At 50.8% G+C, this 57671-nt stretch carries 51 protein-coding genes, 1 tRNA gene and 2 other RNA genes (2 of these 54 cut by a window edge); 31 read left to right on the top strand and 23 right to left on the bottom strand.

The window, feature by feature from the left end; translation table 11 throughout:
- A protein-coding gene (locus OH663_RS07310) for a xylose ABC transporter ATP-binding protein (protein ID WP_048223063.1) crosses the window boundary here: on the bottom strand, positions 1 to 139 show its 5' portion. Its footprint begins 1403 nt before the window's first position; 139 of the gene's 1542 nt are visible here — the first part of the coding sequence; it begins with the start codon at positions 137 to 139; its stop codon lies beyond the left edge, outside the window.
- A 109-nt stretch (positions 140 to 248) separates the two neighbouring features.
- Positions 249 to 1241: a D-xylose ABC transporter substrate-binding protein gene (gene xylF, locus OH663_RS07305; RefSeq protein ID WP_045448714.1), complete on the bottom strand. Its 993-nt coding sequence runs from the start codon at positions 1239 to 1241 to the stop codon at positions 249 to 251.
- 364 nt (positions 1242 to 1605) lie between these two features.
- On the opposite strand from xylF, the gene xylA reads away from it, so the two are divergent.
- From xylA to yiaB, 3 genes are all read left to right on the top strand, one after another.
- On the top strand, positions 1606 to 2928 hold the full coding sequence (gene xylA / locus OH663_RS07300) for a xylose isomerase (protein ID WP_200011288.1): 1323 nt from the start codon (positions 1606 to 1608) through the stop codon (positions 2926 to 2928).
- 72 nt (positions 2929 to 3000) lie between these two features.
- On the top strand, positions 3001 to 4455 hold the full coding sequence (gene xylB, locus OH663_RS07295) for a xylulokinase (protein ID WP_200011291.1): 1455 nt from the start codon (positions 3001 to 3003) through the stop codon (positions 4453 to 4455).
- Between the two features lie 168 nt (positions 4456 to 4623).
- The gene (gene yiaB / locus OH663_RS07290; protein WP_045448707.1) at positions 4624 to 4989 is read left to right on the top strand and encodes an inner membrane protein YiaB; all 366 of its coding nucleotides are present in this window, start codon (positions 4624 to 4626) and stop codon (positions 4987 to 4989) included.
- Here yiaB and OH663_RS07285 read toward each other — a convergent pair.
- The gene (locus tag OH663_RS07285; protein WP_045449826.1) at positions 4986 to 5981 is read right to left on the bottom strand and encodes an acyltransferase; all 996 of its coding nucleotides are present in this window, start codon (positions 5979 to 5981) and stop codon (positions 4986 to 4988) included. The two genes, yiaB and OH663_RS07285, sit on opposite strands and share 4 nt — an antisense overlap.
- 177 nt (positions 5982 to 6158) lie before the next feature.
- Between OH663_RS07285 and OH663_RS07280 the strand changes: the two genes are divergently transcribed.
- The 3 genes from OH663_RS07280 (at position 6159) to glyS (ending at position 9556) form a co-directional block, all read left to right on the top strand.
- Positions 6159 to 6470: a YsaB family lipoprotein gene (locus tag OH663_RS07280; protein WP_045448705.1), complete on the top strand. Its 312-nt coding sequence runs from the start codon at positions 6159 to 6161 to the stop codon at positions 6468 to 6470.
- 95 nt (positions 6471 to 6565) lie between these two features.
- The gene (gene glyQ / locus OH663_RS07275) at positions 6566 to 7477 is read left to right on the top strand and encodes a glycine--tRNA ligase subunit alpha (protein WP_001168551.1); all 912 of its coding nucleotides are present in this window, start codon (positions 6566 to 6568) and stop codon (positions 7475 to 7477) included.
- A gap of 9 nt (positions 7478 to 7486) precedes the next feature.
- Positions 7487 to 9556, top strand: coding sequence for a glycine--tRNA ligase subunit beta (gene glyS, locus OH663_RS07270; RefSeq protein ID WP_045448701.1), 2070 nt, complete (start codon positions 7487 to 7489; stop codon positions 9554 to 9556).
- Positions 9557 to 9623: 67 nt separating this feature from the next.
- Here glyS and cueP read toward each other — a convergent pair whose 3' ends face one another.
- The 3 genes from cueP to OH663_RS07255 all read right to left on the bottom strand — a co-directional run bounded on the left by cueP (position 9624) and on the right by OH663_RS07255 (position 11134).
- Positions 9624 to 10163 (bottom strand): copper-binding periplasmic metallochaperone CueP, encoded by a 540-nt coding sequence (gene cueP / locus OH663_RS07265; RefSeq protein ID WP_045448698.1) that lies wholly within the window; start codon positions 10161 to 10163, stop codon positions 9624 to 9626.
- Between the two features lie 186 nt (positions 10164 to 10349).
- Complete coding sequence (cspE, locus tag OH663_RS07260; protein WP_000014594.1) at positions 10350 to 10562, bottom strand: transcription antiterminator/RNA stability regulator CspE; 213 nt, start codon at positions 10560 to 10562, stop codon at positions 10350 to 10352.
- Between the two features lie 281 nt (positions 10563 to 10843).
- Positions 10844 to 11134 carry an HTH-type transcriptional regulator gene (locus OH663_RS07255; RefSeq protein WP_045448692.1) on the bottom strand — a complete coding sequence of 97 codons (291 nt, stop codon included), beginning with the start codon at positions 11132 to 11134 and terminating at the stop codon, positions 10844 to 10846.
- A 378-nt stretch (positions 11135 to 11512) separates the two neighbouring features.
- On the opposite strand from OH663_RS07255, the gene OH663_RS07250 reads away from it, so the two are divergent.
- Positions 11513 to 12223, top strand: coding sequence for a DUF3053 domain-containing protein (locus tag OH663_RS07250; RefSeq protein ID WP_045448690.1), 711 nt, complete (start codon positions 11513 to 11515; stop codon positions 12221 to 12223).
- Between the two features lie 88 nt (positions 12224 to 12311).
- Here OH663_RS07250 and ghrB read toward each other — a convergent pair whose 3' ends face one another.
- The 6 genes from ghrB to OH663_RS07220 form a co-directional block, all read right to left on the bottom strand.
- Positions 12312 to 13286 carry a glyoxylate/hydroxypyruvate reductase GhrB gene (gene ghrB, locus OH663_RS07245; protein ID WP_045448688.1) on the bottom strand — a complete coding sequence of 325 codons (975 nt, stop codon included), beginning with the start codon at positions 13284 to 13286 and terminating at the stop codon, positions 12312 to 12314.
- A 22-nt stretch (positions 13287 to 13308) separates the two neighbouring features.
- Complete coding sequence (locus OH663_RS07240; protein ID WP_200011298.1) at positions 13309 to 14595, bottom strand: MFS transporter; 1287 nt, start codon at positions 14593 to 14595, stop codon at positions 13309 to 13311.
- 64 nt (positions 14596 to 14659) lie between these two features.
- The gene (locus OH663_RS07235) at positions 14660 to 15598 is read right to left on the bottom strand and encodes a sugar kinase (protein WP_200011301.1); all 939 of its coding nucleotides are present in this window, start codon (positions 15596 to 15598) and stop codon (positions 14660 to 14662) included.
- 3 nt (positions 15599 to 15601) lie between these two features.
- The gene (locus OH663_RS07230) at positions 15602 to 16351 is read right to left on the bottom strand and encodes a sugar phosphate isomerase/epimerase family protein (protein WP_200011304.1); all 750 of its coding nucleotides are present in this window, start codon (positions 16349 to 16351) and stop codon (positions 15602 to 15604) included.
- A gap of 100 nt (positions 16352 to 16451) precedes the next feature.
- On the bottom strand, positions 16452 to 17468 hold the full coding sequence (locus OH663_RS07225; protein ID WP_048223036.1) for a LacI family DNA-binding transcriptional regulator: 1017 nt from the start codon (positions 17466 to 17468) through the stop codon (positions 16452 to 16454).
- A 112-nt stretch (positions 17469 to 17580) separates the two neighbouring features.
- Positions 17581 to 18243 carry an OmpA family lipoprotein gene (locus OH663_RS07220; protein ID WP_045448680.1) on the bottom strand — a complete coding sequence of 221 codons (663 nt, stop codon included), beginning with the start codon at positions 18241 to 18243 and terminating at the stop codon, positions 17581 to 17583.
- Positions 18244 to 18404: 161 nt separating this feature from the next.
- On the opposite strand from OH663_RS07220, the gene OH663_RS07215 reads away from it, so the two are divergent.
- Positions 18405 to 20738: a molybdopterin guanine dinucleotide-containing S/N-oxide reductase gene (locus tag OH663_RS07215; protein WP_200011307.1), complete on the top strand. Its 2334-nt coding sequence runs from the start codon at positions 18405 to 18407 to the stop codon at positions 20736 to 20738.
- On the opposite strand, the gene OH663_RS07210 is transcribed toward OH663_RS07215, so the two are convergent.
- Together OH663_RS07210 and tag are read right to left on the bottom strand one after the other, a co-directional pair.
- Positions 20707 to 21147, bottom strand: coding sequence for an N-acetyltransferase (locus tag OH663_RS07210; protein ID WP_045448678.1), 441 nt, complete (start codon positions 21145 to 21147; stop codon positions 20707 to 20709). The two genes, OH663_RS07215 and OH663_RS07210, sit on opposite strands and share 32 nt — an antisense overlap.
- The gene (gene tag / locus OH663_RS07205; protein ID WP_200011309.1) at positions 21144 to 21707 is read right to left on the bottom strand and encodes a DNA-3-methyladenine glycosylase I; all 564 of its coding nucleotides are present in this window, start codon (positions 21705 to 21707) and stop codon (positions 21144 to 21146) included. The genes OH663_RS07210 and tag overlap by 4 nt, the downstream gene beginning before the upstream one ends.
- Positions 21708 to 21866: 159 nt before the next feature.
- Between tag and OH663_RS07200 the strand changes: the two genes are divergently transcribed.
- The 13 genes from OH663_RS07200 (at position 21867) to OH663_RS07140 (ending at position 34073) form a co-directional block, all read left to right on the top strand.
- Positions 21867 to 22571 (top strand): autotransporter outer membrane beta-barrel domain-containing protein, encoded by a 705-nt coding sequence (locus OH663_RS07200; protein WP_200011311.1) that lies wholly within the window; start codon positions 21867 to 21869, stop codon positions 22569 to 22571.
- Between the two features lie 250 nt (positions 22572 to 22821).
- Positions 22822 to 24024, top strand: coding sequence for an L-lactate MFS transporter (locus OH663_RS07195; RefSeq protein ID WP_045448674.1), 1203 nt, complete (start codon positions 22822 to 22824; stop codon positions 24022 to 24024).
- A gap of 212 nt (positions 24025 to 24236) precedes the next feature.
- Complete coding sequence (gene eptB / locus OH663_RS07190) at positions 24237 to 25928, top strand: kdo(2)-lipid A phosphoethanolamine 7''-transferase (RefSeq protein ID WP_045448672.1); 1692 nt, start codon at positions 24237 to 24239, stop codon at positions 25926 to 25928.
- Positions 25929 to 26019: 91 nt separating this feature from the next.
- Positions 26020 to 26096: transfer RNA gene (locus OH663_RS07185), tRNA-Pro, on the top strand.
- Positions 26097 to 26128: 32 nt separating this feature from the next.
- A non-coding RNA gene (locus OH663_RS07180) (RtT sRNA) lies at positions 26129 to 26261 on the top strand.
- Between the two features lie 32 nt (positions 26262 to 26293).
- Positions 26294 to 26426, top strand: a non-coding RNA gene (locus tag OH663_RS07175) — RtT sRNA.
- 420 nt (positions 26427 to 26846) lie between these two features.
- Complete coding sequence (locus OH663_RS07170) at positions 26847 to 27083, top strand: hypothetical protein (protein WP_162604169.1); 237 nt, start codon at positions 26847 to 26849, stop codon at positions 27081 to 27083.
- On the top strand, positions 26998 to 28605 hold the full coding sequence (gene dppA / locus OH663_RS07165; protein WP_045448670.1) for a dipeptide ABC transporter periplasmic-binding protein DppA: 1608 nt from the start codon (positions 26998 to 27000) through the stop codon (positions 28603 to 28605). The genes OH663_RS07170 and dppA overlap by 86 nt, the downstream gene beginning before the upstream one ends.
- Before the next feature lie 162 nt (positions 28606 to 28767).
- Entirely contained in the window at positions 28768 to 29787 is a 1020-nt protein-coding gene (gene dppB / locus OH663_RS07160; RefSeq protein ID WP_045448668.1) for a dipeptide ABC transporter permease DppB, read from the top strand.
- A 9-nt stretch (positions 29788 to 29796) separates the two neighbouring features.
- Positions 29797 to 30699 carry a dipeptide ABC transporter permease DppC gene (dppC, locus tag OH663_RS07155; protein WP_045448666.1) on the top strand — a complete coding sequence of 301 codons (903 nt, stop codon included), beginning with the start codon at positions 29797 to 29799 and terminating at the stop codon, positions 30697 to 30699.
- Between the two features lie 10 nt (positions 30700 to 30709).
- Positions 30710 to 31693: a dipeptide ABC transporter ATP-binding protein gene (dppD, locus tag OH663_RS07150; protein WP_045448664.1), complete on the top strand. Its 984-nt coding sequence runs from the start codon at positions 30710 to 30712 to the stop codon at positions 31691 to 31693.
- On the top strand, positions 31690 to 32694 hold the full coding sequence (dppF, locus tag OH663_RS07145) for a dipeptide ABC transporter ATP-binding subunit DppF (RefSeq protein ID WP_200011317.1): 1005 nt from the start codon (positions 31690 to 31692) through the stop codon (positions 32692 to 32694). Before dppD ends, dppF begins: the two co-directional genes overlap by 4 nt.
- Positions 32695 to 32870: 176 nt before the next feature.
- Positions 32871 to 34073, top strand: a complete 1203-nt coding sequence (locus OH663_RS07140; RefSeq protein ID WP_045448660.1) for a sigma-54 interaction domain-containing protein — start codon at positions 32871 to 32873, stop codon at positions 34071 to 34073.
- Between the two features lie 33 nt (positions 34074 to 34106).
- On the opposite strand, the gene OH663_RS07135 is transcribed toward OH663_RS07140, so the two are convergent.
- The gene (locus tag OH663_RS07135; RefSeq protein WP_045448658.1) at positions 34107 to 35405 is read right to left on the bottom strand and encodes an SLC5/6 family protein; all 1299 of its coding nucleotides are present in this window, start codon (positions 35403 to 35405) and stop codon (positions 34107 to 34109) included.
- Positions 35406 to 35522: 117 nt separating this feature from the next.
- Positions 35523 to 36719, bottom strand: a complete 1197-nt coding sequence (gene megL, locus OH663_RS07130) for a methionine gamma-lyase (protein WP_045448656.1) — start codon at positions 36717 to 36719, stop codon at positions 35523 to 35525.
- 429 nt (positions 36720 to 37148) lie between these two features.
- Between megL and OH663_RS07120 the strand changes: the two genes are divergently transcribed.
- The 4 genes from OH663_RS07120 to OH663_RS07105 all read left to right on the top strand — a co-directional run bounded on the left by OH663_RS07120 (position 37149) and on the right by OH663_RS07105 (position 42648).
- A complete protein-coding gene (locus OH663_RS07120) occupies positions 37149 to 37256 on the top strand; it encodes a type I toxin-antitoxin system toxin Ldr family protein (protein ID WP_200011319.1) in 108 nt (35 codons plus the stop codon).
- A 226-nt stretch (positions 37257 to 37482) separates the two neighbouring features.
- On the top strand, positions 37483 to 39489 hold the full coding sequence (gene hmsP, locus OH663_RS07115; RefSeq protein ID WP_200011327.1) for a biofilm formation regulator HmsP: 2007 nt from the start codon (positions 37483 to 37485) through the stop codon (positions 39487 to 39489).
- A 157-nt stretch (positions 39490 to 39646) separates the two neighbouring features.
- Entirely contained in the window at positions 39647 to 40933 is a 1287-nt protein-coding gene (dctA, locus tag OH663_RS07110; protein WP_045448651.1) for a C4-dicarboxylate transporter DctC, read from the top strand.
- Positions 40934 to 41154: 221 nt separating this feature from the next.
- Entirely contained in the window at positions 41155 to 42648 is a 1494-nt protein-coding gene (locus OH663_RS07105; protein WP_045448650.1) for a M16 family metallopeptidase, read from the top strand.
- Positions 42649 to 42702: 54 nt separating this feature from the next.
- Here the strand turns inward: OH663_RS07105 and kdgK are convergent, their stop codons facing one another.
- Positions 42703 to 43632, bottom strand: a complete 930-nt coding sequence (kdgK, locus tag OH663_RS07100; RefSeq protein ID WP_045448645.1) for a 2-dehydro-3-deoxygluconokinase — start codon at positions 43630 to 43632, stop codon at positions 42703 to 42705.
- A gap of 230 nt (positions 43633 to 43862) precedes the next feature.
- Between kdgK and pdeH the strand changes: the two genes are divergently transcribed.
- Both pdeH and OH663_RS07090 read left to right on the top strand, forming a co-directional pair.
- Positions 43863 to 44630 (top strand): cyclic-guanylate-specific phosphodiesterase, encoded by a 768-nt coding sequence (gene pdeH / locus OH663_RS07095; RefSeq protein WP_045448643.1) that lies wholly within the window; start codon positions 43863 to 43865, stop codon positions 44628 to 44630.
- Positions 44631 to 44707: 77 nt separating this feature from the next.
- On the top strand, positions 44708 to 46768 hold the full coding sequence (locus OH663_RS07090; RefSeq protein WP_200011329.1) for an AsmA family protein: 2061 nt from the start codon (positions 44708 to 44710) through the stop codon (positions 46766 to 46768).
- A 45-nt stretch (positions 46769 to 46813) separates the two neighbouring features.
- On the opposite strand, the gene OH663_RS07085 is transcribed toward OH663_RS07090, so the two are convergent.
- The 3 genes from OH663_RS07085 to OH663_RS07075 form a co-directional block, all read right to left on the bottom strand.
- Positions 46814 to 48136 (bottom strand): MFS transporter, encoded by a 1323-nt coding sequence (locus OH663_RS07085; protein ID WP_045448639.1) that lies wholly within the window; start codon positions 48134 to 48136, stop codon positions 46814 to 46816.
- Positions 48137 to 48457: 321 nt separating this feature from the next.
- Positions 48458 to 49459, bottom strand: a complete 1002-nt coding sequence (gene yhjD / locus OH663_RS07080) for an inner membrane protein YhjD (protein WP_045448637.1) — start codon at positions 49457 to 49459, stop codon at positions 48458 to 48460.
- 79 nt (positions 49460 to 49538) lie between these two features.
- Entirely contained in the window at positions 49539 to 50438 is a 900-nt protein-coding gene (locus OH663_RS07075; RefSeq protein WP_200011331.1) for a LysR family transcriptional regulator, read from the bottom strand.
- A gap of 119 nt (positions 50439 to 50557) precedes the next feature.
- Between OH663_RS07075 and OH663_RS07070 the strand changes: the two genes are divergently transcribed.
- Entirely contained in the window at positions 50558 to 51316 is a 759-nt protein-coding gene (locus OH663_RS07070; RefSeq protein ID WP_045448633.1) for an SDR family NAD(P)-dependent oxidoreductase, read from the top strand.
- A 369-nt stretch (positions 51317 to 51685) separates the two neighbouring features.
- Positions 51686 to 52288, top strand: a complete 603-nt coding sequence (locus OH663_RS07065; RefSeq protein ID WP_045448631.1) for a helix-turn-helix transcriptional regulator — start codon at positions 51686 to 51688, stop codon at positions 52286 to 52288.
- On the opposite strand, the gene OH663_RS07060 is transcribed toward OH663_RS07065, so the two are convergent.
- Both OH663_RS07060 and OH663_RS07055 read right to left on the bottom strand, forming a co-directional pair.
- Positions 52285 to 52656 (bottom strand): glycoside hydrolase family protein, encoded by a 372-nt coding sequence (locus tag OH663_RS07060; RefSeq protein ID WP_045448629.1) that lies wholly within the window; start codon positions 52654 to 52656, stop codon positions 52285 to 52287. The two genes, OH663_RS07065 and OH663_RS07060, sit on opposite strands and share 4 nt — an antisense overlap.
- Before the next feature lie 90 nt (positions 52657 to 52746).
- Positions 52747 to 53286: a GNAT family N-acetyltransferase gene (locus tag OH663_RS07055; protein ID WP_045448627.1), complete on the bottom strand. Its 540-nt coding sequence runs from the start codon at positions 53284 to 53286 to the stop codon at positions 52747 to 52749.
- Between the two features lie 176 nt (positions 53287 to 53462).
- On the opposite strand from OH663_RS07055, the gene OH663_RS07050 reads away from it, so the two are divergent.
- The gene (locus OH663_RS07050) at positions 53463 to 55052 is read left to right on the top strand and encodes an STY4199 family HEPN domain-containing protein (protein ID WP_048223010.1); all 1590 of its coding nucleotides are present in this window, start codon (positions 53463 to 53465) and stop codon (positions 55050 to 55052) included.
- Positions 55053 to 55090: 38 nt separating this feature from the next.
- On the opposite strand, the gene OH663_RS07045 is transcribed toward OH663_RS07050, so the two are convergent.
- Entirely contained in the window at positions 55091 to 56740 is a 1650-nt protein-coding gene (locus tag OH663_RS07045; RefSeq protein ID WP_045448623.1) for an alpha,alpha-trehalase, read from the bottom strand.
- Positions 56741 to 57165: 425 nt separating this feature from the next.
- Here OH663_RS07045 and OH663_RS07040 point away from each other — a divergent pair, with 425 nt between their 5' ends.
- A protein-coding gene (locus OH663_RS07040; protein WP_045448622.1) for a cytochrome-c peroxidase crosses the window boundary here: on the top strand, positions 57166 to 57671 show its 5' portion. The gene runs 889 nt beyond the window's last position; 506 of the gene's 1395 nt are visible here — the first part of the coding sequence; it begins with the start codon at positions 57166 to 57168; its stop codon lies off the right edge, out of view.

The raw sequence follows: 57671 nt of genomic DNA, 5'->3' as shown, positions 1-57671 counted from the left end.
TTAATGTCGATTTACCTGAACCATTTTCACCGCATAGTGAAACGATTTCGCCAGCATTGACCCTGAGGCTAACGTTATCAACAGCCTTCACTACGCCGAATGTCTTGGTAATGTTTTTCATTTCAAGAAGATATGGCATAACTGCTCCACATAAGCCAATAAGAGAACCCTGCGTGGACGTTCACGTATACCCGTGGCTATTTTGAAACCACGTTTGTTGCCCTCCGATTTTGCAGAGGGCATAACGCTTATAGATCGCTTTTCTTGTGGAATCCGTCTTTGATGACTGTCTCGTTAATATTGTCTTTGTTCACGTCAATTGGCGTTAGTAGCCGGGAAGGAACATCTTTCAGGCCATTATTCAGCGTGGAATCAGCTTTTGGCTGTTGGTCATTTCCGAGTTCGACTGCGATCTCTGCGGCAGTATTAGCGAGCAGAGTAATGGGTTTATAAACTGTCATCGTTTGTGTTCCAGCAACGATGCGTTTGATACCTGCAAGGTCTGCATCCTGTCCGGAAATAGCGACTTTTCCTGATAACCCTTGTGCGCTCAGCGCCTGGATCGCACCGCCAGCCGTTGCGTCATTTGAGGCAACCACTGCATCAATTTTGTTATTGTTGGCGGTTAACGCATTTTCCATAATCTTTAAGGCATTTTCAGGTAACCAACCGTCAACCCACTGATCGCCCACAACCTTAATTTTTCCGCTGTCGATATACGGTTTTAATACTTTCATTTGTCCGGCACGGAACAGTTTCGCATTATTATCGACTGGTGAACCGCCCATCAGAAAATAATTTCCTTGTGGTACGATATTGACTAATGATTGAGCCTGTAATTCTCCGACCTTTTCATTATCAAAAGAGATATAAAAGTCGATATCGGCATCATTGATCATGCGATCGTAAGCCAGTACTTTTATCCCTTCTTGTTTTGCTTCTTTGATAACGTTACTTAATACCTGGCCGTTGTAAGGGATTATCACAAGGACATCAACGCCTCGGTTGATCATGTTTTCAATCTGCGACATTTGGGTTTCTTCATTACCATTCGCCGATTGCACAAATACTTTCGCCCCGAGAGATTCAGCTTTGCTGACGAAAATATCGCGGTCTTTCTGCCAGCGTTCCAGACGGAGATCATCAATTGCCATACCGATTTTAACTTCTTTGGCATGACCTGCGACGCTGGTGAGTAAAAGAGAGGTACAGACAGTGAGTAAAATATTTTTCATCTTCATAATCGTGATGCCTTTTGTAGGGGATAGACAACAGTAAAAGTAACAATCACAGCGTAAGACGTAGCAGATTTTTAACAGGTAATGCACAGAAGGCAATTATAGATTTTTATCTTCCAGTTACGTTTTTTGGTTTATTTTCTAATTTATGACCGGGATCTTATTTTAAATGATTGACCAGCATGATTACATTTATCTTTGATAAGTAACGTTTTTTTAATTGAAGGTTTTTATTTTGAGAAGTGGCGCACACTTGTGAATTATCTCAATAGCAGTGTGAAATAACATAATTGAGCAATATGTGGGGAGTGCCCAATATTACGACATTATCAATCACCCGCCGCATTACCTGATTATGGAGCTCATTATGCAAGCCTATTTTGACCAGCTTGATCGTGTTCGTTATGAAGGCACTAAATCAACCAATCCATTAGCATTCCGTCACTACAACCCAGATGAAATTGTGTTGGGTAAGCGCATGGAAGATCATTTGCGATTTGCGGCCTGCTACTGGCATACCTTTTGCTGGAATGGTGCAGATATGTTTGGCGTTGGCGCGTTTAATCGCCCGTGGCAACAGTCTGGTGAAGCGCTGGAATTAGCGAAGCGGAAAGCGGATGTGGCATTTGAGTTTTTCCACAAACTGAACGTGCCTTACTACTGTTTCCACGATGTTGACGTCTCACCTGAAGGTGCCTCGCTGAAAGAGTATAAAAACAACTTTGCCCAGATGGTTGATGTTCTGGCGGAAAAACAGGAACAGAGCGGTGTAAAACTGCTGTGGGGTACGGCAAACTGCTTTACTAACCCGCGTTACGGCGCAGGCGCGGCCACTAATCCGGACCCGGAAGTTTTCAGTTGGGCGGCCACGCAGGTCGTGACTGCCATGGATGCCACGCATAAATTAGGCGGCGAGAACTATGTCCTGTGGGGCGGTCGTGAAGGTTATGAAACGCTGCTGAATACCGATCTGCGTCAGGAACGCGAGCAGATCGGACGCTTTATGCAACTGGTGGTGGAGCACAAACACAAAACTGGTTTTCAGGGGACGCTGCTGATCGAACCGAAGCCGCAGGAACCAACAAAACACCAGTACGATTACGATGCAGCGACTGTTTATGGTTTCCTGAAGCAGTTCGGTCTGGAAAAAGAGATCAAACTGAATATCGAAGCAAACCACGCCACACTGGCGGGTCACTCATTCCATCATGAGATCGCCACCGCTATCGCCCTTGGTCTGTTTGGCTCTGTTGATGCAAACCGCGGTGACGCGCAACTGGGCTGGGATACTGACCAGTTCCCGAACAGCGTGGAAGAGAATGCGCTGGTGATGTACGAAATCCTGAAAGCAGGTGGCTTCACCACCGGCGGTCTGAACTTTGATGCCAAAGTACGTCGCCAGAGCACCGATAAATACGATCTGTTTTATGGGCATATTGGTGCTATGGATACCATGGCGCTGTCGCTGAAAGTCGCGGCCCGTATGATTGAAGACGGTGGTCTGGATCAGCGAGTGGCAAAACGCTATGCCGGTTGGAATAGTGAGCTGGGCCAGCAAATTCTGAAAGGTCAGATGACGTTAACGGAAATTGCGCAGTACGCTGAACAACATAACCTGGCACCAGTGCACCAAAGCGGTCATCAGGAACTGCTGGAAAATCTGGTAAACCAGTATTTGTTCGACAAATAACAGGCCTCTGAGAGCGTGCGTAAGCCCGGATAGCTTTGCGCTACCGGGCATTTCTTTAAGGAAAGATACCCTATGTATATCGGGATAGATCTTGGTACATCAGGCGTAAAGGTAATCCTGCTGAACGAGCAGGGTGATGTGGTGGCCTCACAAGCGGAGAAGCTCACGGTCTCACGTCCTCATCCGTTATGGTCGGAGCAGGATCCTGAACAGTGGTGGCTGGCAACGGATCGCGCCGTAAAAGCGCTGTCTCAGCAACATTCACTCAGAGGGGTGAAGGCGCTAGGGATTGCCGGACAAATGCACGGTGCGACACTACTTGATAAGCAACAGAAGGTATTACGCCCGGCAATTTTGTGGAATGACGGACGCTGCGCTGAAGAGTGCGTGATGCTGGAAAATCTGATTCCGCAGTCCCGTAAGATCACGGGCAATCTGATGATGCCTGGTTTTACTGCGCCAAAACTGCTGTGGGTTCAACGCCATGAGCCGGAGATTTTCCGCCAGACTGAGAAAGTCCTGTTACCGAAAGATTATCTGCGTCTGCGCATGACCGGTGATTTTGCCAGCGATATGTCTGATGCGGCGGGTACGATGTGGCTGGATGTGGCGAAGCGTGACTGGAGTGATGTCATGCTGGAAGCATGTGGTCTGACCCGTGAGCATATGCCTGCTTTGTATGAAGGTAGCGAAATTACCGGGACACTGTTGCCTGCTGTTGCCCAATCATGGGGAATGTCGGAAGTCCCGGTCGTTGCTGGCGGTGGTGACAACGCGGCAGGAGCGGTCGGCATAGGCATGATGAATGCTGGTCAGGCGATGCTCTCGCTAGGTACATCTGGTGTCTATTTTGCGGTCAGTGATGGGTTCCTCAGCAAACCAGAAAGCGCGGTGCACAGTTTTTGCCACGCCTTACCTGAGCGCTGGCACCTGATGTCGGTTATGCTCAGCGCGGCGTCCTGTCTTGACTGGGCGGCGAAATTAACCGGGCTGGCGAACGTTCCGGCACTGATTAGCGCGGCGCAACAGGCGGATGACAACGCCGGTCCTGTCTGGTTTTTACCCTATCTGTCCGGTGAACGTACGCCGCACAACAACCCGCAGGCGAAGGGCGTGTTTTTTGGTTTGACCCATCAACATGGTCCGGCTGAACTGGCTCAAGCTGTTCTGGAAGGGGTCGGTTTTGCGTTGGCAGACGGGATGGATGTGGTGCATGCCTGCGGCGTTAAACCGGCCAGCATTACGTTGATTGGTGGTGGGGCGCGCAGTGAATACTGGCGACAGATGCTGTCTGATATCAGTGGATTGCAACTGGATTACCGTACTGGTGGCGATGTCGGCCCTGCTTTGGGGGCGGCACGTTTGGCGCAAATTGCAATAAACCCCCGGAAGCCATTATCTGATTTACTGCCTCAGCTTGTGCTGGAGCAGTCGCATTACCCTGACGCAGAGCGCCATGCTCTCTTTCAGCAACGTCGCGAAACCTTCCGTCGTATCTACCAGCAATTGCTACCGCTAATGTCCTGACCTTATCCCTCTCTGCTCAGTAGAGGGGGATAAATCTTCTGTATGACTAAATCAAAACAATAGAAATTGAGTATGAATTAATTCTTAAATCTCAGCGTTGGCACTATTTCCTGTGTGATCTCCTTTGGGTACTTCATATCATCATCCCTGATGGATAAGGAGATCCCAATGAAGACTTTGAGGTTGTGGTCATGGATGTTATTCCTTTCTGGCGCACTTATTTACATTGTTGGTTTATGGCGGGCATGCCCACTGTTGAGTGGAAAAGGGTATTTTTTGGGTGTGTTGGTGACGGGGATGTTCGTTACGTATGCTTATCATCATGCTAAAAATCTTAATCAGAATGATGAACGCTTTTCCTCTGTATGTCAGATGGTGGCATTGATAACAACAGGATTACTGTTGGTAGGAATATGGAATGCCCCGTTATTACCTGTCGAAATGGGGCTGTATCCGGCGGCATTCGTAATGGGTTTACTGGGACAGATCCTGCTGTTGCGTCCGTTGAAAAAAGATCAACCTGATGAGACTTAACTCACCAGTCTGCGCGTATCTATTCGTTGCAACAGTATGGAAAGCAGCAAGCTACCTGCCAGGGTGGCGCTAAAAATCCACAGCATGTCCAGCGGGGGCCACGCTTTAAACTCGATCCCATTCGTGCGCAATGCATGAATGATCAGCGCATGGAAGCCATAAATACCCAGTGAATGGCGAGAAATAAGACCAAGTACCGGTATGGTGCGCGTGCCGAGCGTATTTTTGATTAGTGTCAGCAGTGATATAGCGCAAATAAATACCATTGGACCGCAATAGAGATACCAGGTATCGGCAAAATTGCCTCGCCAGTGGAGTTCATGCAACGTCCCCCGAGAAATAATAACCACGCTAACGAGACACAGTAACGCACTGAGCCAGGTTAATGCGCGTTTTTGCGTCTCCATTATGCCAATTGCCCGCCCCAGCATGCCGTACAGGATGTAATAGAACGTATCGCCGTTGATGTATAAGTTGATGGGCAGCCACTCAAAACCGCCGATTTTTTGCGATACGGTGTTGGGATTGGCAATGACACCAAGTACAACCATTAGCGCCAGCAGCGTTTTCCCGCTGATATTCTTTACCTGAATCAGTGGTGATACCAGATAGATGACGGCGATGGCGAAGAAAAACCACAGGTGATAGAAAACCGGTTTCTGCAACAGATTTATTAGCGATAGCCTGGCATTGATTGAGGTAAATAACAGGATGTAGGCCAGTGCTACGGAGCTGTAAAACAGAATGCAGAGTGCGATACGCACAAAATGTCGTGGCTGAGCACTTCGCTCGCCAAAAAAGAGGTAACCCGAGATCATAAAAAACAACGGTACGCTGACGCGTGAGGCTGAATTTAGCACATTGGCAAGATCCCAGTTTACTGGGCTGACGATTTGCGCATTAGTGATGTACCAGGTAGTGGTATGAATCATAACTACCATTAAACAGGCAATCCCTCGCAGGTTATCAATCCAGAAAATTTTGGGCTGCATCAGTTCCTCTGTTTCCATTTAAAAATAATCTGACTGGCATTTTGTCGGCGTGTCTCACTGGAATAATCCGAGTTCTTACGCTAAAGCTTGTGGTGGTCCGAGGAGATTCTCACAATAGGAATCGAGTTTCAGACATAAATAATAATAAGACTGACCAGCAAAACAGGCGGTAATAAAATGATGATGAAGTATTTCTTTCCTGTGATGGTGACAACCTTCCTGTTGGCAGGATGCGCCGACCCTCAATCGTCCGCGGCCGAACAGAAGGCGCAAAAGGTCAAAGTCACTCCTACGCGTTCGCTGGATATGGAATCATTGTGCAAAAATGAGGCTGCGGAACGCTATAACACTGCGACCCAGAAAATTGATGTTACCGGCTTTGAACAATTCCAGGGTAGCTATGAGATGCGCGGTTCTACCTTCCGTAAAGAGAGTTTTGTCTGCTCATTTGATGCAGACGGGCAGTTTTTGCACCTTTCCATGCGCTAAGTGCCCCCTTTTTCCCGTTTCGTACTGTATATCTTGCAGCCAGCGGGTATACTGACCGCTTCCTTTAAATCCACACGTATCCAGCACGAAATAATATGCAAAAGTTTGATACCAGGACCTTCCAGGGCTTGATCCTGACCTTACAGGATTACTGGGCTCGCCAGGGCTGCACCATTGTTCAACCATTGGACATGGAAGTCGGCGCGGGGACTTCTCACCCAATGACCTGCCTGCGCGCGCTGGGGCCGGAGCCGATGGCAACTGCTTATGTGCAGCCTTCTCGTCGTCCGACCGACGGTCGCTACGGCGAAAACCCGAACCGCTTACAGCACTACTATCAGTTCCAGGTCGTCATTAAGCCGTCACCGGACAATATTCAGGAACTGTACCTGGGCTCTCTGAAGGAGCTGGGTATGGACCCGACCATTCACGACATTCGTTTCGTGGAAGATAACTGGGAAAACCCAACGCTGGGTGCCTGGGGTCTGGGTTGGGAAGTGTGGCTGAACGGCATGGAAGTCACGCAGTTCACCTACTTCCAGCAGGTGGGTGGTCTGGAATGCAAGCCGGTGACCGGGGAAATTACCTACGGTCTGGAACGTCTGGCCATGTACATTCAGGGCGTAGACAGCGTTTACGACCTGGTCTGGAGCGACGGCCCGCTGGGTAAAACCACTTACGGCGACGTGTTCCATCAGAACGAAGTGGAGCAATCCACCTACAACTTCGAATACGCCGATGTGGATTTCCTGTTTACCTGCTTCGAGCAGTACGAGAAAGAAGCTCAGCAGTTGCTGGCACTGGAAAATCCGCTGCCGCTGCCTGCCTACGAGCGTATTCTGAAAGCCGCCCATAGCTTCAACCTGCTGGATGCGCGTAAAGCCATCTCCGTCACCGAGCGTCAGCGCTATATTTTGCGCATTCGCACCCTGACTAAAGCAGTGGCAGAAGCTTACTACGCTTCCCGTGAAGCCCTTGGCTTCCCGATGTGCAACAAAGACAAATAAGAGGCGGCCATGTCTGAGAAAACTTTTCTGGTGGAAATCGGCACTGAAGAGCTGCCACCAAAAGCACTGCGCAGCCTGGCAGAGTCCTTTGCTGCGAACTTTACCGCGGAGCTGGATAACGCCGGCCTCGCGCACGGCAATGTTGAGTGGTTTGCCGCCCCGCGTCGTCTGGCGCTGAAGGTAGCCGCTCTGGCTGAGTCTCAACCTGACCGCGAAGTTGAAAAACGCGGTCCGGCAATTGCCCAGGCATTTGATGCCAGCGGTAATCCGAGCAAAGCGGCAGAGGGTTGGGCGCGTGGTTGCGGCATCACTGTTGATCAGGCTGAACGCCTGACCACCGATAAAGGTGAGTGGTTGCTGTATCGTGCGCATGTGAAAGGCGAAAGTGCTGAAACGCTGCTGCCTGACATGATCGCCACCTCGCTGGCTAAGCTGCCGATCCCGAAACTGATGCGTTGGGGTGCGTCTGATGTTCACTTTGTGCGTCCGGTTCACACTGTGACCTTGCTGTTGGGCGACAAAGTTATTCCGGCAACGATCCTGGGTATTCAGTCCGATCGCGTGATTCGTGGCCACCGCTTTATGGGCGAGCCGGAATTCACCATCGACAATGCCGATCAGTATCCTGAAATCCTGCGTCAGCGCGGTAAAGTGATTGCCGATTACGCCGAGCGTAAGGCAAAAATTAAAGCCGATGCCGAAGAAGCGGCGCGTAAGATTGGTGGTAACGCCGATCTGAGCGAAAGTCTGCTGGAAGAAGTCGCCTCTCTGGTTGAATGGCCAGTGGTGCTGACGGCAAAATTTGAAGAAAAATTCCTCGCCGTACCTTCTGAAGCGCTGGTCCACACCATGAAAGGTGACCAGAAGTACTTCCCGGTATATGCGAACGACGGCAAACTGCTGCCGAACTTTATTTTCGTCGCCAATATCGAGTCTAAAGATCCACAGCAAATCATCTCCGGTAACGAGAAAGTGGTTCGCCCGCGTCTGGCTGATGCCGAGTTCTTCTTCAATACCGACCGCAAAAAACGTCTGGAAGACCATTTGCCGCGCCTGCAAACCGTGCTGTTCCAACAGCAACTGGGTACGTTGCGTGATAAGACCGATCGTATTCAGGCGCTGGCGGGCTGGATTGCCGGTCAGATTGGCGCTGATGTTAATCATGCGACCCGTGCGGGCCTGCTGTCAAAATGTGACCTGATGACCAACATGGTCTTCGAGTTCACTGACACTCAGGGCGTGATGGGCATGCACTACGCACGTCATGATGGCGAAGCGGAAGATGTTGCTGTGGCGCTGAACGAACAATATCAGCCTCGCTTTGCCGGCGATGAGTTGCCGTCCAACCCGGTTGCCTGTGCGGTAGCGATTGCCGATAAGATGGACACCCTGGCGGGTATCTTCGGTATCGGCCAGCATCCGAAAGGTGACAAAGACCCGTTTGCACTGCGTCGTGCTGCGCTGGGCGTACTGCGTATCATTGTTGAGAAAAACCTGACTTTGGATCTGCAAACGCTGACCGAAGAAGCGGTTCGTCTGTACGGTGATAAGCTGACTAACGCCAATGTGGTTGATGACGTTATCGACTTTATGCTCGGCCGCTTCCGCGCCTGGTATCAGGATGAAGGTTACAGCGTTGATACCATTCAGGCTGTGCTGGCGCGTCGTCCGACTCGTCCGGCTGATTTCGACGCACGCATGAAGGCGGTTTCGCACTTCCGTACGCTGGAAGCCGCATCTGCGCTGGCTGCTGCCAACAAACGTGTATCGAACATTCTGGCGAAGTCAGAAGAGAAGCTGAATGACCGCGTGAATGCGTCAACGCTGAAAGAGCCGGAAGAGATTGCGCTGGCGATGCAGGTTGTCGTGCTGCGTGACAAGCTCGAGCCGTTCTTCGCTGAAGGCCGCTACCAGGAAGCGCTGGTTGAGCTGGCTGAACTGCGTGAGCCTGTAGATGCTTTCTTCGAGAAAGTGATGGTGAACGTCGAGGATAAAGAGCTACGTATTAACCGTCTCTCTATGCTCGAAAAACTGCGCGAGCTGTTCCTGCGCGTGGCGGATATTTCACTGCTGCAGTAATTGTCGTGAAATGACTTAGAAAATGCCGGATAAGCAAAATTGCGCTATCCGGCATTTTTTTATGCTATCAGCGCAGTTGCAATTCTGTCAGGCAGGTCTGGCTATCATTCATCGTCTTAATGGAATGAGCCGCACTTTTACCGTTATAACTCACTTCGATCGTGCCTTCTATATTGCGCGGTAGCCATACGCCGATAAATCCATTACGGCCGCTTTTCATCTCTTTTTGTACGACAACATCACCTTTGTTATCCGTCACTTTGACATCAAAAGTCTTCTCAGGCATTTCGCCCTGGCAGCCAGAGAGACTGTGGTTAAAGCAGGGGTGCGTTTGCCATTCATAAGGGGCAAAGGACAGGTAGAACTTATCGCCGAGCGGCAGTGTATAAACCTGCTCACCGGAAGACAGCTTAAGAGCCGTACTGGTAACGGAAGCAGAGTAGGGTAATGGACGACTCTGAGGCGACTGGTCAATGGTTTCTACCATTTGTTCGACGGATTTCCCGCTAAGCCCATGTTGCGCCAGAAAGGTTGACTCTGGGGTTGCTGCAAATACGTTACTGGCTGTGAATAAACCCAAAAGCAGCAGCAGTGAGGATTTCGACATAGCTTCAATTCCTTGTGAAAATTGTGGAATACATGCCGACGTACTATAAAGCTTGCCCTTAGGGAAAGGTCAAAGGTGTAGTGGGTAAAGTAATGCAAAGAAGAGAGGAGAGGGATTTATCGCAACGTGCAAATAAAAAAATCCCCGCCATTTGGCAGGGATCTTGAATTCTGAGCTTTTTTAAGCTTACAGGCTGGTTACGTTGCCAGCTGCCGGGCCTTTAGCGCCGCTTTCGATGGTGAAGGAAACTTTCTGACCTTCGTCCAGGGATTTGTAGCCATCGTTCTGGATAGCAGAGAAGTGTACGAACACGTCTTTAGAGCCATCGTCAGGAGTGATGAAGCCGAAACCTTTGTCAGCATTGAACCATTTTACGATACCAGTCATTTTACCGGACATAGTGTATTACCTTTTAAAAAATAAGTGTGCCTTTCGGCGATATGGCGTGCTTTACAGATTTTTTAACAGTAAAGGAAATGCTCACTACGAAGGGTATCAACGATAACTCTTGAAGGGACTTGCCTTACTAAACTGCTTTAATGGTCTGTACGTCAAACCGTTGAGTGCATTAACTCATTTTACGCATAGGGATGCAACTACTATTTTCTTTTTTGTGGATAGCGACGGTGAGAAAACGGCCCTTTTTCAGGGCCGTTCTTAAATCAAATGTGAAAAATGTTCTAATCCATCAACTGCTTACTTAATCTTGGGTCCGCCTGTATCAGGCGCATCAATTTCAATTCAGTGCTGGAAGGCTTTACGCGTTTAGACTCCCACTCATGGACCATCGCGACCGTCACGCCCATTACACGGGCAAAATCATCTGTTTTTAATCCAGTCCCTCGTCGTAGCTGTTCAAATTCGGTGAAAGGGTTGGATTTTTGCGTCAGGGTTACCGTCTGCGATACATCTTTAAAAACAATCTGTTCCAGACTGCTCAGCAGTTCAAACATAGGATCTTTGTATTCCATTGAGAACTCCTAAAATCACACAACGGGATCGTGAATTTGATCAAAGCTCATTAAGAATAGTCGTAAAAAATGAAGGCGGACTGAAGGTTCTGGTTATGGATTCGTTTCAGCGTCTCGCGTGGGGCAACCTGTAGTTTGCTAACGATTTGATAACGGTCGGGATCTCCAGACAACGGATCCCAATTGTAAAGATTACTAAAAAATTACACCGTGCGAGGAATGGAACATTGGTTAGTAAAGGAAGGACGATGGGAAGGGGGATTTTCCCTTACAAGATTATGTGGAAAGGGTATCTTGCGGGGCTGACCTGGACTATCCTTGTCATCGTCAGGCACGCGGGTGTCGTTGTGCGCATTTTTGGGTGAAAGGAGTATTAAAATGGCGACAGGTAAGTCCTGCTCTCGCTGGTTTGCGCCTGTTTTGGCGCTCTTAATGGTAGTTGGCCTGAGTGGGTGTTTTGATAAAGAAGGCGATCAGCGTAAAGCGTTTATCGATTTTCTGCAGAATACTGCAATGCGTAGTGGGGAGCGTTTACCGACGCTTACCGCCGATCAGAAAAAACAGTTTGGCCCGTTTGTGTCCGATTACGCGATTCTTTACGGCTATTCGCAGCAGGTAAATCAGGCGATGGACTCCGGTCTGCGTCCGGTTGTTGATAGCGTCAATGCAATTCGTGTTCCTCAGGATTATGTGACTCAGCGTGAACCGCTACGTCAGGCAAATGGTGCGCTGGGTGTGTTAGGACAGCAGTTGCAGAACGCGAAACTCCAGGCCGATGCTGCACACGGTGCGTTGAAGCAGAGCGACGACCTGAAGCCTGTTTTTGATCAGGTCTACAACAAAGTGGTAACCGCGCCTGCTGAGGCGTTACAGCCGCTGATACCTGCCGCGCAAATCTTCACGCAGCAGTTGGTACAGGTAGGTGATTTTGTGGCGCAACAGGATACGCAGGTGAGCTTTGTTGCGAACGGTATCCAGTTCCCAACATCACAACAGGCAAGTCAGTACAATACGCTGATTGGCCCGCTGGCTTCTCAGCACCAGGCCTTTACTCAAGCCTGGACTGCTGCGGTGAGTGCAGCCCAGTAATGGCAGTGTGCCGGATGGCGGCTTCGCCTTGTCCGGCCTACAGCTATATACAAAATGCCGGGTATGCGTTAACGCAACCCGGTATTTTTTACCCCAAAATCTGCGGGTTCACGCAGTTTTTCTCGACCTTTCCTTGTAGCGCATCGATTAAGTTATCTACCGCACAGGCCGCCATGTTATAGCGTGTTTCATGGGTTGCTGAGCCAATATGCGGTACTGCCACTACGTTTGGCAGTGACAGCAACGGTGAGTCTACCGACAGCGGTTCCTGCTCAAATACATCCAGACCTGCCGCATGAATCTCCCCGTTTTTTAGAGCAGCAATCAGCGCGGTTTCATCCACGACCGGACCACGACCCGCATTGATGAAAATGGCGGAGGACTTCATTTTGGCAAACTGCTCTGTACTAAACAGGTGATGCGTTTCTTCTGTTAACGGCAGAATCAGGCAGACAAAGTCAGACTCCTGCAGCAGTGTGTCCAGATCGCAGTAACGCGCGTTGAAGCGCTCTTCTGCTTCCTTATGGTGGCGTCGCGCGTTGTAGAGAATCGGCATGCCAAAACCGAAATGAGCACGTTGCGCCAGAGCCAGCCCAATTCGGCCCATGCCGACAATCCCCAGCGTTTTGTGGTGCACATCGGTGCCAAACCAATCTGGGCCAATACTTTTGGTCCATTCACCGACTTTCACTCGTTCAGCTACTTCAACCACGCGGCGGGCTGTGCTTAGCACCAGCGCCATCACCGTATCAGCGACGGTTTCTGTCAGCACTGTTGGCGTGTGCATCAACAGCACCTTATGTGTGTTGAGAGCATCGACGTCAAAATTGTCATAGCCGACGGAGATTGTTGATGTCGCACGCAGTTTGGGCATTTTCTCCAGCAGGGCGGTATTGACGGTTTCACTTGAGCCTAACAGTCCCTCCGCGCTGGCAAAGGCCTGTGCGTGCTGTGTTACTGTTTCCGGGCGCAAGTTGGGCACCTGAGTCACAGTAAAATGCTCTTCCAGGCGTTGCAGCAAATCGTCAGGTAACGCTTTGTAGAGAATAATGGACGGCTTCATACGAATCTCCGTAAGTTAGTGTTTAAGCGTGGTGCGCGCCAGTTGGAAGTTGCTGATTATTAGCAGAACTTGGTCTGACAATCAGAGTTAGCCATACTGAGACAAAAAGCGCTACCCCCATAAAAATGTATGAGGCGGAAGGGCTGCCGGTGGTGCCATTGAGGTAGCCGACAAACCAGGAACCAAAGAATGAGCCTAATGCGCCCATGCTGTTAATCAGTGCCATTGCTCCCCCGGCAACGTTACGAGGCAGCATTTCTGGAATGATGGCGAAGAAGGGACCGTAAGGAGCGTACATTGCCGCACCTGCAATCACCAACAAGGTGTATGAAACCCAGAAGTGGTCAGCACCAACGGCCCAGGAGCCGATAAAGGCGAAAGCGGCGATCAGTAACAGCGGCCAGACAAACAGTTTACGGTTTTGCAGTTTATCTGAAGCCCATGAGACCAGAATCATCGCTGCCGTTGCTGCCAGATAAGGTACTGATGAAAGCCAACCGACCTCCACCATACCTAAATTTGCGCCACCACTACGGATGATGGACGGGAGCCACAGGACGAAGCCGTAGACGCCAATACTCCAGGTAAAATACTGCAGGCACAACAAGATCACGTTACGTGAGCGGAAAGCTTCACTGTAATTACGTACGGCTTTAATACCCTGCTGCTCTTTTTCCAGTTGGGCCTGCAGCGCCGCTTTCTCGGATTCCGACAACCAGCCCACCTGTGAAGGTTTGTCTTTTACCAGCACCCACCAGCAAAACGCCCAGATGATGGCCGGGAAGCCCTCAATGATGAACATTTCACGCCAGCCCAGCGCTTGAATCAGATAACCGGAAACAACGGACATCCACAGGACGGTTACCGGATTGCCGAGGATCAGGAAGGTATTGGCGCGTGAACGTTCGGACTTCGTAAACCAGTTACTGATATAAATCAGCATCGCGGGCATGACCGCGGCTTCAACAACGCCAAGAATGAAGCGAATGGCAGCCAGCATGGGGATGTTACTGACCATACCGGTCAGTGACGCGCAGGCTCCCCACAGGATCAGGCAGATAAAAATCAGTTTTCGTACGCTACGGCGCTCGGCGTAAATCGCTCCAGGGATCTGGAAGAAGAAATAACCGAGGAAAAACAGGGCACCCAGCAGGGAGGAAATCCCTTTGGTAATGCCGAGATCTTCGTTGATTCCGGCGGCGGATGCGAAGCTGAAGTTCGCGCGATCAAGGTACGCCAGACTGTACGTGATAAACACGATCGGCATGATGTACCACCAGCGTTTTGCTGCATTTGTTGAGCTATTCATAGATTGCCCTCTGGTTATGCTGTTATGCCGCCTCTGCATGTAGGGTACAGAGAGGGTCGGGGGTTTATTCCCCTAATTGTTCACGTGTGGGTAAGCCTTCGCTGTCGCCCTGAACCTGAATGGCCAGTGCACCAATTTTGTTGCCTCGGGTTACTGCCTGATGCAGAGAGCGTCCTTCCAGTAGTGCACTGATTACACCCACGGCAAAACCATCGCCCGCGCCAACGGTGTCGACTACGTTGTCGACTCTCACTGGCGCGACACTACCGTGCTCGCCATTGGCGGCTTTATACCAGGCGCCATCGGCCCCGGTTTTGATGATCACTGCCTTGACGCCGTGGCGCAGATAAAAGTCTGCGATGCCTTCAGGGGTCTGTTGCCCGGTTAAAATCATGCCCTCTTTTAACCCCGGTAGAACCCAGTCAGCCTGAAAGGCTAATCGATTGAGTTTCTCCACCATTTCTGTTTCGCTTTTCCACAGCACCGGGCGTAGGTTCGGGTCAAATGAGATTGTCTTACCCATCGCTTTCATGGTGCGGGCAGTATGAGACAGCAGCGCATATGAACTTGCTGACAGTGCTGCCGCAACGCCGCTCAGGTGTAGATGACGCGCGCTGGAGAAGTATCCATCGTGATAATCCTCAACACTGAGGTGGCTGGCTGCGGAGCCTTTACGGAAATACTCTACAATGGGATCGGTTCCATTTTCGACTTTAGATTTTAACTGAAAGCCGGTTGCGTAGCGCCCGTCCTGGGTAACTCCCTGCGCATCAATCCCTTCTTTCGCCAGCGACTTAAGAATAAAACGACCAAAACTGTCGTTACCCACGCGACTCACCCAGCCGACCTTCAAGCCCAGGCGGGCAAGGCCGGTTGCCACATTGAGTTCAGCGCCCGCTACGCGCTTGATAAACTGCTCTACGTCCGCCAAATCACCCGTTTGCGTGGCGACAAACATCGCCATCGCTTCACCAATGGTGACGACATCCAGTGAATTTTTCATGCGTTACTCCTTGCGTAACAGATCGACGTAGTGACGGGTTACCGCCGCCAAATCTTGCCCTTCCAGGGGAAACTCAATGCCGCGCGGCACATCTGCGGGCAGTTTGTTTAGCAGCGTCATCCAGCGTGAGTCTGCTTCATCAGGCGGCACAGCACGATAGCTGTCGTGATGTGGTGTGGCGGCTTTCACATGGATATATCCCACGGCAGATGCCAGCTGTTGCGCTGCTTCTTCCGGGGTGTCGCCTACCCACAACCAGTTGCCCATATCGAAGGTCAGAGTTACCGGCAGGTTCAGGGTCTGGCAGGCTTCGTTAAAACGCTGCATTGGTTGCAGGCGGCCACAAGGTGTTTGATCATTTTCGACGACCAGCTCCATACCACTGGTAACCAGCCAGTTACGCAATGTGTCGAACTGATCTGTATGGGAAAAATGTCCGAGGGATACTTTTAACCACAGAGCCTGCAGGACCTGTGCTTCCTGAAGCAGTGATGGGATCCGGGGATTGAGACTACCATCTTCAAGGAACAGCGGCTCTGGTGCGGAGTAGCAGGCCAGCAGACCAAAAATTTCAATAGCTGACGCCATGGTTGACAGCGTGTTGAGCTCGGTGTTGGTCAACATTTCGCGGCGAATTTCGACGCCGTCCGCGCCAGCTTCTGCAATGACGGGCAATATCGCGGTTTGCCCACCGGCTGCGCGTACCTGGTCATAGCCGTAGGCGGCGGTGACCACCATAATTTTTCTGTTCATGGAAACTCCAAAACTATCGCTCTTGCTATAACGCTATATGGAACCGGTTCCAAAGAAAAGGGCATGATGCCGAATTTATGATCACCATCACGAAGGAAATTTAGCGGGCGGTGGAGCCGCGAACGATCAGTTCACCGGAGAAAACCTGCTCCTGAATGGCATCGGATCCACCATTAATCCGGCGCACAACCTGCTCTACGGCGGTATAACCAATCTGCCACGTCGGCTGTTTCAAAGTAGTAATGCCCACGCCTGCCAGCTCGGCCCATTCCAGCTCATCAAAACCGAGCAGGCCGATGTCGCTGCCCCAATTGAGGCCAATCCGCTTCAGTGCGCGGGCAACCTGTAGCGTGAGGGCGCCGTTGGCTGAGATAACAGCTTTGCGCATTCCCCGATGTTGTTGGTGAAACTGGCGCAGCGTGTCATCCAGTTGCATATTTTCCGCCAACGGGACTTCGGCATTTTCTGCGATGACGCCAGGGTATTGTGCCAGCGTCGCGCGAAAGGCACTCAGGCGCTCGCGGCGAGTATTAACCATGCCTAAAGGTTCGCTGAGAAACAGAATAGCTTCAAAACCTTGTTCGACCAGGTGCTCAGTGGCGACCGTTGCTGCCTGAGTGTTATCGAGCCCGACCATGTCGCAGGCGAAATCAGGGATTTTACGGTCAATTAGCACCATCGGTAGTGCGGACTGTTGCAGGCGGTTTAACCCCTCTTCACGCATGCCTACAGCATTTACCACAATTCCTTCAACCTGGTAGCTTCGCAGCAGGTCGAGATAATGCAGTTCCTGATCCACTTCGTTGTTGGTGTTACAGACCAGAGGGGTAAAACCTTTTTCGCGACAGGCCGCTTCAATACCGCTCAGGACATTAACGGAGTAGGGATTGGTAATATCGGCGATAATCAGTCCGATCAGACGGGTACGGCCATGTTTCAGACCTCGCGCCATCAGGCTGGGGCGATAGTCGAGATCGGCAATGGCTTGTTCAATACGGGCCAACAGCGCGTCGGATAGCAGATGTTTCTCACCGTTAAGGTAACGTGAAATGCTGGTCTTACCCGTTTTAGCGGCTTTTGCCACATCGCTGATGGTTGGGCGTGCTGATTTTGCCATTAAGGTTCCCTCGCCAGAAAGTGAGAACACCTTAACGCGAAAATTGACGATGGCAAGTGCTTCCTGCCGGACGTAGGCCGGGCAAGGCGGAGCCTCCACCCGGCGCATACGTTTACTGGATTGGGCTTAAGGTGATCTCTACACGACGGTTCTGTGCTTTGCCTTCGGCGGTGCTGTTGCTGGCGATCGGGTTCGCCGGGCCCATACCACGGGTGCGAATACGGTTTGCTTCCACGCCCTGAGTGATCAGGGCACTGGCTACAGAGTCAGCACGCTGTTGTGACAGGCGCATATTCAGATCCTGGCTGCCGGTGCTGTCAGTAAAGCCTAATACGTTTACTGCGGTTTTATTGTACTCTTTCAGCACCATTGCCACGCCGGTAAGGGTGTTTGCCCCTGCTGGTTTCAGGTTAGCGCTACTGCTGTCGAAGGTGACGTTATTTGGCATATTCAGAATGATGTTATCGCCACTGCGCGTCACGCTTACGCCAGTTCCCTGCATTTTTTCGCGTAGTTTCGCTTCCTGCACATCCATGTAATAACCAATGCCACCACCAACAGCAGCGCCTGCTGCTGCACCAATCAGCGCGCCTTTGCCGCGATCTTTCTTCGACGAGGAGAGCGCGCCAATGCCAGCGCCAACAAGCGAACCAATGCCCGCACCCATGCCGGATTTACCCGCTTCGCGCTCACCGGTATATGGGTTTGTTGTGCAGCCAGAAACTGCCAGGGCGCCGCTCACGATGGCAGCAATCACAAATACACGTTTCTTCATCTCAATTCCTTAATGACTTTTTTCTTCTTTACCACAGCGACCGTGGCGGATGATTATGACGTGTGAACATGAAGAAAATTCCAGGGAAGACTCTGAAATTTGTAAGTAACATTGAACGGCATAATAAATATCCCCGTCACATCGCATTCAGGAGTGCCATCTTGGCTAATTCACCCGCACGTTACTCGGTATTAACCGCCGCACACTGGGGACCCATTCTCGTGGAGACAGATGGCGATACCGTGTTCTCCTCCCGTGGCGCACTGCCCACATCCCACCCCAACTCTTTGCAAACCGTTGTATGCGATCAGGTACACAGCAAAACGCGGGTGCGTTTTCCCATGGTACGTAAAGGGTTTCTCGCCTCGCCAGAGGCTCCGCTGGGCGTGCGTGGGCAGGATGAGTTTGTCCGCGTAAGCTGGGATGACGCGCTGAATCTTATTCATACGCAGCATAAACGCATCCGTGAGAGCTACGGACCTGCTTCGATTTTTGCCGGCTCGTATGGCTGGCGTTCAAACGGTGTGTTACACAAAGCATCAACTTTGTTGCAGCGTTACATGGCGCTGGCAGGGGGGTATACCGGGCATCTGGGGGATTACTCTACCGGGGCTGCACAGGCCATCATGCCGTATGTGGTGGGTGGAAACGAAGTTTACCAGCAGCAGACCAGCTGGCCGGTGGTGCTGGAACACAGCGATGTGGTGGTGTTATGGAGCGCTAATCCGCTCAACACTCTGAAGATTGCCTGGAATGCCTCTGACGAACAAGGGCTGGCGTACTTTGAGGCATTGCGAAACAGCGGCAAGCGGTTGATCTGCATTGATCCAATGCGATCAGAAAGCGTCGATTTCTTCGGTGACAAGATGGAATGGATAGCCCCACATATGGGGACCGACGTTGCGCTGATGCTGGGGATTGCGCATACGCTGGTGGAGAACGGCTGGCATGACGAGGCCTTCCTGGCTCGCTGCACTACCGGTTATGAACGGTTTGCTGATTATCTACTGGGAAAAACCGATGATATGGCCAAAACAGCAGAGTGGGCAGCGGATATTTGTGGAATTCAGGCGGTGAAAATACGCGAAATTGCCGAAATATTTCACCAAAATACCACTATGTTGATGGCTGGATGGGGTATGCAACGCCAGCAGTATGGTGAGCAAAAGCACTGGATGATTGTCACACTTGCCGCCATGCTCGGCCAAATTGGCACTCCTGGCGGAGGGTTTGGCCTCTCGTACCATTTTGCTAATGGCGGTAATCCGACACGTCGCGCTGCTGTCCTGGCCTCGATGCAGGGGAGCGTAAAAGGCGGCACTGATGCGGTGGATAAAATTCCGGTGGCGCGTATTGTCGAAGCGCTGGAGAACCCCGGAGGTTTCTATCAGCACAACGGTATGGACAGACATTTCCCCGACATCCGTTTTCTCTGGTGGGCGGGCGGAGCAAACTTCACCCATCACCAGGACACGAATCGCCTGATCCGTGCCTGGCAAAAGCCAGAGCTGGTGGTTATCTCGGAGTGTTTCTGGAATGCGGCAGCCAGGCACGCCGATATTGTATTACCCGCAACGACCTCTTTTGAGCGCAACGATTTAATCATGACCGGGGATTACAGCAATCAGCATCTGGTGCCGATGAAACAGGTTGTTGCGCCGCGTGATGAAGCACGCAATGATTTTGATGTTTTTGCCGAACTGAGCGAGCGCTGGGAGCAAGGCGGTTACGAACGGTTTACGGAAGGCAAAAGCGAGCTGGAGTGGCTGGAGACTTTTTACAACATTGCCGGGCAACGCGGTGTCAGCCAGCAGGTGACGTTGCCACCATTCACCGAATTCTGGCAGGGAAATACACTCATCGAAATGCCGGAAGAATCAGCCAATGCGCAGTTTATCCGTTTTGCCGATTTTCGCCGAGACCCGCATAAGTATCCATTGAAAACGGAGAGCGGAAAGATCGAAATTTACTCGCAGAAGATTGCGGGTTACGGCTATGCAGATTGTTTGGGACACCCTATGTGGCTGGAGCCGGATGAATGGTTCGGGAATGCTGAACCCGACCAGTTGCAGGTGCTTTCAGCCCATCCGGCACACCGTTTGCACAGCCAGCTGAATTACAGTGCGCTACGTGAGAAGTATGCGGTAGCAGATCGGGAGCCAGTGACAATTCACCCACAGGATGCGCAAGCGCGTGGCATCGTGGATGGCGATACGGTCAGAGTGTGGAATCATCGCGGCCATATTCTGGCCGGTGCGGTGGTGACGGAAGGCATTAAAGCTGGAGTCATTTGTATTCACGAAGGTGCCTGGCCTGATTTAGATCTGTCTGCCGGGGGGATCTGTAAAAATGGTGCGGTGAATGTACTGACCAAAGATCTCCCCAGCTCAAAGCTGGGGAACGGCTGCGCGGGTAATACCGCGCTGGCGTGGCTCGAAAAGTACAGCGGGCCTGCGCTTGCGCTTACGGCGTTTGATCCGCCTGCCAGCTCATAATCCATGTTGGATGGTGAGTCTCTTCCTGCCATGCGCTGTCTTCTATTCGAAAACCCAGCGCATGGTAGAAATTCACCGCAGATTGATTCTTCTGGTAGACCTCCAGGCTGAGTAATGAAAAGCGCTGTTGCACATACTGCACCAGCGCTTTGCCGATCCCACTTCTGATGGCGGCAGGCTCAACAAACAGTGCGCCCAAAAAGCGTTCTTCAATCACGCTGGCGAAGCCTTTTAGCACACCGTTTTCCTCCCATACCCAGGTTTGTGCGGCTGGCAAATAGACATCGCGTACAACGGACTCACTTTCGCGCCAGTAGCGTTCATCGATAAAGGGGTGGGCATAAATAGTGCTTTCCATCCATAGCGCCAGAATCGGTGCAAGATCGTCAGCCTTTGATTCGCGAATCATGTAGATCCTCCCGGGTAACAAATACAACCGGTGACATGGTCGTTAACCAGGCCGCAGGCCTGCATAAAGGAGTAACAAATAGTGGTGCCAACAAACTTGAACCCGCGTTTTTTTAATGCCTTAGAGAGTGCGTCAGACGCAGGGGTGGAGGTGGGAATTTCGCTCAGACTGGCGGCGCGCGTCACCTGCGGTTGATTATTGACGAATGACCAGACGAACTCGTTAAAGGGTTCACCGTTTTTCTCCATCGCCAGGTATGCACGCGCGTTGCCAATAATGGCCTGAATTTTTCCGCGATGGCGAATAATGCCGGCATCCAGTACCAGCCTTTCTACGTCATCTTCGGTCATTGCTGCAACGGTTGCTGGCTCGAAGTGGTGAAAAGCGTGGCGATAGTTTTCCCGCTTCTTCAATACGGTGATCCACGACAATCCAGCCTGCTGTCCCTCCAGACAGATCATCTCGAACAGCTTTTTGCTATCGTTTTCGGGGACGCCCCATTCCTTGTCGTGATAGGCAATGTAAAGTGGATCCTGACTGACCCAGCCGCAACGCTGCATATTCTTCCTCGCTGTTTTTACTGGCGTAAAAAATTCATTCGGCCCGCCTTGACGCGCCAGCTAAAAAGACAATATTTAATACAGGGCCTGATGTGCCCGATATCCTTCACACAATGACAATAATATCGCCGAATTCGGCTCTTTTCTGGAGTCGCGTTGATGATTATAAGAAACAGTAGTGGTCGCCAGAGGTTAAGCTTTCTGGTGAGCGTCGTAGTATGTGCATTGTCCACCAATACCGCATATGGCTGGCAACAAGAATATATCGTTGATGCTATGTCAGGTCATACGGCTGAACGTTATACATGGGACAGCGATCACCAACCGCGTTATAACGACGTACTGGAAGAGCGCATTCGCTCCACTCAGAACGTAACAGGACCGGTGATGAATATGGCGGACCAAAAGACTCTGGATGCAACCAGCGGTATGAGCATGGGCTGGAATTTTCCCCTGGCCAGGCAGGTAACTACTGGTCCGGTTGCTGCCCTGCATTATGACGGTTCAACAACCTCTACCTATAACGAGTTTGGTGACAGCGCGACCTCTGTGACGCAAATCGATCCGCTGTGGCATGCCAGCGTGAGTACAGTTGGCTGGCGGGTAGATTCGCAGTTTGGCGATGTTAGACCGTGGGCGCAAATCAGCTATAACCAGCAGTTTGGCGAGAATATCTGGAAGGCGCAGTCTGGCCTCAGCCGTATGACGGCAGCGAGCCAGGACGGTAACTGGCTGGATGTCACCGTGGGGGCAGATATGCTGCTCAACCCGCACATGGCTGCTTATGCAGCGCTCTCTCAGGCGGAAAAAAGTACAAATAATAGTGACTATATGTACACCATGGGGGTGAGTGCCAAATTTTAACCAGATGATGCGTAACCAAAACAACTTTTTTACATATTTAGATCAATAATCGCACGCCTTCCAGCGATAGTGTGTACTAACTCATGCGAGAAAACTCAGTCCCCCGACTTTTTGTCTAGTCATTCATTCCGCAATCCAGGCATTTCATTCCGTCCTGATGGCATCTCATGCCTTTTTCTCCCTGCATAAACTGCACTTCGTTATGGTTGTCAGCAGAGAATTTCCCTTTTGTTTATGCAGGAAGACTGCCATGAAAACTTCTGATTATCAGCGTACCCGCTGGCTAACACTTATCGGCACTATCATTACCCAATTTGCCTTAGGTTCTGTTTATACCTGGAGCCTGTTTAATGGCGCGCTCTCCTCTAAGCTGGATGCGCCTGTCAGCCAGGTCGCATTTTCCTTTGGCTTGCTGAGCCTGGGCCTGGCGATTTCTTCTTCTGTCGCCGGTAAACTTCAGGAACGTTTTGGCGTGAAACGCGTCACCATGGCATCCGGTATCCTGCTGGGCGTGGGCTTTTTCTTAACGGCACACTCAGACAGCCTGATTATGTTGTGGCTGAGCGCAGGGGTATTGGTCGGCCTGGCGGACGGCGCTGGATATCTGTTAACGCTTTCTAACTGCGTAAAATGGTTCCCTGAGCGTAAAGGGCTGATTTCCGCCTTTGCTATCGGCTCTTATGGTCTGGGCAGCCTCGGGTTTAAATTTATCGACACCCATTTGCTGGCCACCGTTGGACTGGAAAAAACGTTCATCATCTGGGGTGCAATTGCGTTGGTGATGATTGTCTTTGGCTCCACGCTGATGAAAGATGCACCAAATCAGGAAGTGAAGTCAGTAAATGGCGTTGTTGAGAACGACTACACCCTGGCACAGTCCATGCGTAAACCACAGTACTGGATGTTGGCAGTGATGTTCCTGACAGCGTGTATGAGTGGTCTGTATGTGATTGGTGTGGCGAAAGATATCGCACAAAGCCTGGCGCATATGGATGTGGCGACGGCGGCCAATGCGGTAACGGTGATTTCTATCGCTAACCTGTCAGGTCGTCTGGTGCTGGGTATTCTGTCTGACAAAATTTCCCGTATTCGTGTTATCACCATTGGTCAGGTTGTTTCTCTGGTCGGTATGGCGGCACTGCTTTTCGCTCCGCTTAATAGCACGACCTTTTTTGCAGCGATTGCCTGTGTGGCGTTTAACTTTGGTGGCACCATTACCGTGTTCCCGTCACTGGTAAGTGAGTTCTTCGGCCTGAATAATCTGGCGAAAAACTATGGTGTTATCTACCTTGGCTTTGGGATCGGCAGCATTTGCGGTTCAATCATCGCCTCGCTGTTTGGCGGCTTCTATGTGACCTTCTGTGTTATCTTCGCGCTGCTTATCATCTCACTGGCGCTGTCTACCACCATTCGTCAGCCACAGCGAAGCGTATTTACCGAGGCGCACGCCTAATCTTATTTAGTCGTCTGATTAATACACGGCGCATATATTTACAAAAATATGTGCGCTGTTTGCATTCTCCATAAGCACTTTTGCTCCCTCCTGTGGTCTACTTACCCGCGCTTGTAGACATTTCATCTCTGCTGTTGTCGCATCTTTCACCTGTCTGGTCTGATTGACCGTTGCACAGGGTGTTTTTATCCCGATTTCCAGGGTTTTTTTGCATGAGATATATTAAGTCGATGACGCAGCAAAAGCTTAGCTTCTTGCTTGCGCTCTATATCGGTCTGTTTATGAACTGCGCAGTTTTTTATCGCCGATTCGGCAGCTTTGCGCAGGAATTTACCGCCTGGAAAGGAATCTCTGCGGTCGTTGAATTAGCTGGCGCGGTGCTGGCGACCTTCTTTTTACTTCGTGTTCTCTCTTTATTTGGTCGACGCGTCTGGCGTGTACTGGCCACCTTTGTAGTGCTTTGCTCCGCAGGTGCAAGCTATTACATGACCTTCCTGAATGTGGTGATTGGTTACGGCATTATTGCCTCGGTAATAACCACAGATATTGATTTATCGAAGGAAGTTGTGGGCTGGCATTTCATCGCCTGGCTGGTTTCTGTCAGCGTTTTTCCTTTGCTCCTGATCTGGAGTAATCGCTGTCGCTACACTCTGTTAAAACAGGTTCGTACGCCAGGACAAAGGTGGCGTAGCGTGGCCGTGGTCGTGCTGGCTGGCCTGATGGTGTGGGCGCCGATTCGTCTGCTTGGTATGCAGCAGAAAACGGTTGAACGCGAAACGGGAATTGATTTACCCAGCTACGGCGGCGTAGTGGCGAACTCCTATCTGCCTTCAAACTGGCTTTCCGCGCTTGGATTGTATGCCTGGGCACAGGTTGATGAGTCTTCAGATAACAAATCGTTGATGAATCCGGCGAAGAAGTTTACCTACGTTGCACCAAAGAATATCGATGATACCTATGTCGTCTTTATTATCGGTGAAACGACGCGCTGGGATCACATGGGTATTTTTGGTTACGAGCGAAATACCACCCCAAGACTGGCTCAGGAAAAAAACCTCGCGGCATTCCGTGGCTATTCGTGTGATACCGCAACCAAGCTTTCACTGCGCTGTATGTTCGTACGTGAGGGTGGGGCAGACGATAACCCGCAGCGTACTCTGAAAGAACAAAACATCTTTTCCGTTCTCAGTCAGTTAGGGTTTAGTACCGATCTTTACGCGATGCAAAGTGAGATGTGGTTCTACAGCAATACGATGGCGGAAAACATCGCCTATCGTGAGCAGATTGGCGCTGAACCACGGAACCGTGGCAAAACGGTTGACGATATGCTGCTGATTGATGAGATGCAGCAATCCTTAAAGCAGGATGATAATGGCAAGCATCTGATTATTCTGCATACCAAAGGATCGCACTTTAACTACACGCAGCGCTACACCCGCGATTATGCCCAATGGAAGCCAGAGTGTGTCGATGTTGATAGCGGCTGCTCGAAGGCGCAGATGATCAACTCGTTTGATAACTCGGTGACCTATGTTGATCACTTTATTACCAAAGTGTATGACCAGTTGCGAGATAAGAAAGCGATAGTGTTCTACGCCGCGGACCACGGTGAGTCGATTAATGAGCGTGAGCATTTGCACGGTACGCCGCGTAAAATGGCTCCGCCAGAGCAGTTCCGCGTTCCCATGCTGGTGTGGATGTCTGACAAGTATCTGGAAGATCCCGAGCATGCGAAGGCGTTTGCCCACCTGAAGCAAGAGGCCGATATGAAGGTGCCGCGTCGCCATGTGGAACTGTATGACACCATTTTAGGTTGCCTTGGTTATACCTCGCCAAATGGTGGTATTAACGAGAACAATAACTGGTGTCGTATCCCGGACGAACAGAAGGCTACGGCTCAGTAACGGGGCTGCTGACTTTCTCGCCGATCGAATGCCATTTTGTGACGTAGGGATTGACGGGCGCGCACCTGCGCAGTAAGATGCGCCCCGCATTCGGTGATTGGCGCAGCCTGGTAGCGCACTTCGTTCGGGACGAAGGGGTCGGAGGTTCGAATCCTCTATCACCGACCAAATTTAAAACCCTGCTCAACGAGCAGGGTTTTTTGCATTTGTAGTCGCGAGGATGAGAACCTCCGGGGGTAAGAGGTTCGACTCGAGCAGCGCGAGAGAACGTTGCAACAGCAACGGCCCGCAGGGCGAGCCACGAAGTGGCGAGTAGTCCTCTATCACCGACCAAATTTAAAACCCTGCTCAACGAGCAGGGTTTTTTGCATTTGTAGTCGCGAGGATGAGAACCTCCGGGGGCAAGAGGTTCGACTTGAGCAGCGCGAGAGAACGTTGCAACAGCAACGGCCCGCAGGGCGAGCCACGAAGTGGCGAGTAGTCCTCTATCACCGACTAAAAACTTACCTTCATTTCATCTGCAAAAATTGTGCACCACTTCCCACTGACAGTTAACGATTCTGTGACATATTCCATTGTCTTTTTTTATATTAGCTTGAATCTTTTTTTGCGTTACTTATGGCTGAACCTAGCATTTTCAGCTGTGCGTTTTAACGTTCATGGTATTAATCGCTCAGATATGCAGCATTAATTTAGAAATTTTTCATAATCTGCATAAATGTTAATCACCAAATGTTGTTAAATATGAAGATATTTATTCTGGCATAGTGCGCGTAGCACAAATTTCCCTGCTGAAAATATCAGTCTGCACTTTTTTTAATCTTTGTTTGCGAATTCTCACCCTTGGTGTAAATCACGGTTACCTGTATTGACGTTTTCACATTCTGTTGACAGATTGTAGGGCATGAGGGGCATTTCATGGAGAATCCGCACTGCAACTCAGTCGCTTATGTGAACGGAATCCCTATCCTCTTAACGCCGACCCGGCCGGGTAAAAAACAAAAAAGGCCAGGCGGTGCAAACCCACTGCAAAGGGTAAAACAACAAACATCACATTTGGAGCAGAAGAATGAGTATTTCCTTGAAGAAGTCAGGGATGCTGAAGCTTGGTCTGAGCCTGGTGGCTATGACCGTCGCAGCAAGCGTACAGGCTAAAACTCTGGTTTATTGTTCAGAAGGATCTCCTGAAGGCTTTAACCCACAGCTTTTCACCTCTGGTACCACTTATGACGCCAGCTCAGTGCCGATTTATAACCGCCTGGTTGAATTCAAAACTGGTACGACTGAAGTTATTCCGGGCCTTGCTGAGAAGTGGGAAATCAGCGAAGACGGTAAAACATATACCTTCCACCTGCGTCAGGGTGTGAAGTGGCAGGACAATAAAGAATTTAAACCAACGCGTGATTTTAACGCCGATGACGTGGTGTTCTCTTTCGATCGTCAGAAAAATGCTCAGAACCCGTACCATAAAGTGTCTGGCGGCAGCTATGAATACTTCGAAGGAATGGGCCTGCCAGACCTGATAAGCGAAGTGAAGAAAGTTGACGATAAAACCGTTCAGTTCGTGCTGACGCGTCCTGAAGCGCCGTTCCTTGCGGACCTGGCTATGGACTTCGCCTCTATTCTTTCCAAAGAATATGCTGACAACATGCTGAAAGCGGGCTCCCCGGAGAAAGTGGATCTGAACCCAATCGGTACCGGTCCGTTCCAGCTGCAGCAGTACCAGAAAGACTCCCGTATTCTGTATAAAGCATTCGAAGGCTACTGGGGCACCAAACCGCAGATCGACCGTCTGGTCTTCTCCATTACGCCTGACGCTTCTGTGCGTTATGCCAAACTGCAGAAGAATGAGTGCCAGGTAATGCCATACCCGAATCCGGCTGATATCGCACGTATGAAGCAGGATAAAAACATCAATCTGATGGAGCAGGCGGGTCTGAACGTTGGCTATCTCTCTTTCAACACCGAGAAGAAACCGTTTGATGACGTGAAAGTCCGTCAGGCGCTGACCTACGCGGTGAACAAAGAAGCAATCATCAAAGCCGTTTATCAGGGTGCAGGTGTTGCTGCGAAAAACCTGATCCCACCAACTATGTGGGGCTACAACGATGACGTTAAAGACTACAGCTACGATCCAGAGAAAGCCAAAGCGCTGCTGAAAGAAGCGGGTCAGGACAAAGGCTTCACTGTTGAGCTGTGGGCAATGCCGGTACAGCGTCCGTACAACCCGAACGCACGCCGTATGGCTGAGATGATCCAGGCTGACTGGGCGAAAATTGGCGTTCAGGCCAAGATTGTCACCTACGAGTGGGGCGAGTACCTCAAGCGCGCCAAATCTGGTGAGCACCAGGCCGTTATGATGGGCTGGACCGGCGACAACGGGGATCCGGATAACTTCTTCGCTACGCTGTTCAGCTGTGCAGCAGCGAAAGATGGTTCCAACTACTCTCGCTGGTGCTACAAGCCGTTTGAAGATTTGATTCAGCCGGCGCGTGCGACCGACGATCACAATAAGCGTATTGAACTCTACAAACAGGCTCAGGTGGTGATGCATGACCAGGCTCCGGCACTGATTATCGCTCACTCCACCGTATATGAGCCGGTGCGTAAAGAAGTCAAAGGCTATGTGGTTGATCCATTAGGCAAACACCACTTCGAAAATGTCTCTGTCGAATAATTAAAAGCAAGCCAGGCCGCGTTACGTACCGTTAAGTCGGACCCGCGTAACGCGATCTGGCAGTAATGCTTTATCTCCTTCTCGCTTGAGGGGGAGATAAGATTTGTGAGCAATACAGACGTGCTGTCACCAGGCTGCACGTCATTAGAGAGAATCCGGGTTATGTTGCAGTTCATTCTCCGACGTTTGGGACTCGTCATCCCCACGTTTATCGGTATCACTCTTCTCACCTTTGCCTTCGTCCATATGATCCCCGGTGATCCGGTGATGATCATGGCAGGTGAACGTGGTATCTCCCCTGAGCGCCATGCTCAACTCTTAGCTGAACTCGGTCTGGATAAGCCGATGTGGCAACAATACCTCCATTATATTTGGGGGGTGATGCATGGCGATTTGGGTATCTCACTGAAAAGCCGTTTACCGGTGTGGGAAGAGTTTGTGCCTCGCTTTAAAGCGACGCTGGAGTTAGGCGTCTGCGCCATGATTTTTGCTACCGCAGTGGGAATTCCAGTCGGTGTACTCGCTGCTGTTAAGCGTGGTTCCATTTTCGACCATACCGCAGTTGGCCTGGCGCTGACCGGTTACTCCATGCCTATCTTCTGGTGGGGCATGATGCTGATCATGCTGGTCTCCGTGCAGTGGAATCTGACGCCTGTTTCCGGGCGGGTAAGCGACATGGTGTTCCTTGATGATTCCAATCCACTCACCGGTTTCATGCTGATCGACACCGCCATCTGGGGTGAAGAGGGCAACTTCATTGATGCCGTGGTGCATATGATCCTGCCTGCGATGGTGCTGGGGACAATTCCGCTGGCGGTGATAGTGCGTATGACCCGTTCGTCAATGCTGGAGGTGTTGGGTGAAGATTATATTCGCACTGCGCGCGCCAAAGGTTTGACGCGGATGCGTGTAATCATCATTCATGCGCTGCGCAATGCCATGCTGCCCGTCGTGACCGTTATCGGCCTGCAGGTCGGTACGCTGCTGGCAGGGGCAATCCTGACCGAAACCATATTTTCGTGGCCGGGTCTGGGGCGCTGGCTGATTGATGCGTTGCAACGCCGTGATTATCCGGTTGTGCAGGGCGGCGTATTGCTGGTGGCGACGATGATTATTCTCGTCAACCTGCTGGTAGACCTGCTGTACGGCGTGGTGAACCCGCGTATTCGGCATAAGAAGTAAGGGGCCATCATGTCACAGGTTACTGAAAATAAAGTTATTACTGCACCGGTGCCCATGACCCCGTTGCAGGAGTTCTGGCACTATTTCAAACGCAACAAAGGTGCGGTTGTTGGGTTGGTATACGTTGTTGTGATGATCCTGATTGCGGTCTTTGCAAACGTCCTCGCGCCGTACAACCCGGCTGATCAGTTCCGCGATACGCTGCTGGCTCCGCCTGCATGGCAGGAAGGCGGTACGATGGCGCATTTGTTTGGTACGGATGACGTAGGGCGCGATGTGTTGTCTCGCCTGATGTACGGTGCTCGTCTGTCGCTGCTGGTCGGCTGTCTGGTGGTAGTACTCTCCTTGATGATGGGAGTGGTCCTGGGGCTGGTTGCGGGCTACTTCGGCGGTATTGTTGATAACATCATCATGCGCGTAGTGGATATCATGCTGGCGCTGCCGAGCCTGTTACTGGCGTTGGTGCTGGTAGCGGTATTTGGTCCGTCTATCGGTAACGCCGCGCTGGCGCTGACGTTTGTGGCATTGCCACACTATGTGCGTCTGACGCGCGCCGCCGTACTGGTGGAAGTCAACCGCGACTATGTTACCGCTTCCCGTGTGGCGGGGGCCGGAGCGATGCGCCAGATGTTCGTTAATATTCTTCCTAACTGTCTTGCGCCGCTGATTGTTCAGGCGTCGCTCGGCTTCTCTAACGCCATTCTCGATATGGCCGCGCTTGGCTTCCTTGGCATGGGTGCGCAACCGCCGACGCCGGAGTGGGGCACCATGCTCTCCGACGTGTTGCAGTTCGCGCAAAGTGCATGGTGGGTCGTGACCTTCCCAGGTCTGGCGATCCTGCTGACGGTGCTGGCATTTAACCTGATGGGTGACGGTCTGCGTGACGCGCTCGATCCCAAACTGAAGCAGTAAGAGGTTCGAGATGGCGTTATTAAATGTAGATAAATTATCAGTGCACTTCGGCGATGTGGGTTCCGAATTCCGCGCTGTAGACCGCATTAGCTACAGTGTAAACCAGGGTGAAGTGGTTGGCATTGTGGGGGAATCCGGCTCGGGTAAATCCGTCAGCTCGCTGGCGATTATGGGGCTGATTGACTACCCTGGCCGCGTAATGGCTGAGGCGCTGGAGTTTAACGGTCGCGACCTGAAGCGTATCTCTGAGAAAGAGCGCCGTCAGTTGGTGGGCGCAGAAGTGGCGATGATCTTCCAGGATCCGATGACCAGCCTGAACCCATGCTATACCGTTGGCTACCAGATTATGGAAGCCATAAAGGTACATCAGGGTGGTAACAAGAAAACCCGCATTCAGCGGGCGATTGACCTGCTGACGCTGGTGGGCATCCCCGATCCCGCCTCGCGTCTGGATGTTTATCCGCACCAGCTTTCCGGTGGTATGAGCCAGCGTGTGATGATCGCGATGGCGATTGCCTGCCGTCCGAAGTTGCTGATTGCCGATGAACCGACAACGGCGCTGGATGTGACCATCCAGGCGCAAATCATTGAGTTGCTGCTGGAGCTACAGCAGAAAGAAAATATGGCGCTGGTGTTGATTACTCACGATCTGGCGCTGGTGGCTGAGTCGGCGCACAAAATCATTGTGATGTATGCCGGCCAGGTGGTGGAAACCGGGGCTGCGCACGATATTTTCCGCGCTCCTCGGCATCCGTACACTCAGGCATTGTTGCGTGCGCTACCGGAGTTTGCCCAGGATAAAGCGCGCCTGGCATCGCTGTCGGGCGTGGTTCCGGGTAAGTACGATCGTCCGAACGGCTGTCTGCTGAACCCGCGCTGCCCGTATGCAACGGATAAGTGCCGTAGCGTTGAACCGGAGCTGAACATATTGGGCGACGGTCGCCAGTCGAAATGCCATTACCCACTCGATGATGCCGGGAGGCCTGGGCTATGAGTACGCATGTTGCCACCTCGCAACAACCATTGTTGCAGGCAATTGACCTGAAAAAACATTATCCGGTGAAGAAGGGCATGTTCGCTCCGGAGCGCCTGGTGAAAGCGCTGGACGGTGTGTCTTTTACCCTTGAACGCGGTAAAACGCTGGCAGTGGTCGGAGAGTCAGGCTGCGGGAAATCGACGCTCGGTCGCCTGCTGACGATGATTGAAGTTCCAACCGGCGGTGAGCTGTATTACCAGGGACAGGATCTGCTTAAACACGACCCGCAGGCGCAAAAACTGCGTCGACAGAAAATCCAGATTGTGTTCCAGAACCCGTACGGTTCTCTGAATCCGCGTAAAAAAGTGGGGCAGATTCTGGAGGAGCCGTTGCTGATCAACACCTCGCTCAGCAAAGAACAGCGTCGTGAAAAAGCGCTGGCGATGATGGCGAAAGTGGGTCTCAAAACTGAGCACTATGACCGCTACCCGCATATGTTCTCCGGCGGTCAACGTCAGCGCATCGCGATTGCCCGTGGTCTGATGCTTGATCCGGACGTGGTGATTGCCGATGAACCTGTTTCCGCGCTCGACGTATCCGTACGCGCACAGGTACTGAATCTGATGATGGATCTGCAGCAGGATCTGGGGCTGTCCTATGTCTTTATCTCCCACGATTTGTCGGTAGTGGAACATATTGCCGATGAAGTCATGGTGATGTACCTCGGCCGCTGTGTGGAGAAAGGAACCAAGGATCAAATCTTCAATAATCCGCGTCATCCTTATACGCAGGCTTTGCTCTCCGCGACGCCACGGCTGAACCCGGATGACCGCCGGGAGCGTATTAAGCTGACCGGCGAGCTGCCAAGCCCATTGAACCCACCGCCGGGCTGCGCGTTTAATGCCCGTTGCCGCCGTCGTTTTGGTCCTTGTACTCAGCTACAACCCCAGCTTAAAGACTATGGTGGTCAGTTGGTGGCATGCTTTGCCGTCGACCAGGATGAGAACCCACAGCAATAAACGTGGGTTATGACCTGATAACCGGAGCCTTGTGCTCCGGTTTTTTATATCTTTGTTTTTATCCCCACAGTGTGAGGTTATTGGCAGAACATTCTGCCGTGTCGGCTAGAATGTGTTCAGTACTGTAAGCATCACAGAAATATCTACTTCGCAGTTGCTAACTATTTGGAGCAAATGTGGTTACGATACGCTGGGATATTAAAACAATTGACCGCCTGTCTATGGTTGAGGACGTTCTTAAGGAGTTCTCTTTCTGTGACATTAATATCATTTCAATGAAAGTGACGACGGGCAGGATCCTGATTAAGTCGTGGTGTCGTCAACTGCAGGATATTTCTGGCGTTGAATCTCGTTTAAACCAGCGTACTGATATTATTAACGTTGCCTGGCTTTCTGAAGAGATTGCAGGGCTATCGTCACCGGATCTGACTCGCCCGCGTTATTTTTCAGACATTATTTGCAGCAGCCAGAGCATGCAGTTGCTGATTGAAAAGGCGATCAGAATCGCGGATAGCAAATATACCGTTTTAATCCGGGGTGAAACCGGTACCGGAAAAGAGCTGCTGGCCCGGGCTATCCATAATTCCGGGCATCGGCGCTTTTACCCGTTTATTCCCGTTAACTGCTCAGCGTTACCAGAGGCGCTGATGGAAAGTGAATTCTTCGGCTATGAAAGAGGGGCCTTCAGCGGTGCTGACTGCAAAGGTAAAAAGGGGCTGTTTGAAATGGCTGATAAAGGCACCCTGTTTCTGGATGAATTTGGTGAAATGCCGTTGAGTTTACAGGCTAAATTGCTGCGTGTTCTTCAGGATGGCGGGATACGTCGCGTTGGTGGGGCACAAATTATTCCAGTAAATGTGCGCATTATTGTGGCAACCAACGCAAATCTGGAGGAAATGGTCGAACAACGCCTGCTACGGGCCGATCTTTATTATCGTATTAACGTGCTTTCCCTCACCATTCCTCCTTTACGGGAGCGCCCGCAGGATATCAGCCAACTTATTCGCCATTTTGTGCAGAAATACGCAAAGGAATTCCAGCGACGTCTGATTCTGGATAAAGCCTGTTTTGAGGCATTGCATCATCACGCCTGGCCGGGAAACGTTCGCGAGCTGGAAAACACTATTATTCGTCTGATGCTGATGGCGGAATCCGATGTTATTACCAGAGAGGATTTGGGGATGACAAATATGCCATCGGCTAAGCAGGTCCATGCCGAGCGCCCTTTTAAAGAGCAAGTTCAGTACGCTGAGCGTCAGCTAATCGAGCAGATGGTTGAAGAAAATGTCTCGTCGCGGCATATTGCCAAAGCGTTGGGGGTATCTCATACCACGGTACTGAATAAAATCCGCAGCTATCAACTGGAGAGTGTGAGTTAAGCGCCGCCAGGATTTGACGGCGCACAATGCGGACTATTCAATCAGTTTCAATAACGGCGACAGACACAGCAAAATTCCGTACAGCAGGATAAGCCAGGTTTTCAGCCCGCGTAGTTTTTCCAGTTGCGTCACTTTATAGATCAGGAAAAACGGAATAATGCACGAAACGATACCGTAAAGTGGGCTGCCCATCTGGAAGAATACCAACACCGACACGCGGAATGACACCCAAATAACCAGTGTTGTTACGATAAACGCGCAAATACCCAGAGTTAAAACCAGCGGGTTAATTTTCTCAACGTCGATTACGCGCCCTAGTACGTTAAGAATAATGCCCTTAATCGCTTCATGGAACCCCAGATAAATACCGAAGAATGCAGTCAACACGGCAAAGATATTTAATACCGTTGAGGTAATATGGATGATTTGTCCTGGAATAACCTGAGCCGCCAGTGCCAACGCAGAAATATTCTGCTCGAAGGCCGATACAGCTTCTTCATGACTAATGGAAAAGGTAAATGAAAACGAGAAGAACAGGATCACCGCAATCAGCGTAATGTAACTGATTCGATGGGTGCGAATGGCCATGCGTGTAGCCAGTATTCTGTCAGACACCCGTTTGCGGTAGGCGATGTTCATTGGGTTCAGCACCTGAATAAACACCGCCGAAAAGAAGCAGAATGGGATGGTCAGCAGTACGTCACGAAAGAACACTGACGCCTCTGGGAACGCACTGATATTGCTAAAATTCCAGTGTGGAACCATCGCAAAACCAAACACAACGATGATACCCACTTTCACCACTACCATTGGACCGGAGATTTTGAATAGCAGCTTCTCCCCACCGGAGGCAATAGCAACCAGTACAGCAAAAATAGCTACTTTATAGATGATCGATTGTGAAAGATCGGCATCAGTCAGCCCGAAGGTTTTTATATATGAAGCGCTGTCAAAAACAACGGATAATGAATATATAAATATACCATGGATAATCATCAGGAAATAAATGACACCGAGAAACACTCCCCAGTTTTTTCCCAGGTAATGACTAATAATATCGGTGTAGTCATTGCAGGTTTCGCTTTCTGATAATGTTTTTAAATAAATATCCTGCACAATATAGGTTGCTGGGTAGGCAATAATAAATGCGACAATAAATACCCAAATACCTGTCAGGCCAATTTGTACTGGCATCAGTACCGTTCCGGCACCAATTGCCATGCCGATGCAGAGTAGCACCCAGCCAAAATCGTATTTCGTGAACGGTATTTTTTGTGAGAATGGTACGGCGGTTGCTGTATTGTTGCTTAATTGTAATGTGTTGTCCTGCATAGAACCCCCTGCCCAAAATACCCACTCTCCCTGAAAAAGGATTGTGCGTATAACCAGGCTGTTGTGCCTTGATTCTCAACGACCTGAACCGAGCGGCGTCGGTTCAGGTCGTAATGGTCAGAATGTTGCCTTTCTGATGGCGTGTTCAAGGTCGTTAATAATATCTTCTGGATCTTCAAGACCTACAGAAAGACGGATAAGTCCGTCGGTAATACCTGCTTTAAGCCGTTCCTCTGGCGCAACGGGCGAATGTGTCATAGACGCTGGGTGCTGAATGAGGGTTTCGGTATCACCGAGACTGACCGCGAGGAGGCACAATTCTACAGAATTGATCATCCGTCTGCCAGCCTCCAGGCCTCCGGCGATTTCGAAGCTGATAATTCCTCCCGGCAGACTCATCTGGCGTTTACCCAGCTCATACTGCGGGTGTGAAGGCAGGCCAGGATAATAAACTCGGGTAATAGACGGATGACCTTCCAGGAAGCGAGCAATTTTTAACGCGTTTTCACAGTGGCGTTCCATACGAATGCCCAGCGTTTTAACACCACGCAGCGTCAGCCAGGCGTTGAAGGGGCTCATACAGCCGCCGGTGATATCCTTCAGCCCGACGAATCGTGCCTGGTCGATAAAATCCTGCTTGCCAACAATGATGCCGCCAATCACGTCTCCGTGACCGTTGATATATTTGGTCACACTGTGCACCACGATGTCGGCACCTAACTGCAGAGGCTGCTGACAGTATGGCGACATAAAGGTGTTATCCACGACCAGCAATGCACCTTGTTGATGGGCTATGCCAGCCACCGTTTCAATATCGACCAGTGAGAGCGTTGGGTTGGCTGGCGTTTCGATATATACCACTTTAGTTTCCGGGCGCATGGCAGCACGGATTTCATCGGGTTTTGCGGCGTCAACGAAGCTCACGTTAATACCGAACTTCGGCATGCTGTGGGACAGAAAAGCATGAGTACAGCCGTAAATTGCACTGGCGGAAACGATATGATCGCCCTGCTGGCACAGGGTCAGCAGTGACGTTGTGATGGCTGAGATACCGGATGCGGTTGCCAATGCGGCGTCGCCTTTTTCCAGTACCGCCAACTTTTTCTCCAGCGCGTCGGTGGTGGGGTTACCCAAACGGGTATAAATGTACCCGGACTCCTCGAGCGCAAAGCGGGCGGCACCTTGTTCGGCGCTGTCAAAAACAAACGTTGAAGTCTGGAAAATAGGCGTACTAAGCGCGCCAGTGGAAGGATCGGGTTGTTGCCCCGCGTGAACGATCTGAGTATTGAATCCGTAAGTACGACAGTCAGACATGATATCTCCTTTAATTCGGAACAGAACAGCTCACACTCAAATAGCAATCGCTGTGCCATAAAATGAACCTATGGATATCAATACATTAGATAAATCGCTGTTTAGTAAGTTGTCAGGAAAGTTGCCATCTGGCAAAAAACTTTCCAGCCATGAAGGATGTGCGCGTACAAGTCTGATTGCGAAGCTTCACGCAGACTGAGTTATGGTGGGGTGATAGGCCGTAATTGTTGACGTAGAATCCGCGGCAAGCCGGACTCGTCCGGTGAGGCGCAATGTTGCGGGGGCTTGATCCCTGGCGGCATAGGTTGCTGGAAAGAGAAAACCCCCGCACGTTGTTTGGTATAAACCGGCAACATAACGGGGGCTAACTTGAATCCAGACAATTCAAGAATAGCCGCGAAAAGTTGCCATTGCAATACAGGCGGTTATATGACGCTCGCGCAGTTAGGCATTCCCTTCTGGCACGGTCTGGTTGCTCCGGTCATCGCTGGCATTACTGCCAGTCTGTTTGTGAACTGGCTGCGTAACAGAAAGTGACAGGGCTTATGGGCGTCAGCCTGCTGTAATGGAAATATGCGCCCGGACCAGGCCGCAGGGATAAACCTTGCGGCCTTTTTCGTCTTTATTGCAGGTAAGTTCCATCGCTATGTGGCTAACCTGCTGCGATAATGCGTGCGGGGAAGTTTTCAGATAGCGCCTCTCTTAATACGGCTACGATCGGGTATACTCTGACGGCAGTTTCGTCTATCCGTGGAGAGTCAGTTTGCGTGTCAGTCGCTCGTTAACAATTAAGCAGATGGCGATGGTTGCGGCCGTTGTCATGGTGTTTGTTTTTATTTTTTGCACCGTTTTGCTGTTTCATCTGGTACAGCAGAATCGCTACAACACGGCTACGCAACTTGAAAGCATCGCTCGCTCCGTCCGTGAACCTCTGTCGGCCTCTATTCTGAAAGCGGATATCCCCGAAGCGGAAACGATTTTAAGCCGAATTCAGCCCGCGGGTGTGGTCAGCCGCGCTGATGTTGTCCTGCCTAATCAGTTTCAGGCATTACGGATGAGCTTTATTCCCGAACGCCCCGTCCCGGTGATGGTGACTCGCCTGTTTGAACTGCCGGTACAGATTTCATTGCCGGTCTATTCTCTTGAGCGCTCCGCCAACCCGCAGCCTCTGGCGTATCTGGTTCTGCAGGCGGATTCGTATCGCATGTACAAATTCGTTATGAGCACGCTCTCAACGTTAGTGACCATTTACTTACTTTTGTCCTTAATATTGACGGTGGCAATCTCCTGGTGCATTAACCGTTTGATTGTGCATCCGTTACGCAAAATTGCTCGCGAGTTGAACGATATTCCTCAACAGCAGCTGATTGGCTACCAACTGGCGTTACCACGCCTGCATCAGGATGATGAGATTGGCATGCTGGTGCGCAGCTATAACCTGAATCAGCAGATGGTGCAGCGCTACACTGAAGAACAAAACGATCATTCGATGCGGTTCCCGGTTTCTGATCTACCCAACAAGACCTTTCTGATGGGGCTACTGGAGCAGGTCGTTACCCGCCAGCAAACCACGGCGCTAATGATTGTCGCCTGTGAGACCCTGCGTGATACCGCGGGTGTATTGACCGAAACCCAGCGGGAGATCCTGTTGCTAACGCTGGTCGAGAAACTGAAATCGGTGCTGGCGCCCAGAATGGTGCTGACCCAGGTGAGTGGCTATGACTTTGCCATTATTGCACACGGTGTGAAGGAACCCTGGCATGCGATTACATTAGGTCAGCAAGTACTCACTATCATGAATGAGCGGCTGCCTATTCAAAGCATTCAGCTACGTCCAAACTGCAACATTGGAGTGGCGATGTATTACGGTGACTTGAGTGCTGAACAGCTATACAGTCGCGCACTCTCGGCAGCATTAACCTCGCGTCGCAGAGGTAAAAACCAAATTCAGTTCTTTGACCCGCAGCAAATGGAAGAAGCACAGCAGCGTTTAACGGAAGAGAATGACATTCTCACCGCACTGGATAATCAGCAGTTTGCGCTTTGGATACAGCCACAGGTAGAGATATCCAGCGGTAAGATGTTGAGTGCAGAAGCGTTATTGCGGATCCAACAACCGGACGGAAGCTGGGAGCTGCCGGAAGGGTTAATCGACAGGATTGAATCCTGCGGTCTGATGATAACGGTCGGCTACTGGATACTTGAAGAGTCCTGTCGCCAGCTTTCCGCCTGGCAGGAGCGCGGCCTGATGTTGCCGCTGTCGGTGAATCTTTCGGCGTTGCAACTGATGCACCCGAGTATGGTGTCTGACCTGCTGGAACTGCTAAACCGCTATCGTATTAAGCCAGGCACATTGATTCTGGAAGTGACCGAAAGCCGACATATCGATGATCCGAACGCCGCTGTGGCTATTTTGCGGCCACTGCGTAATGCGGGTGTACGTATCGCGTTGGATGACTTTGGCATGGGCTATGCGGGGCTTCGACAGCTGCAACACATGAAGTCGCTGCCGGTAGATGTGCTCAAAATCGATAAGATGTTTGTTGAAGGATTACCGGAAGACAGCAGCATGATCACTGCAATTATTCAGTTGGCCCACAGCCTCGATTTGCAGATGATCGCCGAAGGTGTCGAAACCGAAGCGCAGCGAGAGTGGTTATCGCAGGCGGGAGTGGAAGTGGCCCAGGGATTCCTGTTTGCCCGTCCGGTTCCGGCAGATATCTTCGAAGAACGTTATTTAACGAAGGAATGGCCTGATTACAAAAGTTAAAAAAGGTAGCGCTTGTGCGAGCCAGCTCAAATTTTTTAACATTTTTGTATCAATTATGATCTTTGTACATTTCTGTGATGTTGTGTGGGTGTTACTTTAAGGCCGCAGGTTAAATAAAACCTTACAAGACCTGTGGTTTTTACTTTAAGGACACCCTATGAAAACCTCTATCTTCAAAAGCCTTTACTTTCAGGTCCTGACAGCAATTGCCATTGGTATTCTCCTTGGCCATTACTACCCTGAATTAGGCGCCCAAATGAAACCGCTTGGCGACGCGTTCGTTAAGCTTATTAAGATGGTCATCGCACCTGTCATCTTCTGTACTGTCGTCACCGGCATTGCAGGTATGGAAAGTATGAAAGCAGTAGGCCGCACCGGTGCGGTTGCACTGCTTTATTTTGAAGTGGTCAGTACAATTGCACTGATCATCGGTCTTATCATCGTCAACGTGGTGCAACCTGGTGCCGGGATGAACGTCGATCCGGCGACGCTGGATGCTAAAGCAGTAGCGATTTACGCTGAACAGGCAAAAGACCAGGGGATTGTGGGCTTCCTGATGGATATTATCCCGGGTAGCGTCATTGGGGCGTTCGCCAGTGGCAACATCCTGCAGGTATTGCTGTTTGCGGTAATGTTTGGTTTTGCTCTGCATCGTCTGGGCAGCAAAGGCCAGATGATTTTCAACGTAATTGAAAGCTTCTCGCAGGTCATTTTCGGCATCATCAACATGATCATGCGCCTGGCGCCAATCGGTGCTTTCGGTGCCATGGCCTTTACCATCGGTAAATATGGCGTCGGAACGCTGGTACAGTTGGGTCAGCTGATTATCTGCTTCTACATCACCTGTATTCTGTTTGTGGTGGTGGTGCTGGGATCGATTGCCCGTGCAACCGGCTTTAGCATCTTCAAGTTCATCCGCTATATCCGTGAAGAACTGTTGATCGTTCTGGGCACATCTTCTTCCGAGTCGGCGCTGCCGCGTATGCTCGATAAGATGGAAAAGCTGGGCTGTCGGAAGTCGGTGGTCGGACTGGTTATCCCTACAGGCTACTCGTTTAACCTTGATGGTACGTCGATCTATCTGACGATGGCGGCGGTATTTATCGCGCAGGCAACGAACAGTCATATGGATATCTTCCATCAGATAACTCTGCTGGTGGTGCTGCTGCTCTCCTCGAAAGGGGCTGCGGGTGTTACCGGAAGCGGCTTTATTGTTCTGGCTGCGACTATCTCCGCCGTGGGTCATTTGCCGGTTGCCGGTCTGGCGTTGATTCTTGGTATTGACCGATTCATGTCTGAAGCCCGTGCGCTGACCAACCTGGTTGGTAACGGTGTGGCAACGGTTGTCGTTGCTAAATGGGTGAAAGAACTGGACCACAAAAAGCTGGATGATGTGCTGAATAATCGTGCGCCGGATGGCAAAACGCACGAATTATCCTCTTAATCTCGTCACTTATGCCCGTAGTCCCTTGTAGGGCTACGGGCTCCTGCGCATAATTGACCCCTGTGCCCGAATTCATCAATACGATGGCTTTGGGATTTTTTCACTTCTTCCGTGACATTTTTATGTTCTCGCGGTCTAACACGAAGTGTTTTTAACGTCATATTCAGAGAGTCCTTTCAGGACTGTCTTTTTATTACCAGGATTGTTGATCAGGGGTTCACATGCAGGGCACAAAAATTCGACTTTTAGCGGGCGGCTTGCTGATGATGGCCTCTGCCGGCTATGTGCAGGCAGATGCGCTCCAGCCTGACCCGGCGTGGCAACAGGGCACGCTGGCAAATGGCTTACAGTGGCAAGTTCTCGCCACGCCCCAGCGTCCCAGCGACCGCATAGAGGTTCGCCTGCTGGTTAATACCGGTTCACTCACCGAAAGTACGCAACAGAGTGGTTTCAGCCATGCGATCCCTCGCATTGCGCTGACGCAAAGCGGTGGTCTGGATGCCGCGCAAGCCCGTTCATTGTGGCAGCAGGGGTTCGATCCAAAACGTCCCATGCCGCCCGTTATCGTTTCCTATGATTCCACACTGTATAACCTCAGTTTGCCTAACAGCCGCAATGACCTGCTGAAAGAGTCGTTATCTTATCTGGCGAACATTTCCGGCAAGCTGACCATCACGCCTGAAACGGTCAATCATGCGCTGAATAGCGAAGATATGGTTGCGACCTGGCCTATGGATACCAAAGAAGGGTGGTGGCGTTATCGTCTGAAGGGATCGACGCTGTTGGGACATGATCCCGCCGATCCGCTGAAAACACCAATTGATGCGGCGAAAATTCAGTCGTTCTATCAGAAATGGTATACCCCGGATGCCATGACGCTGATTATCGTCGGTAACGTTGATGCGCGCAGCGTGGCTGAGCAAATCAATAAAACCTTTGGTGAGTTAAAAGGAAAACGCGAAACGCCGGCACCAGTACCTACGCTCTCTCCACTGCGTGCCGAAGCGGTTAGCATTATGACCGATGCAGTGCGTCAGGATCGCCTTTCCATCATGTGGGATACACCGTGGCAGCCTATCCGCGAATCCTCCGCGCTGTTGCGCTACTGGCGTGCTGATTTAGCCCGTGAGGCGCTGTTCTGGCATATTCAGCAAACGCTAACCAAAAATAACGCGAAAGATATCGGCCTTGGTTTTGACTGTCGGGTTCTGTTCCTGCGCGCGCAGTGCGCCATTAACGTTGAGTCTCCGAACGATAAACTGAACGCGAATTTGGGCATGGTCGCGCGTGAACTGGCGAAAGTGCGTGATAAAGGTCTACCGGAAGAAGAGTTCAATGCGCTGGTGGCGCAAAAGAATCTGGAGCTGCAGAAACTGTTTGCCACCTATGGTCGTACCGATACCGATATTTTGATCAGCCAGCGGCTGCGTTCGCTGCAAAATCAGGTAGTGGATATCGCGCCAGAGCAGTACCAGCGTTTACGCCAGAACTTCCTCAACGGCCTGACCGTCGAAATGTTGAACCAGAACCTACGCCAGCAATTATCGCAAGAGATGGCGTTAATTCTGCTCCAGCCGAAAGGTGAACCTGAATTCAATATGAAGGACTTGCAGGCTACGTGGGATCAAATCATGGCTCCTGTGACGACCGCGGCGACTGCTGTTGAAACGGATGAGGCTCATCCTGAAGTGACGGATATTCCGCCGGTGCAATAAGCAGGAATTTCCCTCTCCCGGTTGGGAGAGGGTGAACAAAACTAGCGTGACATTCTATTGTGGCATTGCGTCGCGTGGAATAATCGCCCCACGATGCTGAATAACAGTGCTTGCTGTCAGGTGGCCGCGTTTGGCGGCTTCTGCGGCATCGCCACCGGTTAAGCGTACTGCCAGATATCCTGCGCTGAAGGAGTCTCCAGCAGCCGTGGTATCAATGACCTTCTCTTTCGGTAATTTTACAGCCGGTACATCAATGAGTTCTTCGCCAGCGATGGAAACAAGGCAAGAGTCTGCGCCACGCTTCACAACCACTTCCTGCACACCAGCTGCGTGAGTGCGGGCAATCACCTCGGTAACGGGTTTTTCGCCCCACAATGCGTCTTCATCATCCAGCGTCAGGAACGCGATATTGGTGCATTCCAGCATCTGCTGATACACCTGCTGCGTCTCTTCTTTACTGCTCCACAGACGTGGACGGTAGTTGTTGTCAAATATGACTTTTCCACCGTTGGCGCGGCATTCGCGGAGCAGCGATAGCAGCTTCTCACGGCTGGATGGGCTTAATATCGCCAGGCTTATTCCACTCAGATACAGGTAGTCGAATGTGGCCAGTTCTTCGCAAATGGCGGCAGACTGTTCACTCTCCAGCCAGAATTTTGCCGCAGCTTCATTACGCCAGTAATAGAAGGTGCGTTCACCGGTGTTGTCTGTCTCAATGTAATAGAGACCTGGGAGGCGATTTTCCATACGCTGCGTTAAAGAGGTATCGACGTTTTCGCTGTGCCAGGATTCCAGCATTTGTTGGCTGAAACTGTCAGTGCCCAGCGCCGTCACATAGTGTACGGAAAGTGCCGCAGAATCGACCTGACGGGCGATATAAACGGATGTATTCAACGTGTCGCCACCGAATCCGCGCTGAACATCAGCACCTTTCTGTGACAGCTCAATCATGCATTCGCCAATCACGGCAATCTTTCTGGACATAGTCGTAACCTGCTCTGAAAAAAATTAGCGTTAGTGTGCGCTGTGGGTAGTATGTGGTCAACTATATTAAAACATCGTTCCATTAATTTTTTGAGCCAGCACGTGTTCTGTGTGATTTTTGCCGCTTAGTTTTTTATTTTGCGTTGCGCTGAACGTAAAGTTCTGCGCCCGAGCGCCGATAACCTTTGACGAGTCCGGTCAGTCACACTCTTATTTACAGGACACCTCAGATGATAAAGCAGGTTACCCAGCAGCTAATTACGCCTGATGCGAGTATCGAAAGCTTGCTTGAGCGACGCTATTGGCTGCAGTGCGAGCGTGCTTACACCTATCAGCCGATTTACCAGACCAATGGGCGACTGATGGCCGTTGAGCTGCTGACTGTCGTGAGCCATCCTGATAACCCTTCCCACCGTATTGCGCCGGATCGTTATTTTGCTGAAGTGGCCGTTCGACATCGGGTTGACGTGGTGAAAGAGCAGCTTCACCAGTTGCAGTTAAAAGGCGAATTTTTCAGGGCCCACGGTCTGCTGGCGTCAGTGAATGTTGATGGACCGACGTTAATTGCGATGCGCCAGGAGGCTGAAATACTGAAAATCATCGAATGCCTGCCCTGGCTGCGATTCGAGCTGGTGGAGCATATTCGCCTGCCGAAGGGATCGTCTTTCGCCTCTATGTGCGAGTTCGGGCCACTCTGGCTGGATGATTTTGGTACCGGAATGGCGAATTTTTCGGCCCTCAGCGAAGTCAGTTATGACTACATTAAAGTGGCGCGGGACCTGTTTGTTATGCTGCGCCAGACGCCGGAAGGTCGGAACCTGTTCACGCTGTTATTACAGTTAATGAACCGCTATTGCCGTGGCGTGATCGTCGAAGGTGTAGAAACGCTGGAAGAGTGGCGTGATGTGCAAAACTCACCGGCTTTCGCCGCACAGGGCTATTTCCTCTCTCGCCCGGTCCCACTGGATACCCTTGAAGAGGTGATCTTGTCGCTTTGATATAGTCGTAGCGTGTCTCCTTTTGCCCTGCTGGACTATCTTTAGGACAGGCAAGGATGGAAACGAGGACGTAATATATGACGAAAGCAGGCAAAATAACCGCCATAGTATCAGGGGTTTTCTTGTTGTTGATCGTCGTACTCATCATGGTGATTGCGACATTTGACTGGAACCGGCTCAAACCGACCATCAACCAGAAAGTCTCTACTGAACTTAACCGACCATTCGCCATTCGGGGGGATTTAGGCGTTGTCTGGGAGCGCCAGAAGCAGGAGACCGGCTGGCGAAGCTGGATTCCGTGGCCGCATGTTCATGCTGAAGATATCATCCTCGGCAACCCGCCAGATATTCCTGATGTCACGATGGTACATCTTCCCCGTGTTGAAGCGACGCTTGCCCCATTGGCTTTGTTGACGAAAACCATCTGGCTACCGTGGATCAAGCTGGTGAAACCGGATGCACGACTTATCCGCCTGTCGGAGAAAAACAACAACTGGACCTTTACCCTGGCGGGAGATGACAATCGCGAACCCAATACTTCGCCGTCTGCCTGGTCTTTTCGTCTGGATAACATTCTGTTCGATCAGGGGCGCATAGCCATCAACGATAAGGTGACTCGCTCTGAGATTGAAATTCTGGTCGATCCGTTGGGCAAGCCGCTTCCCTTTAGTGAAGTGACCGGAACGAAAAGAAAAGAGAGTAGCGTCAGCGTCGGAGACTACGTTTTTGGTCTGAAAGCGCAAGGGCGATATAACGGCGAACCGCTAACCGGCACAGGGAAAATAGGTGGAATGCTGGCATTACGGGGGGAAGGTACGCCTTTCCCGGTACAGGCCGATTTCCGTTCGAGTAACACGCGTGTGGCGTTTACAGGGACGGTGAAGGATCCGATGAAGATGGGGGGCGTGGATCTCCAGCTTAAATTCTCAGGTGATTCATTAGGGGATTTGTACGATTTGACGGGGGTACTTCTGCCGGACACCCCACCATTTGAAACTGACGGGCGCTTGGTGGCAAAAATCGATACCGGCAAATCTTCAGTTTTTAATTATCGTGATTTTAATGGCCGCATTGGCGACAGCGATATTCACGGCACGCTCGCCTATACCACTGGTAAGCCGCGTCCGAAGCTGGAAGGCGATGTTGAGTCGCGCCAGTTGCGGTTAGCTGATTTGGGACCACTGATTGGCGTGGACTCCGGGAAAGGTGCGGAGCGGGCGAAAAAATCTGAACAACGCAAAGGTGAAAAAAGCGTTCAGCCTGCGGGTAAAGTGTTGCCATACGACCGCTTCGAAACCGATAAATGGAACGTGATGGACGCTGACGTGCGTTTTAAAGGACGACGTATTGAGCACGGCAGTAGCCTGCCCATCAGCGATCTCTCCACTCATATCATCCTGAAAAATGCCGACTTGCGGTTGCAGCCGCTGAAATTTGGTCTGGCGGGGGGCAGCATTGTTTCAAGCATCCATTTGCAAGGGAATAAAAAGCCGATGCAAGGAAGTGCGGATATACAGGCTCGCCGCCTGAAGCTGAAAGAGCTAATGCCGGATGTGGAACTGATGCAGAAAACGTTGGGCGAAATGAACGGAGACGCCAGATTTAGCGGTAGCGGGAATTCAGTGGCGGCACTGCTTGGTAATAGTAATGGCAATCTGAAGCTGCTGATGAATGATGGTCTTATCAGTCGAAATCTGATGGAGATTGTTGGACTGAATCTGGGTAACTATATTGTCGGGCAGATATTCGGTGATGACGAGGTCCGGGTGAACTGTGCGGCGGCGAATCTGGATATCGTCAATGGTGTTGCGCGTCCGCAGATTTTTGCGTTCGATACCGAAAATGCGGTCATCAATGTGACCGGAACCGCGAGCTTTGCCTCTGAACAGCTGGATTTAACCATTGATCCCGAGAGTAAAGGTATCCGTATTATCACCCTGCGTTCACCGCTGTATGTTCGCGGGACATTCAAGGATCCACAGGCAGGGGTGAAAGCCGGGCCGCTGATTGCGCGTGGCGCGGTTGCCGCAGCGCTGGCAACCTTAGTCACACCTGCGGCTGCCCTGCTGGCGCTGATTTCACCCTCTGAAGGTGAGGCCAACCAGTGCAGAACTATTTTGTCGCAGATGAAGAAGTGATTGCAGAAGAGAATTGCCGGATAGCACCGCTATCCGGCAAGCAAATTATAACGACTGGTGGCGTGTTTCGTGGGTTAACAACAGTGCTATCAGCGTTAATGTCGCCATTGACGCCAGGTAAATGCCGACCGCTGGCAGACCATAGTTTCCCTGCAACCAGGCGGCAATATACGGAGCAACGGAAGCCCCAAGGATTGACGAAACGTTATACGAAAATGATGCGCCAGTGTAGCGAACCTCGGTCGGGAAGAGCTCTGGTAGCAGCGCGCCCATCGGGCCGAATGTCAGCCCCATCAGGCTTAACCCCAGCAACAAGAAAGCGAACACCAGCGCCGGATTGCCGGAACCCAGCAACGGTTTAAAGGCGAACAGCGCGAACAAAATGATAAGCGTCGTGATGATAAGCATACTCTTGCGACGACCAAACGCGTCGGCCAACAGTCCCGCCACGGGAACCATTACGCCAAAGCCAATCACCGCCATCATCAACATCCACAACACTTCATTACGCGGCAAGCCAAGACCCACCGGGGCAGCTGCGGTACTGAACGTCATTGAATAGACGGTCATGATATAGAACAGTGTATAGGTTGCCAGCATGATAAACGTACCGAGGATCGTTACGCGTACATGTTTTGTCAGCAAGGTACCCAGCGGGATTTTAACCTGCTTTTTCGCCGCAGCCACTTTAGCGAAAACTGGCGACTCATGCAGCGAAACACGAACGTACAGGCCGATGATCACCAGCACAGCAGAAAAGATAAACGGTATGCGCCAGCCCCAGCTCATAAACTGCTCATCGGTAAGCAGCCAGGAGAGCAACAGGAACGTGCCGTTGGCAAAGAAGAAGCCGATAGGTGCGCCCAGCTGTGGGAACGAGCCGTACAACGCGCGTTTACGCGGAGGGGCGTTTTCCGTTGCCAGCAACGCTGCGCCGCCCCATTCGCCACCAAGTCCCAAACCCTGACCAAAACGTGCCAGTGCCAGCAGTAGTGGTGCAAAAATACCGATAGTTTCATAACCCGGCAGCAGACCAATGACGACCGTAGAAATCCCCATGGTGAGCAGTGACGCAACCAGTGTCACTTTGCGCCCTACGCGGTCACCGAAATGTCCGAACACGGCAGAACCAATTGGCCGTGCGACAAAGGCGATGGCAAAGGTCGCGAGAGACTGAAGCGTTGCCGCTGCTGGGTCGCCCTGCGGGAAGAAGATATGGGGGAACACGATCACTGCAGCGGTCGCGTATATATAGAAGTCAAAGAACTCAATGGCAGTGCCAATAAGTGAGGCGACGACGACTTTATTGCGCGAGTTGACCGGCGTGTGTTCCTGTTCATTGTCGAGCGTTGTGGCTGTTGCTTGCATAATATTTTCTTATTTTTGGTCGAACGAAAGGTCATATTACGCACAGCAAAAGAGACATTTCAATCTGTAACAAGCGTTGAGTCTGGTCAAAAATATGTCAAAAAGGGGATAATTTTTAGGCTGAAGATTTCTCTTCCATGAAATGCTTCACATAATTTAAAACTTGGATAATAAAACTGGTTTTTGGTTAAATAAAAGTTACGTACTGGATTTATATTCTGAAAAGAGTACCGGATGAAGATACAGGTATCTTATCTGGCCTACAGATCCTTGCGGAACGTAAGCCGGAGGCGGCTCACGAATCCGCTGTTGGGATGAGAATTAGCGGTGAGTTTTCCCCGGCATGCGCGGGTCATCTTTGTATTCAGCTGTTGCTATCCAGGCCGCGCAGAATAAGGTCAGGCGGGCGAAGAAATAGAAGAATGCCATCAGCCCTAGCACGGAGCCAAACGCCGCACCTGATGGTGATTGCACCAGCGACGGCAGCATATACGTCATAATAATTTTAATCGCTTCAAACCCAAGCGCCGCAATAAATGTGCCGCGAATAAGCGCTCTCTTACGCGGACGGTGGCGCGGCAATCGCCAGAATATCCAGAAGAACAACAAATAGTTGGCAAAAATTGAGATAGCCAGGCCGATCAGTCGCCAGGCTGGCTTCAGCCATTCGATACCGTCGAGATAAAGTGCAGAGATAATCATCTGCTGAGCGGAACCGGCGATAGACGTAATGGAGAGGGTAACGATCAGCGCAATCAGCAAACCAATCAATGAGACAAAATCGCGCAGGTATTTTATCCAGATTTTTTCCTGATCCTGCGGTGTGCGCTCCCAGACATCCCGCGACTGGGCGCGAATAGCTTCACGTAGATTTCCCATCCAGTTAATACCGGAATAGAGCGCGATCCCAAGCCCCACCAAACCGACGGTGGTACGTTGTTGAACGGCGGTATTGATGGTGTTTTTCAGCGTGGACGCAAGGGTAGGATCGCTGACGTTCATCAGGATTTTATTGAAGATATCCTGCAACAACGTGGGATGTGACGCGAGAATAAAACCGGCAGCGGCAAACGACACCATCAGGATGGGAATCATCGACAGGAACGAGAAATAGGTGATGGCTGCGCCAAACTGATTCCCCATTCGGTCATTAAAACGCTCCGTGGCGCGGATGAGGTGGGCGATAACAGGTTGGCGCTGGACCTTTTCCGCCAGGGTTATGGCCGTTTTCAGAGCCTGGTTCGCCTTCGCGTTGCTCTCAGGCGTTGTGGGAGTTGGTTCTTGTGTATGCGTAGGGTGTTTTGCATCGTGTTCCTGCGTCATCCGGTCGGTAGTCCTTATTTTGTGCACTCGAGTCATTATAGCCTGCTCAAGCCAGAATCCCGAAAATCGGTCTAACAGACTAATCCACATAGTCTTTCATCACGCCGGTTAACCATTCCATAAACAGATGTACCCGACGGGAGAGATTGCGACGGTGCGGATACAATAAAGAAACCGGCATAGGCTCTGGGCGATACTGCGGCAACACTTCGACCAGCGTTCTGGCGCGTAATGCCTCACGTACACCTATGCGTGGTACCTGAATAATGCCTAACCCGGCAAGGCATGCCGCATGGTATGTTTCGGTGCTATTCACCGTCAGCATGCCGCCGGTTTTCACCCATTCTGTGCCGTTTTCTGTCGCCACCTCGAAACCCTGTGAACGCGAGCCTAAATTCACTGAGTAATGCACCACCGCATGTGAAGCCAAATCTTCCAGACTTTCCGGATAGCCAAAACGGGCCAGGTATTGTGGGCTGGCACAGTTAACCTGCGTTAGTTTTCCCAGCGGGCGAGCAATTAGCCCGGAATCTTTTAACGTACCAACACGCACCACACAGTCGAAACGTTCACGAATCAAATCTACCAGGCGATCGCTGCTGCTCAGTTCAATTTCAAGACCTGGGTATTGATGTAAAAAATCCGGCAGGCGGGGTATTACCAGATTCTTTGCGACGCCAACCGGCATATCAACCCGCAGCTTACCGCTGATGCTGGCCGGATCGTGATGAAATAACCCGTCCAGTTCATCCAGATTGCTCAGCAGATCTTTAGCACGTTCGTAATAGATCATACCGTCCTGGGTAAGCTGTACGCGTCGGGTGGTGCGGTGAAGAAGCTGCGTACCCAGCGAGTTTTCCAGGGCCTGTATCTGGCGCGATACGCTACCTTTAGGGAGTCCGAGCGTTTCCGCTGCGCGAGAAAAGCTTTCCAGTTCTGCGACGCGGATGAACAACTGCATTGCGTGAATTTTATCCATTGCCATACCTTATTGTTGTTCTGGATGAAACAGTAATGCGTAATCAGCGATATTTATTGTTTTTTTAACACCTAATAAGCTCTGTCTCAATCTTCACAACACCTGAAATGAGGTTTCTTATGACGCAACGTATCGCATTGGTGACCGGTGGCGGTCGTGGACTCGGTAAAAACGCGGCGCTGAAGCTGGCGAACAAAGGAATTGGTATTATTCTGACGTGGAACAGCAATGAAAAAGAAGCGCAGCAGGTTGTGCATGAAATCAGGCAATCTGGTGGCAAAGCAGCAGCATTGTCGTTGAATGTCGGAGATATTTCCGCTTTCCCTCTGTTTGTTGAACAGATGCAGGAAGCATTACAGACGCAGTGGCAAAGCGATGGGTTTGATTATTTATTGAACAATGCCGGGATCGGCATTAACGCGCCGTATTCGGCATTCACCGAAGCGCAATTTGACCAACTTTTGAACATCCATTTTAAAGGGCCTTTTTTCCTGACGCAGAGCCTTTTACCGCTGATGAAAAAGGGGGGCAGGATCCTCAATGTCTCGACCGGATTATCGCGTTTTGCCCTGCCTGGCTACAGTGCATATGCTGCCATGAAAGGGGCGATGGAAGTGTTAACCCGTTACCAGGCCAAAGAGCTAGGTGAGCGCGGGATTACTGCAAATATTATTGCTCCAGGGGCGATAGAAACTGATTTTAGCGGTGGGAACGTACGGGACAATGCACAGCTGAATGCCTATATCGCCTCGCAAACGGCGCTGGGGCGTGTCGGATTACCGGATGATATTGGTGATGCCATTGCTGCACTACTCAGCGATGACCTGGCCTGGATGACAGCGCAGCGTATCGAGGTATCTGGCGGGATGTTCCTGTAAATCTGCAGGGTGCTTATTCAGTAGGTCGCGGTACCTGCTGAGTAAGCACTTAATGCTATATTGTGTTTTGTAACATATTCTCCGATCATCCGTGGTTCCTTATTTTTAGCCAACGTTATAGACTCTTAGAAATTAATATTTGCAAAGGTATTTTTGAACGCTAAAAATAAGAAGTTCCTTAAGCTTTGACGTAATTTTAAACGCTTTATGTAATCCTTTTTTGTGAGCTGTAACTATTTATAATTTCTGCTTCTTTCCTATCCTGTCATCGGTAGAATGGCCTCTGCCAAATGGTGAGTTCTTATTTTACCCCGTAGGTAATACCCTTCGCGTGTTAAGGCTAATATCTTATTTGGACGGAGAGAAATAATGCAGGTAATAATGTTTGACAGGCAGTCAATATTTATTCATGGAATGAATGTAAGTTTACAACAACGTATTCCAGGAGTGGATGTTCAGGGTGTCAGTCAGGCAGATGACCTTTGGCGAAAACTGGAAGAAAATCCTGATGCGCTGGTGATGCTTGACGGCGATCTTGATGGCGAATTCTGCCGTGGAATACTGCAGCGAATAGCGGAGCTATTTTCGGCGGTAAAAGTGTTGATAACGGCAACAGATTGCCGAAAAAAATGGCTGCAGGAAGTCACTCAGTTAAACGTACTGGCGGTTGTCCCGCGCGATTCTGACGCGGAAACGTTCACGCTGGCGATCAACAGTGTAGCGATGGGTATGATGTTTTTACCCAGAGATTACTTAGCGGTATCAGAGAACGGTAACCAGAATATAAAAGCGTTAAGCGCACGTCAGCGAGAGATCCTGACTATGCTGGCAGCCGGAGAATCTAATAAACAAATTGGTCGGGCGTTAAATATCAGTACCGGGACGGTAAAAGCACATCTTGAATCGCTTTATCAGCGGCTGGAGGTAAAAAACCGTACTCAGGCAGCAATGATGTTAAACGAATCATACTAACGGGTACTTATTTCACAGTCAGAAAGTGTCTGGCTGTGAAATATGAGCGACCCCATTTCTGAAGTACAAAATTGCTTCATCCCAATGCTGAGTATCCACGCAATAAGCGCTTCCTGCTGAAACAGATCGTTAAGTTGTGGCAACTTCGTCCGTATTAATGCCTCGCAGGCATACAAATCATCGAGCAGCAGTTTATCTGCCTGCATGACTGAAATAGGTTTATCGAAGTATTCATCTGCAGTGATTTCATGCCCGTAACCAATGACCCATATACCCTTTTTGTCCTGATACTTTTCCAGTGACAGACCCTGCCATTGTTTAATAAATGCGATACAGGTCGGCGTAAAATGTGCTGAATGGAGCTGCATACCGATCTCTCTTCATGTAAAGATCATCATTCTAAAGAGAACTGCTCGCTATAGTAGTTGCCATTCAGCCGGTTTTTTCAGTAAAACGCCTTATGGCATTGGTGAGAGGTATTCACGCTTTAACAAGCCGAAAATCCAGTCGTCATGCCAGGTTTGATGCAGCCAGTAACTTTCGCGTAGCGTGCCTTCATGAATGAATCCCACCTTTTCCAGCACATGTCGTGAAGCATGGTTGCCTGCGGTGACGCAGGCCGTCAACCGGCGTAGGCCTCCAATTGTAAACGCGAAGTCGCAGATGGCACGCAGGGATTCTGCGCCATATCCTTTACCTTGTGCTTCTGGCGCGAACAAAAAACCGACTTCGGCACATTCATTGTTTTCATGAATATATCCAGTGACGCCAAGCGGTAACCCTGTGTCGTTGTCGCAAACCACCAGACATAGCCAGTGTGGGCTTCCTGGAGACCACTCGGGTAAACGTGAGTTGAATACCGTCAGCACATCTTCTTCAGTGCGTGCGTCGGAGACAAATCGCATCACATCAGGGTTTTGCTGTAATTTTAAAAAGAACGCCCAATCGCCTTGATCCAGTGGGCGACAGGTAAGACGTGATGTTTTTAATACCGGCACAGGCTTATCTCCTGAATAATTTTCAACGATTACGCGGTTATCACTGTAAAACGTATCTATTTGGTATATGAATATGTTTTAGTCTACAACGGCACACATCTGTGGAGTGCCGCTTTATAAAAAGATAAATAAATACATTGTGAAGTCGCATTTTCGCGGCTCTTTTAGGGATGATAATGACCAATAGCGCGTTACAGGCGACATGTACGCCATTTGAACACTGTTTGGGGATCATCCGCCAGGCATCGGTGGAAATCTTACTGCTGTTAGGCGTACACGTCGCTGAGGGCAAGGATCCACGCTGGTTTCTGGAGCAACTCGATCAGGCCCGGCTGAATTTAGGCGGTTGGGGGATTGTGGCCAGACGGCTTCAGATGAATGATGCGCAACTGAGCCAGTTCACCCTGCGATTGCGCCATCTTCAACAGAATGTGCCTCAGTATGAAAGTGGTCAGGATGTCAGTGAAAATCAGCTGATTTCTGCGCTGCGCTTTGTGGCCTCCCTGGAACATTTGCGCCAGCAGCAGCCGCTGCTGAACTATCAAACCGAGTTTGACACAGGGAGTCAGGACGCACAGGTAAAGGCCCAGCGCCAGCTACGTGCAATAGAGTTAACGCTAAAATCCCTCGTCGCCCGGGTATGGCCGGATCAACACCCGCTAAACAGTTTTCTGAAACAGCATTTTGGCGCCGATCGTCTGCGCCGCTGGCTAAAGCTGGGTGAAGGGCGTGATGCGCTGGACGGTATGATGTTTAGCGAACTGGCGCTGATGGTTGTTGATAAGAAGCTGTTTGTTCGTCACTTTACCCAGATTTTTAATGATACTTCGGTGCTCACACTGTTTGTCGAACCGCGCTTAACGCTGCGTATGTTTCTGGATGACTGCCGTCAGGCACGAAACCGCGTTATCGCTCAGCAGCCGCTGACATCAGTACAATTGATGCTGTTAAATCACCAGTACGGGCAAATTACGCACCCTGTGCAGCGGGCGTTTGAAGAGCGGCGTATCCGTACTAATCCCTCGTCGTATCTGGAATCAGATGAGGACCTCGTCCGCCAGTTCTGGGAAACGGCAAGGCAAAAAGATGAGCAGGCCGGGGGAGATAAACAGGAAATCGCCGACAGTATCGATCCGCCAGATAAACGGGCAAAGCGTACGGCAGAAGAACGTGAACAGCTCATTTCGGGCATGCTGTGGGTTGCTGTTGGTGTGATGGTGCTGGTGATATCGCTGGGGGCATTCTGGCTCTTCAGTACACCTGCTCCGCTTGCGTCCGCCGGGAAGTCCGTTGAAATTGTGCAGGAAGAACCGCGGCGTGATGCGCCTTCCGCCCGGGAAACGGTGACCCGAATGGGGATCTCCTGGGATTCATTCAATATGCGGGCTGCCATCGATCGCAACGATACTCGCGTCACGTCACTGTTTTTGCAGGGCGGTATGGACTGGAAACTGGCATGGACGGAGCAGGCGTTCTCGACAGGCAATACCGATGTGCTGAAACTGCTGTTACGTTATCCCTCGCAGATGGATGAGGCTAAACCTTGTCAGCAGTTTATGAGTACGCTAAGCCACGCAATGTCGAATGGAGCATCCTTAACGTCGCTGCATAAAAGCTATTTAAAAAGTTTTTGCTCGGTACCGGACGTTGTCGCACGTCAACAATATAACGCCGAACAAGCTCAGTTGCGTGTGGCCGCAGAGCCAAGCGCAGAGAACAAAAAATGGCAGAAAATTCACGCAGCGCTTTATGATGCGATTAACTAACTGCCTGACAAGTATTGCATTATCAGGCAGTAAGGCGATTATGGTTCCCCATACAGGCCGATTAAGCGACGGACCACGCCATTGGTCCAGCCAAAGCCATCCTGTAACGGATATTCCCCGCCGCCGCCTTCTCGCGGCGTGCCGTCCGCGATGTGGTATTTCTCGATGAGTTTGTGATGCTCCTGGTAAAAAATATTAACTGTTTTCAGCCAGTTGCGGGCGATTTCATCCCCCAGGTGGTCATCACCATACAGTTTGAACCCCTGAATTGCCATCCACTGCAACGGCGCCCAGCCATTAGGTTTATCCCACTGCTCGCCAGTTTCATATTCCGTCGCCATAATTCCACCGGGTGTTAGCAGGCGGCTACGCACTGCGTTGGCGAGTCGGTCGGCTTGCTCATGGGTCGCCATACCTACATACAGTGGCACAATACTGGCTGCAGAAAAGAGAGCCATTTGTTCGCGGCGCCAGTCGTAATCACGATAACAGCCATTTTCATCGTCCCACAAATAGCGGTTCACGGCGGTACGGCGGTCACCCGCTTTCTGACGGAACAACGCTTCGGTTTCTCGATCGCCTTTTAGCGCGGAAATATTGGCAATGGTACTTTCCAGCTTGTACAGGAATGCGTTCAGGTCAATAGGGATGAACTGGGTGGTGCGTATACTGGCAAGGCGACCTGCATCGCGAAGCCAGCGTGAGGAGTAATCCCAACCGGAGGCAGCGCCAGCACGCAGATCTCGGTAGACCTCATTGGGGGGACGACCTGAATGTTTGGCGGTCTCTACGTCTTCGAGCCAGGATTCATCGCGAGGAGTATCGCGATCGTCCCAGTAACGGTTGAGCAATGAACCGTCCGGCATTCTGATGACGTGGCGGTAGGCCTGGTTTAGTACCAGGGAGTCGGCACCATCCATCCAGAACGCATACTCCATTTTTAGGTGATCCAGGTAACGACGCGCACCGCGCACGCCATCCTCTTCAAACAATTCCACCATCAGCGCAAATACCGGCGGTTGAGAGCGACTCAGATAGTAAGTGCGATTACCGTTTGGGATGTGGCCATAGTTTTCAATCAACCAGGCAAAGTTATCCGCCATACACTTCAGAAGATCTTCCCGGCCGCTCTCCGCCAGGCCCAGCATGGTGAAGTAGGAGTCCCAATAGTAGGTTTCGCTAAACCGTCCGCCTGGTACAATATACGACTGTGGCAACGCCAGCAGCGAAGACCAGGGAATGTGATCCTGCGGCTCGCGCGTTAGTACTGGCCACAGTTGGTCGATATGCTCTTTCAGCGAGCTATCCGGGTCGGAAACGTATTCACTGGAGGGCGTTTCCGGTAGCCAGAAATGGTTCTCGACGAAGCGTTTCAGATCAAAGTCACGATGTCGTCTGACTTTGCGATAGCGGATAAGAATATCCAGCGGATCCATTTTGGGCGCGCAGTCGGGGAATGTTTTACTGTCGGCAAACAGTTTTGACGACTGGACGTGCTCAAACAGTTCAAGGTAGCGATCGGCTGGCGTCAGGGCATCAGAGGCGGGTAGCCCTTCAATCATCTCTGGCTCGGGCTCTGCCTCAATCATTTCATCCAGCTTTAACTCGCACGGATCCATTTCATAAAGCAGATCGACATCGATCGTGAGTTCTTCTGAAGGGGCGTGGGATAGTTTCTGGTTGAGCATAATGAGAAAGACCTCCGGTGGATGTGGAAAGGGTAAGGCTATTGCCCGGCTGTCTGTTAAGCGTAGACATTCGCTTCGGTATTTGATGGATAAAGCGTGCGCTCAATCACACTTTTATGGTTTTCAGGAATCAATGAATAAATGTATCTCAATGATAACAATGGGTAATTTTTAATTATGCGAAAATAGATATATTTCATTTTCGGAACATTCGATTGCAACGATATGTGAACAGAAATACGTAGTGGCTCCTGCTTATAATAGGCACAGGCTATTCTATTGATAGTTCTGCTCCATGTAATTGATTGATACTTATCAAAATAATATCCCCCTCATTTCCTATGATGGTCAGGTCTGACAAAGACTGCGCATTAATTATTTTAATTTTCTGGGTCACAATAACTCACAACGGTGAGGGTAAAATAATGAAAATCATTACCCGTCTTACCGCGATTGCTATAGCAGGCATCGTGATCGGTTATTTTGGATTATCCGGTTATGTGTGGTACCACGATAATCAACGAAGTAAACAGGCTGATGTTCAGGCCTCTACACTGGAAGCCAATAATAAAGTTTTAGGTTTTTTACGCGAAAAAGGATGCGATTATTGCCACACGCCTTCGGCAGAATTGCCTTTTTATTCTTCTTTTCCTGTCGCTAAACAGTTGATGAATTACGACATCCAACTGGGATATAAATCTTTCAATCTTGAAGCTGTTCGTGCTGCGCTGGTCGCGGATAAACCAGTCTCTCAAAGCGATCTGAATAAAATCGAATGGGTAATGCAGTATGACACCATGCCGCCGACGCGCTACACCGCGCTGCACTGGGCCGGTAAGGTGAGTGATGCGGAGCGCGAAGAGATCCTTGGCTGGATCGCGAAACAACGTGAGCAGTACTACGCCAGTCGTGATACCGCACCTCAACATCG

The organism is Citrobacter sp. Marseille-Q5395, from assembly GCF_947057495.1.
GTDB classification, from domain to species: Bacteria; Pseudomonadota; Gammaproteobacteria; order Enterobacterales; family Enterobacteriaceae; genus Citrobacter; species Citrobacter murliniae.
Note: the sequence above shows the minus strand (reverse complement) of the source record. Positions and strands in the feature narration are given on the sequence as shown.

Bases quoted from the DNA above. Each gene is read 5' to 3' on its own strand.
- kdgK (WP_045448645.1), bottom strand. From the start codon at position 43,632: ATGTCCAGAAAGATTGCCGTGATTGGCGAATGCATGATTGAGCTGTCA.
- pdeH (WP_045448643.1), top strand. From the start codon at position 43,863: ATGATAAAGCAGGTTACCCAGCAGCTAATTACGCCTGATGCGAGTATC.
- OH663_RS07045 (WP_045448623.1), bottom strand. From the start codon at position 56,740: ATGCTCAACCAGAAACTATCCCACGCCCCTTCAGAAGAACTCACGATC.
- OH663_RS07240 (WP_200011298.1), bottom strand. From the start codon at position 14,595: ATGAATAGCTCAACAAATGCAGCAAAACGCTGGTGGTACATCATGCCG.
- OH663_RS07135 (WP_045448658.1), bottom strand. From the start codon at position 35,405: ATGCAGGACAACACATTACAATTAAGCAACAATACAGCAACCGCCGTA.
- tag (WP_200011309.1), bottom strand. From the start codon at position 21,707: ATGCAGCGTTGCGGCTGGGTCAGTCAGGATCCACTTTACATTGCCTAT.
- glyQ (WP_001168551.1), top strand. From the start codon at position 6,566: ATGCAAAAGTTTGATACCAGGACCTTCCAGGGCTTGATCCTGACCTTA.
- ghrB (WP_045448688.1), bottom strand. From the start codon at position 13,286: ATGAAGCCGTCCATTATTCTCTACAAAGCGTTACCTGACGATTTGCTG.
- OH663_RS07070 (WP_045448633.1), top strand. From the start codon at position 50,558: ATGACGCAACGTATCGCATTGGTGACCGGTGGCGGTCGTGGACTCGGT.
- OH663_RS07060 (WP_045448629.1), bottom strand. From the start codon at position 52,656: ATGCAGCTCCATTCAGCACATTTTACGCCGACCTGTATCGCATTTATT.
- OH663_RS07230 (WP_200011304.1), bottom strand. From the start codon at position 16,351: ATGAACAGAAAAATTATGGTGGTCACCGCCGCCTACGGCTATGACCAG.
- OH663_RS07285 (WP_045449826.1), bottom strand. From the start codon at position 5,981: ATGCAGCCCAAAATTTTCTGGATTGATAACCTGCGAGGGATTGCCTGT.
- OH663_RS07120 (WP_200011319.1), top strand. From the start codon at position 37,149: ATGACGCTCGCGCAGTTAGGCATTCCCTTCTGGCACGGTCTGGTTGCT.
- xylF (WP_045448714.1), bottom strand. From the start codon at position 1,241: ATGAAGATGAAAAATATTTTACTCACTGTCTGTACCTCTCTTTTACTC.
- xylB (WP_200011291.1), top strand. From the start codon at position 3,001: ATGTATATCGGGATAGATCTTGGTACATCAGGCGTAAAGGTAATCCTG.
- OH663_RS07105 (WP_045448650.1), top strand. From the start codon at position 41,155: ATGCAGGGCACAAAAATTCGACTTTTAGCGGGCGGCTTGCTGATGATG.
- OH663_RS07195 (WP_045448674.1), top strand. From the start codon at position 22,822: ATGAAAACTTCTGATTATCAGCGTACCCGCTGGCTAACACTTATCGGC.
- megL (WP_045448656.1), bottom strand. From the start codon at position 36,719: ATGTCTGACTGTCGTACTTACGGATTCAATACTCAGATCGTTCACGCG.
- dppB (WP_045448668.1), top strand. From the start codon at position 28,768: ATGTTGCAGTTCATTCTCCGACGTTTGGGACTCGTCATCCCCACGTTT.
- dctA (WP_045448651.1), top strand. From the start codon at position 39,647: ATGAAAACCTCTATCTTCAAAAGCCTTTACTTTCAGGTCCTGACAGCA.
- dppD (WP_045448664.1), top strand. From the start codon at position 30,710: ATGGCGTTATTAAATGTAGATAAATTATCAGTGCACTTCGGCGATGTG.
- OH663_RS07235 (WP_200011301.1), bottom strand. From the start codon at position 15,598: ATGAAAAATTCACTGGATGTCGTCACCATTGGTGAAGCGATGGCGATG.
- glyS (WP_045448701.1), top strand. From the start codon at position 7,487: ATGTCTGAGAAAACTTTTCTGGTGGAAATCGGCACTGAAGAGCTGCCA.
- dppF (WP_200011317.1), top strand. From the start codon at position 31,690: ATGAGTACGCATGTTGCCACCTCGCAACAACCATTGTTGCAGGCAATT.
- OH663_RS07250 (WP_045448690.1), top strand. From the start codon at position 11,513: ATGGCGACAGGTAAGTCCTGCTCTCGCTGGTTTGCGCCTGTTTTGGCG.
- OH663_RS07090 (WP_200011329.1), top strand. From the start codon at position 44,708: ATGACGAAAGCAGGCAAAATAACCGCCATAGTATCAGGGGTTTTCTTG.
- OH663_RS07085 (WP_045448639.1), bottom strand. From the start codon at position 48,136: ATGCAAGCAACAGCCACAACGCTCGACAATGAACAGGAACACACGCCG.
- xylA (WP_200011288.1), top strand. From the start codon at position 1,606: ATGCAAGCCTATTTTGACCAGCTTGATCGTGTTCGTTATGAAGGCACT.
- yiaB (WP_045448707.1), top strand. From the start codon at position 4,624: ATGAAGACTTTGAGGTTGTGGTCATGGATGTTATTCCTTTCTGGCGCA.
- eptB (WP_045448672.1), top strand. From the start codon at position 24,237: ATGAGATATATTAAGTCGATGACGCAGCAAAAGCTTAGCTTCTTGCTT.
- OH663_RS07200 (WP_200011311.1), top strand. From the start codon at position 21,867: ATGATTATAAGAAACAGTAGTGGTCGCCAGAGGTTAAGCTTTCTGGTG.
- OH663_RS07220 (WP_045448680.1), bottom strand. From the start codon at position 18,243: ATGAAGAAACGTGTATTTGTGATTGCTGCCATCGTGAGCGGCGCCCTG.
- dppC (WP_045448666.1), top strand. From the start codon at position 29,797: ATGTCACAGGTTACTGAAAATAAAGTTATTACTGCACCGGTGCCCATG.
- cueP (WP_045448698.1), bottom strand. From the start codon at position 10,163: ATGTCGAAATCCTCACTGCTGCTGCTTTTGGGTTTATTCACAGCCAGT.
- OH663_RS07050 (WP_048223010.1), top strand. From the start codon at position 53,463: ATGACCAATAGCGCGTTACAGGCGACATGTACGCCATTTGAACACTGT.
- cspE (WP_000014594.1), bottom strand. From the start codon at position 10,562: ATGTCCGGTAAAATGACTGGTATCGTAAAATGGTTCAATGCTGACAAA.
- OH663_RS07210 (WP_045448678.1), bottom strand. From the start codon at position 21,147: ATGATTCGCGAATCAAAGGCTGACGATCTTGCACCGATTCTGGCGCTA.
- dppA (WP_045448670.1), top strand. From the start codon at position 26,998: ATGAGTATTTCCTTGAAGAAGTCAGGGATGCTGAAGCTTGGTCTGAGC.
- OH663_RS07075 (WP_200011331.1), bottom strand. From the start codon at position 50,438: ATGGATAAAATTCACGCAATGCAGTTGTTCATCCGCGTCGCAGAACTG.
- OH663_RS07255 (WP_045448692.1), bottom strand. From the start codon at position 11,134: ATGGAATACAAAGATCCTATGTTTGAACTGCTGAGCAGTCTGGAACAG.
- OH663_RS07225 (WP_048223036.1), bottom strand. From the start codon at position 17,468: ATGGCAAAATCAGCACGCCCAACCATCAGCGATGTGGCAAAAGCCGCT.
- OH663_RS07065 (WP_045448631.1), top strand. From the start codon at position 51,686: ATGCAGGTAATAATGTTTGACAGGCAGTCAATATTTATTCATGGAATG.
- OH663_RS07280 (WP_045448705.1), top strand. From the start codon at position 6,159: ATGATGATGAAGTATTTCTTTCCTGTGATGGTGACAACCTTCCTGTTG.
- OH663_RS07170 (WP_162604169.1), top strand. From the start codon at position 26,847: ATGGAGAATCCGCACTGCAACTCAGTCGCTTATGTGAACGGAATCCCT.
- yhjD (WP_045448637.1), bottom strand. From the start codon at position 49,459: ATGACGCAGGAACACGATGCAAAACACCCTACGCATACACAAGAACCA.